Annotated in this window: 52 protein-coding genes (2 of these 52 cut by a window edge); 30 read left to right on the top strand and 22 right to left on the bottom strand. The window is 64.4% G+C overall.

The features are described from left to right. On the bottom strand, positions 1-428 hold the 5' portion of the coding sequence (locus FDW83_RS03735) for a shikimate 5-dehydrogenase (protein ID WP_255469932.1). 391 nt of this gene lie to the left of the window's left edge; 428 of the gene's 819 nt are visible here — the first part of the coding sequence; its start codon is at positions 426-428; its stop codon lies beyond the left edge, outside the window. A gap of 100 nt (positions 429-528) precedes the next feature. Next, entirely contained in the window at positions 529-1962 is a 1434-nt protein-coding gene (locus FDW83_RS03730; protein ID WP_138136252.1) for a glycoside hydrolase family 3 protein, read from the bottom strand. A gap of 386 nt (positions 1963-2348) precedes the next feature. On the opposite strand from FDW83_RS03730, the gene FDW83_RS03720 reads away from it, so the two are divergent. After that, entirely contained in the window at positions 2349-3500 is a 1152-nt protein-coding gene (locus FDW83_RS03720; protein ID WP_138136251.1) for a glutamate--cysteine ligase, read from the top strand. Positions 3501-3577: 77 nt separating this feature from the next. Here FDW83_RS03720 and tsaD read toward each other — a convergent pair whose 3' ends face one another. The 6 genes from tsaD to FDW83_RS03690 form a co-directional block, all read right to left on the bottom strand. Beyond that, on the bottom strand, positions 3578-4666 hold the full coding sequence (gene tsaD, locus FDW83_RS03715; protein ID WP_138136250.1) for a tRNA (adenosine(37)-N6)-threonylcarbamoyltransferase complex transferase subunit TsaD: 1089 nt from the start codon (positions 4664-4666) through the stop codon (positions 3578-3580). Continuing rightward, on the bottom strand, positions 4663-5121 hold the full coding sequence (rimI, locus tag FDW83_RS03710) for a ribosomal protein S18-alanine N-acetyltransferase (protein WP_138136461.1): 459 nt from the start codon (positions 5119-5121) through the stop codon (positions 4663-4665). Before rimI ends, tsaD begins: the two co-directional genes overlap by 4 nt. Positions 5122-5183: 62 nt before the next feature. Continuing rightward, positions 5184-5855, bottom strand: coding sequence for a tRNA (adenosine(37)-N6)-threonylcarbamoyltransferase complex dimerization subunit type 1 TsaB (tsaB, locus tag FDW83_RS03705; RefSeq protein ID WP_138136249.1), 672 nt, complete (start codon positions 5853-5855; stop codon positions 5184-5186). Beyond that, a complete protein-coding gene (tsaE, locus tag FDW83_RS03700) occupies positions 5855-6451 on the bottom strand; it encodes a tRNA (adenosine(37)-N6)-threonylcarbamoyltransferase complex ATPase subunit type 1 TsaE (protein ID WP_138136248.1) in 597 nt (198 codons plus the stop codon). The genes tsaB and tsaE overlap by 1 nt, the downstream gene beginning before the upstream one ends. Continuing rightward, positions 6448-7683, bottom strand: a complete 1236-nt coding sequence (gene alr, locus FDW83_RS03695; protein ID WP_138136247.1) for an alanine racemase — start codon at positions 7681-7683, stop codon at positions 6448-6450. Before alr ends, tsaE begins: the two co-directional genes overlap by 4 nt. A 120-nt stretch (positions 7684-7803) precedes the next feature. Next, on the bottom strand, positions 7804-8895 hold the full coding sequence (locus FDW83_RS03690) for a carbohydrate kinase family protein (RefSeq protein ID WP_138136246.1): 1092 nt from the start codon (positions 8893-8895) through the stop codon (positions 7804-7806). A 114-nt stretch (positions 8896-9009) separates the two neighbouring features. Here FDW83_RS03690 and FDW83_RS03685 point away from each other — a divergent pair, with 114 nt between their 5' ends. The 4 genes from FDW83_RS03685 to FDW83_RS03670 all read left to right on the top strand — a co-directional run bounded on the left by FDW83_RS03685 (position 9010) and on the right by FDW83_RS03670 (position 14722). Continuing rightward, complete coding sequence (locus FDW83_RS03685) at positions 9010-10416, top strand: 6-phospho-beta-glucosidase (protein WP_138136245.1); 1407 nt, start codon at positions 9010-9012, stop codon at positions 10414-10416. A gap of 98 nt (positions 10417-10514) precedes the next feature. Beyond that, complete coding sequence (gene mshA, locus FDW83_RS03680; RefSeq protein WP_138136244.1) at positions 10515-11780, top strand: D-inositol-3-phosphate glycosyltransferase; 1266 nt, start codon at positions 10515-10517, stop codon at positions 11778-11780. A gap of 125 nt (positions 11781-11905) precedes the next feature. After that, on the top strand, positions 11906-13582 hold the full coding sequence (locus tag FDW83_RS03675; RefSeq protein WP_138136243.1) for a formate--tetrahydrofolate ligase: 1677 nt from the start codon (positions 11906-11908) through the stop codon (positions 13580-13582). Between the two features lie 462 nt (positions 13583-14044). Further along, positions 14045-14722 (top strand): endonuclease domain-containing protein, encoded by a 678-nt coding sequence (locus tag FDW83_RS03670; RefSeq protein WP_370281157.1) that lies wholly within the window; start codon positions 14045-14047, stop codon positions 14720-14722. Between the two features lie 251 nt (positions 14723-14973). On the opposite strand, the gene FDW83_RS03665 is transcribed toward FDW83_RS03670, so the two are convergent. The 8 genes from FDW83_RS03665 to glmS all read right to left on the bottom strand — a co-directional run bounded on the left by FDW83_RS03665 (position 14974) and on the right by glmS (position 27809). Then, positions 14974-16059: an inositol-3-phosphate synthase gene (locus tag FDW83_RS03665; protein WP_138136241.1), complete on the bottom strand. Its 1086-nt coding sequence runs from the start codon at positions 16057-16059 to the stop codon at positions 14974-14976. A 143-nt stretch (positions 16060-16202) separates the two neighbouring features. Continuing rightward, positions 16203-17246: an L-glyceraldehyde 3-phosphate reductase gene (gene mgrA / locus FDW83_RS03660; protein WP_138136240.1), complete on the bottom strand. Its 1044-nt coding sequence runs from the start codon at positions 17244-17246 to the stop codon at positions 16203-16205. Positions 17247-17347: 101 nt separating this feature from the next. Then, complete coding sequence (gene treZ / locus FDW83_RS03655) at positions 17348-19117, bottom strand: malto-oligosyltrehalose trehalohydrolase (protein ID WP_138136239.1); 1770 nt, start codon at positions 19115-19117, stop codon at positions 17348-17350. Beyond that, entirely contained in the window at positions 19114-21444 is a 2331-nt protein-coding gene (gene treY, locus FDW83_RS03650; protein WP_138136238.1) for a malto-oligosyltrehalose synthase, read from the bottom strand. Before treY ends, treZ begins: the two co-directional genes overlap by 4 nt. Beyond that, positions 21441-23696 (bottom strand): glycogen debranching protein GlgX, encoded by a 2256-nt coding sequence (gene glgX, locus FDW83_RS03645; protein WP_138136237.1) that lies wholly within the window; start codon positions 23694-23696, stop codon positions 21441-21443. The genes treY and glgX overlap by 4 nt, the downstream gene beginning before the upstream one ends. A 61-nt stretch (positions 23697-23757) precedes the next feature. After that, on the bottom strand, positions 23758-25350 hold the full coding sequence (locus FDW83_RS03640; RefSeq protein WP_138136236.1) for an NAD(P)H-hydrate dehydratase: 1593 nt from the start codon (positions 25348-25350) through the stop codon (positions 23758-23760). Between the two features lie 24 nt (positions 25351-25374). Next, entirely contained in the window at positions 25375-25722 is a 348-nt protein-coding gene (locus FDW83_RS03635) for a holo-ACP synthase (RefSeq protein WP_138136235.1), read from the bottom strand. A gap of 200 nt (positions 25723-25922) precedes the next feature. Continuing rightward, positions 25923-27809, bottom strand: coding sequence for a glutamine--fructose-6-phosphate transaminase (isomerizing) (gene glmS, locus FDW83_RS03630; protein WP_138136234.1), 1887 nt, complete (start codon positions 27807-27809; stop codon positions 25923-25925). Positions 27810-27906: 97 nt separating this feature from the next. Here glmS and coaA point away from each other — a divergent pair, with 97 nt between their 5' ends. The 3 genes from coaA to mscL are packed head-to-tail and all read left to right on the top strand — an operon-like array spanning position 27907 to position 30217. Beyond that, on the top strand, positions 27907-28902 hold the full coding sequence (gene coaA, locus FDW83_RS03625) for a type I pantothenate kinase (RefSeq protein ID WP_171027435.1): 996 nt from the start codon (positions 27907-27909) through the stop codon (positions 28900-28902). Positions 28903-28907: 5 nt separating this feature from the next. Then, positions 28908-29789 carry a D-alanyl-D-alanine carboxypeptidase family protein gene (locus FDW83_RS03620; protein ID WP_138136232.1) on the top strand — a complete coding sequence of 294 codons (882 nt, stop codon included), beginning with the start codon at positions 28908-28910 and terminating at the stop codon, positions 29787-29789. A gap of 23 nt (positions 29790-29812) precedes the next feature. Next, the gene (gene mscL / locus FDW83_RS03615; protein WP_138136231.1) at positions 29813-30217 is read left to right on the top strand and encodes a large conductance mechanosensitive channel protein MscL; all 405 of its coding nucleotides are present in this window, start codon (positions 29813-29815) and stop codon (positions 30215-30217) included. 60 nt (positions 30218-30277) lie between these two features. Here mscL and glmM read toward each other — a convergent pair whose 3' ends face one another. After that, positions 30278-31639 carry a phosphoglucosamine mutase gene (glmM, locus tag FDW83_RS03610; protein ID WP_138136230.1) on the bottom strand — a complete coding sequence of 454 codons (1362 nt, stop codon included), beginning with the start codon at positions 31637-31639 and terminating at the stop codon, positions 30278-30280. Between the two features lie 184 nt (positions 31640-31823). Here glmM and FDW83_RS03605 point away from each other — a divergent pair, with 184 nt between their 5' ends. The 3 genes from FDW83_RS03605 to FDW83_RS03595 are packed head-to-tail and all read left to right on the top strand — an operon-like array spanning position 31824 to position 36812. Next, positions 31824-33062 carry a bifunctional glycosyltransferase family 2/GtrA family protein gene (locus FDW83_RS03605; protein WP_138136229.1) on the top strand — a complete coding sequence of 413 codons (1239 nt, stop codon included), beginning with the start codon at positions 31824-31826 and terminating at the stop codon, positions 33060-33062. Then, positions 33059-34942: a glycosyltransferase family 39 protein gene (locus FDW83_RS03600; protein ID WP_138136228.1), complete on the top strand. Its 1884-nt coding sequence runs from the start codon at positions 33059-33061 to the stop codon at positions 34940-34942. The genes FDW83_RS03605 and FDW83_RS03600 overlap by 4 nt, the downstream gene beginning before the upstream one ends. Positions 34943-35000: 58 nt before the next feature. Then, positions 35001-36812, top strand: coding sequence for a glycosyltransferase family 39 protein (locus tag FDW83_RS03595; RefSeq protein WP_171027434.1), 1812 nt, complete (start codon positions 35001-35003; stop codon positions 36810-36812). Between the two features lie 53 nt (positions 36813-36865). On the opposite strand, the gene rpsI is transcribed toward FDW83_RS03595, so the two are convergent. Further along, positions 36866-37372: a 30S ribosomal protein S9 gene (gene rpsI / locus FDW83_RS03590; protein WP_138136226.1), complete on the bottom strand. Its 507-nt coding sequence runs from the start codon at positions 37370-37372 to the stop codon at positions 36866-36868. Positions 37373-37410: 38 nt separating this feature from the next. After that, positions 37411-37854 carry a 50S ribosomal protein L13 gene (rplM, locus tag FDW83_RS03585; protein WP_058266544.1) on the bottom strand — a complete coding sequence of 148 codons (444 nt, stop codon included), beginning with the start codon at positions 37852-37854 and terminating at the stop codon, positions 37411-37413. A 346-nt stretch (positions 37855-38200) separates the two neighbouring features. Here rplM and FDW83_RS03580 point away from each other — a divergent pair, with 346 nt between their 5' ends. From FDW83_RS03580 to FDW83_RS03495, 18 genes are all read left to right on the top strand, one after another. Then, a complete protein-coding gene (locus FDW83_RS03580; RefSeq protein WP_138136460.1) occupies positions 38201-38815 on the top strand; it encodes a prepilin peptidase in 615 nt (204 codons plus the stop codon). A gap of 266 nt (positions 38816-39081) precedes the next feature. Further along, on the top strand, positions 39082-39282 hold the full coding sequence (locus FDW83_RS03575) for a Flp family type IVb pilin (RefSeq protein ID WP_045729605.1): 201 nt from the start codon (positions 39082-39084) through the stop codon (positions 39280-39282). 84 nt (positions 39283-39366) lie between these two features. Further along, positions 39367-39765: a TadE family protein gene (locus tag FDW83_RS03570; protein ID WP_138136225.1), complete on the top strand. Its 399-nt coding sequence runs from the start codon at positions 39367-39369 to the stop codon at positions 39763-39765. Beyond that, positions 39753-40757 (top strand): TadE/TadG family type IV pilus assembly protein, encoded by a 1005-nt coding sequence (locus FDW83_RS03565; protein WP_138136224.1) that lies wholly within the window; start codon positions 39753-39755, stop codon positions 40755-40757. Before FDW83_RS03570 ends, FDW83_RS03565 begins: the two co-directional genes overlap by 13 nt. A 19-nt stretch (positions 40758-40776) precedes the next feature. Continuing rightward, positions 40777-41529 (top strand): Flp pilus assembly protein CpaB, encoded by a 753-nt coding sequence (locus tag FDW83_RS03560; protein WP_138136223.1) that lies wholly within the window; start codon positions 40777-40779, stop codon positions 41527-41529. Next, a complete protein-coding gene (locus tag FDW83_RS03555; RefSeq protein WP_138136222.1) occupies positions 41526-42725 on the top strand; it encodes an AAA family ATPase in 1200 nt (399 codons plus the stop codon). Before FDW83_RS03560 ends, FDW83_RS03555 begins: the two co-directional genes overlap by 4 nt. Positions 42726-42877: 152 nt before the next feature. After that, positions 42878-44179 (top strand): CpaF family protein, encoded by a 1302-nt coding sequence (locus tag FDW83_RS03550; RefSeq protein ID WP_370281164.1) that lies wholly within the window; start codon positions 42878-42880, stop codon positions 44177-44179. Further along, on the top strand, positions 44179-45132 hold the full coding sequence (locus tag FDW83_RS03545) for a type II secretion system F family protein (protein ID WP_138136221.1): 954 nt from the start codon (positions 44179-44181) through the stop codon (positions 45130-45132). The genes FDW83_RS03550 and FDW83_RS03545 overlap by 1 nt, the downstream gene beginning before the upstream one ends. A gap of 10 nt (positions 45133-45142) precedes the next feature. Next, entirely contained in the window at positions 45143-46015 is an 873-nt protein-coding gene (locus tag FDW83_RS03540; RefSeq protein ID WP_138136220.1) for a type II secretion system F family protein, read from the top strand. 272 nt (positions 46016-46287) lie between these two features. After that, complete coding sequence (locus FDW83_RS03535; protein ID WP_138136219.1) at positions 46288-46491, top strand: Flp family type IVb pilin; 204 nt, start codon at positions 46288-46290, stop codon at positions 46489-46491. A gap of 77 nt (positions 46492-46568) precedes the next feature. After that, positions 46569-46943, top strand: a complete 375-nt coding sequence (locus tag FDW83_RS03530) for a TadE/TadG family type IV pilus assembly protein (protein WP_138136218.1) — start codon at positions 46569-46571, stop codon at positions 46941-46943. After that, positions 46931-47962, top strand: a complete 1032-nt coding sequence (locus FDW83_RS03525; protein ID WP_138136217.1) for a TadE/TadG family type IV pilus assembly protein — start codon at positions 46931-46933, stop codon at positions 47960-47962. The genes FDW83_RS03530 and FDW83_RS03525 overlap by 13 nt, the downstream gene beginning before the upstream one ends. A gap of 40 nt (positions 47963-48002) precedes the next feature. Further along, positions 48003-48758: a Flp pilus assembly protein CpaB gene (locus FDW83_RS03520; protein WP_138136216.1), complete on the top strand. Its 756-nt coding sequence runs from the start codon at positions 48003-48005 to the stop codon at positions 48756-48758. After that, positions 48755-49951 (top strand): AAA family ATPase, encoded by a 1197-nt coding sequence (locus FDW83_RS03515; protein ID WP_138136215.1) that lies wholly within the window; start codon positions 48755-48757, stop codon positions 49949-49951. Before FDW83_RS03520 ends, FDW83_RS03515 begins: the two co-directional genes overlap by 4 nt. Continuing rightward, positions 49951-51471 (top strand): CpaF family protein, encoded by a 1521-nt coding sequence (locus FDW83_RS03510; RefSeq protein WP_138136214.1) that lies wholly within the window; start codon positions 49951-49953, stop codon positions 51469-51471. The genes FDW83_RS03515 and FDW83_RS03510 overlap by 1 nt, the downstream gene beginning before the upstream one ends. A gap of 9 nt (positions 51472-51480) precedes the next feature. After that, positions 51481-52413: a type II secretion system F family protein gene (locus tag FDW83_RS03505; protein WP_138136213.1), complete on the top strand. Its 933-nt coding sequence runs from the start codon at positions 51481-51483 to the stop codon at positions 52411-52413. Between the two features lie 6 nt (positions 52414-52419). Further along, positions 52420-53304, top strand: a complete 885-nt coding sequence (locus tag FDW83_RS03500) for a type II secretion system F family protein (protein ID WP_138136212.1) — start codon at positions 52420-52422, stop codon at positions 53302-53304. Positions 53305-53396: 92 nt separating this feature from the next. Next, positions 53397-53861 (top strand): Hpt domain-containing protein, encoded by a 465-nt coding sequence (locus FDW83_RS03495; protein ID WP_138136211.1) that lies wholly within the window; start codon positions 53397-53399, stop codon positions 53859-53861. Here FDW83_RS03495 and FDW83_RS03490 read toward each other — a convergent pair. Further along, on the bottom strand, positions 53858-54670 hold the full coding sequence (locus FDW83_RS03490) for a response regulator transcription factor (protein ID WP_138136210.1): 813 nt from the start codon (positions 54668-54670) through the stop codon (positions 53858-53860). The genes FDW83_RS03495 and FDW83_RS03490 overlap by 4 nt on opposite strands. A gap of 257 nt (positions 54671-54927) precedes the next feature. Between FDW83_RS03490 and FDW83_RS03485 the strand changes: the two genes are divergently transcribed. Beyond that, positions 54928-56595: a cell wall metabolism sensor histidine kinase WalK gene (locus FDW83_RS03485; protein WP_138136209.1), complete on the top strand. Its 1668-nt coding sequence runs from the start codon at positions 54928-54930 to the stop codon at positions 56593-56595. Here the strand turns inward: FDW83_RS03485 and FDW83_RS03480 are convergent, their stop codons facing one another. Together FDW83_RS03480 and rplQ are read right to left on the bottom strand one after the other, a co-directional pair. Then, positions 56596-57486 carry a tRNA pseudouridine(38-40) synthase TruA gene (locus tag FDW83_RS03480; RefSeq protein ID WP_138136208.1) on the bottom strand — a complete coding sequence of 297 codons (891 nt, stop codon included), beginning with the start codon at positions 57484-57486 and terminating at the stop codon, positions 56596-56598. It lies immediately after the preceding gene. A gap of 32 nt (positions 57487-57518) precedes the next feature. Beyond that, positions 57519-57671, bottom strand: the end of a protein-coding gene (gene rplQ, locus FDW83_RS03475; RefSeq protein ID WP_138136207.1) for a 50S ribosomal protein L17. 435 nt of this gene lie beyond the right edge of the window; only the last 153 of its 588 coding nucleotides appear in the window; the start codon falls outside the window, past its right edge; its stop codon occupies positions 57519-57521.

The raw sequence follows: 57671 nt of genomic DNA, 5'->3' as shown, positions 1-57671 counted from the left end.
GCGTCCCGGAGCGCCGCCACCGTGGCCTTGGCCATCCCGCCGGCCCCCTGGACCAGGACGGAGTAGCCGGTAGGCACCGAGTTGGCGGCGAGCAGCTGCTCGATGGCGGTGTAGTCAGTGTTGTAGGCCTTGAGGTGGCCGTCCGTGTTCACGATCGTGTTGACGGAGTCGATGGCTTTGGCAGAGGGGTCCATCTCGTCGATGAGGGCGATGACGTCCTCCTTGTACGGCATCGAGATGGCGCAGCCGCGGATGCCCAACCCGCGCACCCCGGCGATGGCCTGTTCCAGGTTGGTGGGGGCGAACGCCTTGTAGATCCAGTTGAGTCCCAGCTGTTCGTAGAGGTGGTTGTGGAACCTTGTTCCGTTGTTGCTGGGGCGGGCTGAGAGCGAGATGCAGAGGGTCATGTCTTTATTCAGAATGGGCACCTGACTATTAAACGCGTTTCCCAACTGGCTGGCAGATAACGCAGCGAAACCGGGCGAATCGCTACGTTAACTGCGAGTCAGTTGGGGGCGCGCGGCAGGGCTAGGGGCAGCCGGTTCCGGGCGGAAGGGTTCCGACGGCGGCGGGCAGGTTTCCGGGGGCCGGCGCCTTCCCTGCCAGCACGGCAACGAGTGCGTCGAACGCGGCGTCGGTGCGCCCGTACAGTGCCAGCCGGACCGGGGCAGGGGAAGCCTGCAGCGCCCACGGGGCGTCCAGCGCCACCTCGATGTCCCCTCCCCCGGGCCGCCCGCCGAACCCGATCAGGTTCACCACCGGCCCCGAGCCTAACGCGAGCCCGGCCCGTGCGGCTGCCGCCTCAAACCGCTGCCGGTCACCGGGCCTGCCGCCTGCCACCCGGACGGCTCCGGGAACCAGGGGTCCGGCACATGGCCCGGAAACCACCGTGACTGCCGCGGCCGAGACCCGGGCGGACACGGGCGCGGCACCGCCCGCCGGGACTCCCGGCGGGGTACCGCGCCGGCCCTGCCAGGTCATCATGGTTGCCACGCGCAGGACTGCCTCGTCCAGCCGCGCCGCGGGAAGGCTGCCGGACTTGACGGCCCCGACGATGGCGGCGTGGGCCTGCGCGACGTCGGCCGGCATCAGCAGGAGGTCGGCACCGGCAACGAGGGCCATCACCGCCGCCGTACCGTTCGGGTACTGCTTGGTCACGGCGCCCATATTGAGCGCATCCGTTACGGCCACGCCCTTGAAGCCGAGCCCGCGCAGCGCTGCGTACGTGGGCGCGGAGAGCGACGCCGGGACGCCCGGTTCCAGCGCAGGCACGGCGATGTGCCCGGTCATCACCATAGGCGTGCCGGCGTCGATGGCCGCCTGGAAGGGCTTCCAGTCCCTGCCGCGGAGTTCCTCGACGGCGGCTGGCTGGGTGGGCATGCTGTGGTGGGAGTCCGCGGTCACGGACCCATGCCCCGGGAAATGCTTGACGGCCGGAAGCACGCCTGCCGCCAGCATGCCCTGCGAAAACGCGACTCCATGCGCGGCAGCCAGGGCCGGGTCGGCGGACATGGACCGCGCCCCGATGGTGGGGTCCATGGGCCCCATGGTGACGTCGGTGTCCGGGGCGAAATCGACGTTGAAGCCAAGCGGCACCAATTCACCGGCGAGGCCCTGCGCGGCTTCCCGGGTCAGGGGTTCGCTGCCGGCTGCGCCGTAGCTCATGGGAGCCGGCCATTCCGTCAGCGGCGGACCAAGGCGGGCCACCATGCCGCCCTCCTGGTCCACGCCGATCATTCCAGGCCAAGGGTCGCCGTCGGCAGCGGCAGCCTGCGCCAGCCGGCGGTTGATGGCACCCATGCCGGCCACATCCACGTTGCCCTGCGCATCCCTGGGAACGTTGTCGCCCATGATGATCGAGCCCGCAAGGTGCAAGCGTTCGATGGTGGCGGCATGGGCCTCCACCTGGTTGCCCGTATAGAACGGCAGCAGGACCTGCCCGGCTTTTTCCTCGATGGTCATCCCGGCAACAGCCGCGGCGGCTGCGTCCTGGTCCCGCTGCTGCGGGCCCCAACCCAAGGGCCGGGAACCCGGATCCGGTGAGGGGGACGCGGTGGGTTGGGACGGCGTCGGACGCGGTGTTGGCGAAGCGGGCGCCGAGGCAGAAGCCCCCGCGCCGGGAGCGGACGACGACGGGCCAGGAGCCGGTGCGGCGGTACAGGAAGCAAGTGCCATGGTGGATAGGGCGGCGATGAGGAGAATAGTTTTGTGTGAACTGTCACGCAGGCTGGGGAACGGAGACATCATTAGGATGCTACCCCTGCGCTATAGACTTGAAACACCCGATCGCCTGCCGGCAGCAGCCCGGAAGCGGCGCAGCCAGCGGCCACCGGACAGTAAGGAAACGCGTGAAAATTGAGTTCGCTCCATCGAGGCAGTCAACCCTCGGTGTTGAATGGGAGCTCGCGCTGGTGGACGGCAAAACGGGCGAGCTCGCCTCGGTGGCCAACCAGGTGCTGCGCGGCGTCGCCTCCCGCCATCCCGAACTCAACGAGAACGACGAACACCCGCACATCAAGCAGGAACTGCTGCTGAATACCGTGGAACTGGTCACGGGGATCTGCGAGACTGCGGCGGAAGCCAAGGAGGACCTCAGCCGGTCCCTCGCCGCTGTCCGCGAAATCACCGATCCCATGGGCGTGGAACTGTTTTGCGCGGGCAGCCACCCGTTCAGCCCGCCGCAGCTGCAGCCTGTGACGGACAAGGAACGCTATGCCAAGCTGATTGACCGCACGCAGTGGTGGGGCCGGCAGATGGTGATTTACGGGGTCCATGTGCACGTGGGGCTGGACCGGCGCAGCAAGGTCCTCCCGGTCCTGGACGGCCTGGTCAACTACTTCCCCCACTTCCAGGCGCTGTCCGCGTCCAGCCCCTTCTGGGGTGGCGAGGACACCGGCTACGCGTCCCAGCGCGCCCTGATGTTCCAGCAGCTGCCCACGGCGGGACTGCCGTTCCAGTTTCCGTCCTGGGAGGAATACGAGTCCTACGTCCAGGACATGTTCACTACCGGCGTTATCGATACCATTTCGGAAATCCGGTGGGACATCAGGCCGGTGCCTGCCCTCGGGACCATCGAGATGCGCATTTGCGACGGCCTGGCCACCCTGGAGGAGGTGGGCGCCATCGCCGCACTCACCCAGTGCCTGGTGGACGAATTCTCCACCACCCTGGACTACGGCGGCAGCATCCCCACCATGCCGCCGTGGCACGTGCAGGAGAACAAGTGGCGCGCCGCGCGGTACGGCATGGACGCCATCATCATCCTTGACGCCGCCGGCAAGGAACAGCTGGTAACTGACCACCTGCTGGAGACCCTGAACCGGTTGGAGCCGGTGGCCGCGAAGCTGCGCTGCTCGGACGAGCTTGCCGACGTGGAGAAGATCATCCGCCGCGGCGCGGGCTACCAGCGCCAGCGCCGCGTCGCAGCCGGGAACGGCGGCAACCTGCAGGCCGTGGTCCTGGACCTGGTCAAGCAGATGCGGAACGGGCCCACCGCCTGATCCTCCCCGTTGCTTGTCAGGTATGGTCCCCCCACCCCCCCTGTTTGAGAACCAAATTTGTTAGGGCAAGTGGGGTTTTAGGCGGGGAGCGAAACCGAGGTGACCGGCAGGGACGAGTCCGGGGCGAAGCTGATGCCGCTCGGTTCGATGCCGGCCATCACCAGCTGCGCTCCCAGCGCGGCCACCATGGCGCCGTTGTCCGTGCAGAGGTCCAGCGGCGGCACATGCAGCGTGATACCCGCGGAGGAACACCGCTGGCGGGTCAGTTCGCGGAGCCGTGAGTTTGCTGCCACACCACCGCCGAGCAGGACATCCTTGATGCCCTGCTCCCGGCAGGCCAGCACGGCCTTGGAGGAGATGACGTCCACCACGGCTTCCTGGAAGGCGGCGGCGATGTCCGCCACCGGCACCTCCTGGCCGCGGGCCTCGAACTGTTCCACGCAACGTGCCACGGCGGTTTTCAGGCCACTAAAGGACCAGTCATAGCGGTGCGGGCCGGGTTCTTCCGCGGTGCCCATGTACTTGGGCTGGCTGAGGCCCCGGGGGAAGCGGATTGCCTTGGGGTTTCCGGTGCGGGCCATCTTGTCGATGGCCGGGCCGCCCGGGTAGCCGAGCCCAAGGATGCGGGCCACCTTGTCATAGGCCTCGCCCGCGGCGTCGTCGATTGTGGAGCCCAGCAGGACCACGTCGTCCGTGATGCTGTTGATTTTCAGGATCTCGGTGTGGCCTCCGGAGACCAGCAGCGCGCCCAGGTTCCCGGGAAGTTCCGGGGCATTGCCGTCCTTGCCGTCCAGCAGCCCCACGCCCACGTGCGCCACCAGGTGGTTGATGGCGTACAGCGGCTTGCCGGTGGCCACGGCCAGCGCCTTTGCCGCGCAGACCCCGACCATCAGTGCCCCCGCCAGGCCCGGGCCGGACGTGACGGCGATGGCGTCGACATCGTCCAGAGTTACGCCGGCCTGGGAAAGGGCCTGCTCGAGGGTGGGAACGAACGCGTCCAGGTGCGCCCTGGAGGCTATCTCCGGGATGACGCCGCCAAACCGGACATGCTCGTCCATCGACGAGGACACGGTGTTGGTGAGGAGGGTGGTTCCCCGGACAAGACCGACGCCGGTCTCGTCGCAGGACGATTCGATGCCCAGGACCAGTGGCTGGGTGCGGTTCATGGCTGGTTTCCTTCGTGTGTTTCCGCCTCGGGGACGAGCTGGAGCCGCATGATCAGGGCGTCGACGCCGTCGCGGTAATAGCGGGGGCGGACGTGGATCTGTTCGAATCCGAAGCGCCGGTACAGTTGCTGCGCCCGCGGGTTGTCCGCGCGCACTTCCAGCAGCACATCCGCGGCGTTCCGGCGCCTCGCCTCGTCGATGAGGCCGGTGAGCAGCGTCCTGCCGATGCCGCGGCCCTCATAGCCGGGGACGACGGCGATCGTCTGGATGTCCGCGATGGGCTCGATGCACATCACGCCGGCGTAACCAACAATGCCTTCGCCGGCCTCGGCCACGAAGTAGCGGCGGGTTTCGGGCTGGGCCAGTTCGTCGAGGAACATCTGCAGCGGCCAGGCGTCCACGGGAAAGAGCTGCTGCTCAAGGGCATTGACGGCGGGCACGTCCTCAAGGGCCATGTCCCGGATCACGATGCCGTCCAGGCGGGCACCCTGGGCCGGGTTGCGGTTGTGCGCGTCGTTCACAGGGCCCTCTTCCGCGGTCCGGGCACCTGTGCGTCGGATTCCCGGAGGTACAGGGGCGTGGAGTCGAGGAGTCCGTTGCCGGCGGCCAGCCGCGCCAGCGCGAACTGGCCGAGGTACAGCGCGTCGGGCTGCTCCAGGGCAAAGTCGGGCACCGCCTTCAACGTGTCCTCGTATAGTCCTGCCCCTGCGCCAAAGGCGGGCAGGTCCGGCAGATCCGCGGCGAACCCGACGTGCGGCCCGTCCTCGAGCTGTGGCAGTTGGCCTTCGGCCAGTGTGTAGCGCGCCCAGTAGACCTCTTTACGCCGGGCGTCGGTGACCACCAGGAATTCGGGGACGGCGGCGGTGGACTCGGCCACTTCCAGGGCTACCGCATCCAGGCTCATCAGCCCGTGCAGCGGTTTGCCCCACACGAAGGACAGGGTGCGCGCCGTCGCGATCCCGGACCGCAGACCGGTGAACGGACCAGGCCCCACGCCCACTACCAGGGCATCGATGCCACTCCCGGTGACACCGGCGGCTGCCAGCATGTTGTCGATGCCCGGGGCGAGGACTTCGGCGTGGCTGCGGGTGTCCTCGGTGGAGAAGCTGGCCACCACGCCTTCCAGGACATCGTCCGAGACGAGGGCCGCGCTGGCAACGGCGGAAGTGTCAATGGCGAGGATCAGCATCAGTGGTTCCCTTCCGCGGTGCCCAGCTCCGGGGCAGCCGGCCAACGCGGACCGTAGCCGCGCATAACGATGTTCCGCGGCTCATCCGTGTCTTCGTCGTCGAAATCGAGGGTGCCGCCGGGCTCCACAACGCCGCCGCCGGCTTCCAGTCCGCCCAGGCCGATGGCACGGTGCAGGTCGATCTCGAGCCTGCTCTCGCTCAGGTGCTCCACCCGGTCGTGCCCCCACTCCACCACTGTCACTGAGCTGTCCATGGTGTTCTCGAGGTCGATGTCATCGATTTCGGCGGCCGAGCCCAGGCGGTAGGCGTCCACGTGGACCAGGTCAGGTCCGCCCGGCCGGGGACCGTCCGGCAGGTTGGGGTGGATGCGGACCAGGACGAACGTGGGCGAGATAATCCCTGGCCGGACACCCAGGCCTTCACCCAGGCCCTGCGTGAACGTCGTCTTGCCGGCCCCCAGCTCGCCGGAGAGGACCAGCAGGTCCCCCGCCTCAAGCACCCCGGCGAGCCGGGCCCCGAGCGCGGACGTCTGTTCCGCCGTCGTCGCCGTGAAGGTCTTCTCCCAGTTGGGCACAACGGCTTCGACGGCGGTCATGCGGCGCCTTCCCGGTGGAGGGCAGCGGAGCGCGCGGCCGGGGACGCGTCCTGTTCGTTGATGAAGCGGCGCGGCACCCGCGGACTGATCCGGGTGACGATCTCGTAGTTGATGGTGCCGGCGGCCCGGGCCCAGTCGTCGGCGGTGGGGCCGCCGTCGTCGCCGTTGCCGAAGAGCTCGGCCTCGGCGCCCAGGAGCGCCCCGCCCGCGGGCCCAACATCGCCCAGGTCGATGACCATCTGGTCCATGGCGATCCGGCCCACCACGGGGTACGTTTTCCCGGCCACCCTGACGGGACCGCCCGTGGCGATGCGCGGCACGCCGTCCGCGTACCCCACCGGAATCAGGGCCAGCGTGCTGCGCCCCGCCGTGTGGTAGCGGAGGCCGTAGGAGACGCCCTGCCCGTTGGGCACTTCCTTGCACTGCGAGACCAGGGTGCGCAGCGTCATGGCCGGGCGGAGCCCGAGTTCTGCCGAGCTTTGGCCGTCGAACGGTGAGAGCCCGTAAATGCCCAGGCCGGCGCGGACCAGGTCGAAGTGGGTGTCGGGCCGGGACAGCGTGGCGGGGGTGTTGGCCAGGTGCCGGACCTCCGGGTCCACGCCGGCGTCCTCGGCCACCGCGAGGGCCTCGCGGAAGGCGGCCAGCTGCTGGTCCGTTTCGGGACGCTCGGGTTCGTCGGCGACGGCCAGGTGGGAGAAGACGCCGACGACGCGCAGCAGCCCCTGGTCCTGGTACTCCATCGCCTCGCCCACCAGGTGGTCCCAGGTTTCGAGGGTGGCTCCGTTGCGGCCCAGGCCGGTGTCCACTTTCAGGTGCACGCGCGCGGGGCGTTCCTGCTCCCTCGCCGCGGCAACAATCCGGTCCAGTTCCCAGCCGGAGCAGCCGATATCGACGCCGGCAGCCACCGCCGCGCCGAAGTTGCTGTCCACGGTGTGCAGCCAGGCCAGCAGTGGAGCGTCGATGCCGGCGGCCCGGAGCGCGAGGGCTTCGGAGATATGAGCGACGCCCAGCCATGCGGCTCCGGCCTCGAGCGCTGCCCGGGCAACGGGAACGGCACCGTGGCCGTAGGCGTCCGCCTTGACGACGGCCATGACCTTCGCCGGGGAAGCGGCGGCGGCGAGCCTGCGGACGTTGTGCCGGATGGCCTCAAGGTCGATCACGGCGGACCGCTCGTGGCGGGGGTCCGGTCCGGGGGCAGCACTGAAATCACCGGTTGTTGCGGGATAAGTCACGCTACTGATTCTAGTGCCGGGGCTTCGGGCCGAATAATCACGGCGGCGCGGGCCCGTTTCCGGAACGGCGCGGCAGGAACGTACGATGCCGGCACTCGCCCGGGGTGCCGGCGTCGTGCCTTAAGCGTCAGAGAGGTGTGCGATGGTGGCCGCGGCCCTGCGCTGGGCGGCGAGCGGAACGTCCTGGATGATGTCCTCGAGGAACCCGAAGCGCCGCAGCCACTGGCTCATCTGACGTTCCGGCCGGGCGTTGGCGCGCTTCCACCAGTCCGCGATGTCCCCCCAGCCCGGCGCCGCCAGGGAGCCGCCCACCTCCTGCACCGCCAGCGAAGCGCACAGGTTGGCGAACCGCAGCCGGTTGCCCAGCGGCCAGCCCGCCAAACTGCCCACTATGAACGCGGCGTCGAAGCAGTCGCCCGCGCCGGTGGGGTCGAAGGCCTTCACGGGCAGGGACGGCACCCACTCCTCCTCCCCCGTTTCCGAATCCACTGCCATGGCACCCTGCGGACCCAGCGTGACCACGGCGACGGGAACCCGGTCCGCCAGCGCGTAGAGGGCGGCCCACGGATCATCCTTTCCGGTGAAGGCCATGGCCTCGCGCTGGTTGGGCAGGAACGCGTGGAAGTACTGCAGGTTTTCCAGGCGTACCGGCGCCCACTCCCCGGTGGGGTCCCAGCCGACGTCGCCGAACAGTTTCACCCCCGCCTGGTGCGCCGCCTTGGCCCACGGCTCCACCTCCACCCCCACCTCGGCGATCCCGGCGAGCGCCGGTGGCGGGGTGCCGATCAGCTCTGAGGAAGTGATGGGGGCGGCGTGCCCGTGGGTGACCATTGAGCGGTCCCTGTCCACGCACAGCGAGACGGTGACCGGCGAGTGCCAGCCGGGGACCCGGCGGGACAGGCTGAGGTCCACGTGCTCCTGGCTGGAAAGGATCTTCCAGTTGAAGTCGCCGTAGCCGTCGTCGCCGAACGCCGCGGCCAGGCCGGTCCGGAGCCCCAGCCGGGCCGCCGCGATCGCCTGGTTGGCCACGCCGCCGGGGCAGCTGCCCATGCCGTCGCTCCAGACTTCGGTGCCCGGTTCCGGGCTGTGCGGAAGGCCGGTGAAGATGATGTCCTGGAAGACCGTCCCGGCCAGGAGGACGTCAAACCCGGGCTCAGCGGGTGAGCGGACGGCAGCCAGGGGGTCGAAGGGGCGGGCTGGGATCGCGTCCATGTCCGGCACGATACGCCCTGCCGCTGACATCCGGAAGTAGCCGTCCGGCTTTGCGGCAGGGGTGGCCCGGGCCTGCCGTAGGGCCAATGTCCGGCCGGGCCTAGACTGCTGGTTATGCGGCTTCTTATTGCCGGCGGCGGGGGTTTCCGGGTGCCGCTGATCTACAGGGCACTGACCTCCGGCCGCTTTGCCGGGCTGGCCACCGAACTGGTGTTGTACGACGTCGATGCCGCCCGCCTGGACGCCGTCACCGCCGTGCTCCGCGCCATGCCCGCGGAGCCGGCTGCCCGCCTCCCGGTCCGTGCCACCACCCGACTTCCCGAAGCCCTGGCCGGCGCGCAGATGGTGTTCGCGGCCATCCGGCCCGGCGGCACGGCAGGCCGGATTGTGGACGAGAAAGTGGCCCAGGACCTCGGGCTGCTGGGCCAGGAAACCACCGGCGCCGGAGGCATCTCCTATGCCCTGCGGACCATCCCGCACATGCTCAACCTGGCCCGGCAGATGAAGGAGCATTGTCCGGACGCGTGGCTGATCAACTTCACCAACCCCGCCGGCATGGTCACCGAGGCGCTGGTGCCCGTGCTGGGCCGCCGGGTCGTTGGGATCTGCGATTCGGCGGGCGCGCTGGCGCTGCGTGCCGCACGGGCAGCCGGGGTCTCCCTGCCGGAGGGGCGGCTCGACGGCGTGGGCTACTACGGGCTGAACCATCTGGGCTGGCTGTACCGGCTGGAGTCCGGCGGCCGGGACGTGCTGCCGGATTTGCTCGCTGACCCGCAAGCCCTGGAGTCCTTCGAGGAGGGCCGGCTGTTCCCGCAGCCTTTCCTTGCCCGGCTCGGTGCGCTGCCGAATGAATACCTCTACTACTGGTACCGGCGCGACGATGCCCGGAAGGCCATGCAGGCCATGGCCTTGACCCGCGGGGAGTCCATCCACGGGCAGCAGCAGGAACTGTATCCGCGGCTCACCGCCGCCGGGAACGATGCTTTCCGGCTGTGGGAGGAGGCCCGGCGGTCCCGCGAGGAGGGCTACCTGGCCGAAGCCCGTTCCGACGGCGAGCGCCGGGACGAGGAGGACCTCACCGGCGGCGGTTACGAAAGGGTGGCGCTTGCCGCGATGAGGGCCCTGTCCGGGGCCGGGGACACGCAGCTGATCCTCAACACGCGCAACTCGTTGCCATCGCCGTCCCGCCCGGCCCCGGCTGAAGCACCCCGCGCCCAGGTTGCCATCCCGGGATTGCCGGCGGACGCCGTCGTCGAACTCCCCTGCACTGTCACCCCGGACGGCGCGGTGCCGCTGCCACAGCAGCGGCCCCCGGAACCGCAGCTGGGGCTGCTGCGCAGGGTCAAGGTAGTGGAACAGCTCACGGTCAGGGCCGCGACGGACGGCGACCGCGGTTCCGCACTGGAGGCCTTCGCCCGCCACCCGCTGGTTGATTCCACGGACCTGGCGGCCGAACTGCTGACCCGGTACGAGCAGGCGCTCCCCGCGCTGCGGGAGCTGTGGCAGGGCGGCGGGCGTTAACAGACTCCGGCGGGCGCCAGGGGAAGGAGTAGTGTTCTTATCGAACGCGCACTGATCCGGTGCCCACTAACCCGCGCCGGTGACCGGAAGGAGGTCCCGTGGCATTGATCCGCAGGGTCGCATTACTCTCCCTCCACACCTCCCCCATGGAACAGCCCGGGTCCGGTGACGCTGGCGGCATGAACGTCTATATCCGGGAGCTGGCCTCCGCGCTGGCAGAAGCAGGCGTGGAGGTTGAGATATTTACGCGCGCCACCTCCGCCAACCAGCCCGCCGTCGAACATCCCGATCCCGGCGTCTGCGTGCACAACGTCCCGGCCGGGCCGCCCCGGAGAGTCCCCAAGGAAGAGCTGCCCGAGCTGCTGCACCACATGGTGGCCGAAATCGAAGAGATCCGCCGCCGCCAGCCGCACGGCCGCTACGACGTCATCCACTCGCACTACTGGGTGTCCGGCATCGCGGGCCTGGAGCTGTCCGAACTCTGGGGCGTGCCGCTGGTCCACACCATGCACACCATGGCAAAGGTCAAGAACCTGCTGCTGGAATCCGGGGAGCAGCCCGAGCCGCGCCGGCGCGAGGTGGGCGAGCACCGGATCGTGGACGGCGCCGCGCGGCTGATCGCGAACACCAGCTCCGAGGCCGCGGAACTCGTTTCCCACTACGGGGGAACGTACGACCGCATCGACATCGCCCCGCCCGGGGTGGACCTCAGCACGTTCACGCCGGCTTTCCGCACACGGTCACGCAAGGAGCACGGCATTGAACCGGGCGTGTTCCACCTGCTGTTCGCCGGCCGGATCCAGCGCCTGAAGGGACCGCAGATCCTGGTCAAGGCGGCCGCGCTGCTGCGGCGCCGGCGCCCGGACATCAATGTGCGGCTGACCATCCTGGGTGCGCTGAGCGGCAACAAGGAGTTCAACCTCCGGCGGCTGGTGGCGGAGGCCGGGATGGACGACGTCGTCACGCAGCTTCCGCCGGTCAAGGCACCTGAGCTTGCGTCCTGGTTCCGCGCCGCGGACGTTGTGGTGATGCCGTCCTTCAGCGAATCCTTCGGGCTGGTGGCGCTGGAGGCCCAAGCCTGCGGCACTCCGGTGGTGGCCACCCGGGTGGGCGGGCTCTCCCGCGCCATCTTCCACGGCCGGACCGGGCTGCTGGTGGACGGGCACCACGCCGCCGACTGGGCCGACGCGCTGGAGGCCCTCTACGACGACCCCGCTACCCGGGAGGACATGGGGCGGGCCGCAGCCATCCGCGCCCAGAACTCCGGGTGGGCCCGCACGGCTGCCATCACGCTGGAGAGCTACCACGCCGCCGTCGACAACCATGTGGGGCACCGCCTGCTGCCGGCGGTACCCGCGTCCTGACGCTTGTGCTGGTGCCTGCGTCGCTTTACTCGAATTCCCCGGCACCTGCGTGCGGGACCTGAGGCTGACGAGGGACTAACCTTTGACGGACACGGTACGGACACCCGCACCGGGAAAGGACAACGATGTCTGCACTTCCCTCCGACCTTGAAATTGCCCGCGCCGCCCGGATCCTGCCCATCGGTGAAATTGCTGCTGCTGCAGGGATCAATGAAGATGCCGTTGAGCAGTACGGGCGGTACAAGGCGAAGATCGATCCGGACCGGCTGGAGGCGCCGCCTCCCTTTGGCAAGGTGGTGCTGGTTTCGGCGATGTCCCCCACCCCGGCGGGCGAAGGAAAGTCCACCACAACCGTTGGTTTGGCCGATTCGCTTGCGCGGGCCGGGCACCGGGTAATGATTGCCCTGCGTGAACCGTCGTTAGGTCCAGTCCTGGGCATGAAGGGCGGTGCCACCGGCGGCGGCTACTCCCAGGTGTTGCCCATGGACGAGATCAACCTTCATTTCACCGGCGACTTCCACGCGATCACATCGGCCAACAACGCGCTGATGGCTCTGGTGGACAACCACATCTACCAGGGCAACCAGCTCAATATCGACCCCCGGCGCATTACGTTCAAGCGGGTACTGGACATGAACGACCGTGCCCTCCGCGAGGTGGTGATCGGACTGGGCGGGCCCCGGCAGGGGGTTCCGCGGCAGGACGGCTTCGACATCACCGTGGCATCCGAGATCATGGCGGTGTTTTGTCTGGCTACCGGCTTTTCCGACCTCCGCGAGCGACTGGGGCGCATGACATTCGGATACACGTATGACCGTGCCCCGGTGACCGTGGCGGACCTGGGTGTGCAGGGGGCTCTGGCGTTGCTGCTCAAAGAGGCCGTCAAGCCGAACCTGGTACAGACTATCGCCGGCACTCCGGCCCTGGTCCATGGCGGGCCTTTCGCCAACATCGCGCATGGCTGCAACTCGCTGATTGCCACCCAGACTGCCAGGCGGTTGGCGGACATCGTGGTGACCGAGGCGGGGTTCGGGGCGGACCTGGGTGCCGAGAAGTTCATGGACATCAAGGCACGGGTCGGCGGCCTGGCACCCGCCGCCGTAGTGGTGGTGGCTACCGTGCGTGCCCTGAAGATGCACGGCGGCGTGCCCAAGGACCAACTGGGGACGCCGGATGTTGCGGCCCTCGAATGCGGCGTGGAGAACCTGCGCCGGCACGTCCACAACGTGGAGAAGTTCGGCGTTTCCCCGGTGGTGGCCATCAACCGGTTCGCCTCGGATTCGGACGAGGAGCTCCAGTGGCTGCTGGCGTGGTGCGAGGCCGAGGGGGTCCCGGCCGCCGTCGCGGACGTCTGGGGACGCGGTGGTGGCGGAGACGGCGGCGACGAACTCGCATCCCTGGTGGCGCAGGCGGTGGCCGGGCCGGCAAGTTTCCGGCACCTCTACGCGCTGGGCCTGCCTGTTGAGGACAAGATCCGGACCATTGCGCAGGAAATCTACGGGGCCGATGGTGTGGAGTTCTCCGTCCCCGCCCTGGCACGACTGGCTGAAATCGAGCGGAACGGGTGGTCCGGGCTCCCGGTGTGCATGGCCAAAACCCAGTACTCGTTCACGGACGACCCAGCCCGGCTCGGTGCCCCCAAAGGTTTCACCATCCATGTCCGTGACCTGTTGCCCAAAACCGGTGCCGGGTTCATTGTTGCGCTCACCGGCGCGGTAATGACCATGCCTGGGCTGCCGCCCCGCCCCGCAGCCCTGCGCATGGACGTGGACGACGCCGGCAACCCCATAGGCCTCACCTGACCCCGACGCTCTCTCACTTCCCGCACACTTTCCCCAAACCCTCTCTCACTCCCTGCGCCCATTCCCCAAACCCTCTCTCACTCCCTGCACCGTTTTTCAAGACGCTCTCCCGTACGAAGGTTCAACTGCGGACGCCTGTGGATAACTTCTGCAGCCCTACGGCGAAAGCGCCAGAATTCAAGGATGCGTTTAGAAGGTCACCTCCCTTTCCCCCTGTCGGCAGCTCCTTTCACGTACGAGTCAGCGATGGCAGCCGGCATTACTCCGGGTCGCTTGAGGCACAGGGACGTAATTCATGTGGGGCGAGGACTGTACCGGCCCGCTGGCTGGGACTTTGACCTTGAGTCCGCCGCGCGGGCACTCTCCGCTGCTTCGCCCGGCGCCTGGATCTCACACGTCACTGCTGCCCGCCTGAATTGTCAGTTGTTGCCGGCATGGCTCGCTGACTCAACTGAACTGCACATGAGCAAGCCAAGAGCACTTCCTTCTGTGCGGCGAAAAGGCATCGTCGGCCATACCGTAGTCGCCCGGGAAGAGGAGATCGACACAGTGGACGGCATACGTCTTAGCACCCGGTCCCGAACCTGGCTCGACATGGCGCGGCGCCTCTCCGTCGGGGAACTGGTCTGCATGGGAGATCAGCTCATCCGCATCCCGCGGCCAAACTTTGAGGACCGCTCAGTTCCCTTCGACACGGTGGACGGACTACGCACACTCGTGGCCCGGCACCCGAACCTGCAGGGAGTGGTCCGGGCACGCGAAGCCCTCGATCTGATGCGCGTGGGCGCCGATTCCGCGCCGGAAACTCTCCTGCGGCTATCCATAGCGGATGCCAACCTCCCTGAGCCGGAACTACAGCTGCGGTTGCGGAGCCAAGACCCCATGTCACCGACAGCGGACATGGGCTACCGCCATATCCGGCTGGCAATTCAGTACGACGGCGGTCACCACCTCCTTGAGGCACAGGTGCTTAGTGACAGGCGCCGGGACAAAGCTTTTGAAGCCGCGGGGTGGACTGTCCTGGTTGCTAGCAAGGATGATCTTGCCGACGAATTCGAACAACTCATTTTGAGCATCAAAAAGCATCTGCGGTCAGCGCCACCGGACCATCCCGTTGCTGCGGGGTTTGCCGACCGGTGAGAGAGGGAGGTACCGAAAGTTGCGGTAAGTGAGAGACCGCTGCTCCCAAAGCTGCAGGGAGTGAGAGAGGGTCCGGTATGGCATGCGGGGCTGCGGCTTGGAGAAGGTTGCGACGGCGGGAAGCACGCCAGCCCTCGTCGCACGGACGCAACACACGGTCTCGCCGGTTAAGACGCAACGCTCCCCCACAAAATGAACTGGTCAAGAAGTGAGAGAGCGTTGCGGGAAAAGCTCCGAGAAATGAGAGGGGGTTAGCGCTCCAGGTCGCCGCGGATGAAGGCTTCCACCTTTTCGCGGGCGAGGTCGTCGTTGTACTGCTCCGGCGGGGACTTCATGAAGTAGCTGGAGGCGGAGAGCAGCGGGCCGCCGATGCCGCGGTCCAGGCCGATCTTGGCGGCGCGGATGGCGTCGATGATGACACCGGCCGAGTTCGGGGAGTCCCAAACCTCGAGCTTGTATTCGAGCGAGACGGGGGCGTCGCCGAAGTTGCGGCCCTCGAGGCGGACGAAGGCCCACTTGCGGTCGTCGAGCCACTGGACGTAGTCGGAGGGGCCGATGTGGACGTCCTTGGCAGCGAGTTCGGCCTCCACGTTGGAGGTCACGGCCTGGGTCTTGGAGATCTTCTTGGACTCGAGGCGGTCGCGCTCCAGCATGTTCTTGAAGTCCATGTTGCCGCCGACGTTCAGCTGGTACGTGCGGTCCAGCGTGACGCCGCGGTCCTCGAACAGCTTGGCCATGACGCGGTGGGTGATGGTGGCGCCGATCTGGCTCTTGATGTCGTCGCCGACGATCGGGACGCCGGCGGCGGTGAACTTGTCAGCCCATGCCTTGGTGCCGGCGATGAAGACGGGCAGGGCGTTCACGAACGCAACACCGGCGTCAATGGCGCACTGGGCGTAGAACTCGGCGGCGTCCTGCGATCCCACCGGCAGGTAGCACACCATGACATCGACGTTGGCGTCCTTGAGTGCCTGGACCACGTCGACGGGCTCTTCGGTGGACTCCTCGATGGTCTCGAGGTAGTACCGCCCGAGGCCGTCCAGGGTGTGGCCGCGCTGGACGGTAACACCGGTGGGCGGCACGTCCGCGATCTTGATGGTGTTGTTTTCGCTGGCCGTGATGGCGTCGGCGAGGTCGTGGCCGACCTTCTTGCCGTCAACGTCGAACGCGGCGACGAACTCAACGTCACCCACGTGGTACTGGCCGAACTCAACGTGCATCAGGCCCGGAATGGTGGCGTTGGGATCGGCGTCCTTGTAGTAGTGGACGCCCTGGACCAGCGAGGCGGCGCAGTTGCCTACGCCGACGATCGCAACACGGATCGGATGTGAAGACACGGAACTCCTTTGAGGAAAAACGTCAGCCGGCCGGTGGTACGTCGGGAAGGATGCGACGGCGGCCGGCTGGTATGGCGCCGCGCGGCGCCTTTTCATACTACCCAACACAAGGGGGCAGGGCATTGTTCCTGCCCCCTTAACAATCAGGAAACTGGCTGCTTCCACAGGTTGATGTCCGATTCCACCGCGAATTCATCGATGGCTGTCAGTTCCTCGGAGGTGAAGCCAAGGTTGTTGATCGCAAAGAGGGAGTCCTCCAGCTGCCCGACGCTGGAAGCACCAATGAGCGCGGACGTGACCGGTGAACCCTTCTGCTGGTCGCGCAGGACCCAGGCGATGGCCATCTGTGCCAGCGACTGTCCGCGGTCTTCGGCGATATCGTGCAGGCCGCGGATGCGCTCCAGTTTCTCGTCAGTGATGGCGTCTTCGGACAGGAACCGGGCTTTGGCGGCACGGGAGTCTGCCGGAATGCCGTTGAGGTAGCGGTCGGTAAGCATGCCCTGCGCCAGCGGCGAGAAGGCGATAGAGCCGGCGCCCACCTGGTCCAGCGCCTCGTACAGATTGGGCGAACCGTCCTCCGTCCACCGGTTGAGCATGGAGTAGCTGGGCTGGTGGATCAGCAGCGGTGTGCCCAGGTCCTTCAGGATGCGGGCTGCCTCGATGGTCTGTTCCGGTGTGTAGGAGGAGATGCCGGCATAGAGGGCCTTGCCGGAGCGGACGGCGTAGTCCAGCGCACCCATGGTCTCTTCCAGCGGGGTCTCCGGATCCGGGCGGTGGCTGTAGAAGATGTCCACGTAGTCCAGGCCCATCCGTTGCAGCGACTGGTCAAGGCTGGAGATGAGGTACTTGCGCGAGCCCCACTCGCCGTACGGCCCGGGCCACATGTAGTAGCCGGCCTTGGTGGAGATGACGAGTTCGTCACGGTAAGGCCTGAAGTCCTCTTTCAGGTGCCGGCCGAAGTTGGTTTCCGCGGAACCGTCCGGGGGCCCGTAGTTGTTGGCGAGGTCAAAGTGGTTGACGCCGAGGTCGAAGGCGCGGCGGAGAATGGCCCGCTGCTCGTCGAAGCGCTTGTCGTCGCCGAAGTTGTGCCACAGGCCAAGGGAGATAGCCGGGAGCTTCAGCCCGCTGCGGCCGACGCGGCGGTAGGGCATGGAATCGTAGCGGTCCTCCGCTGCTGAAAAAGTCATACGTTCCATCCTGCCAGCTGTGACGGCCGCTACATTACAACGAAGGAAAAGTTACGCCGCGGGCTGACTACTGCCAGCCCGCGGCGTCATTTCAACCGGGTTCAGTACTTCACAATGGCCGCGCTCCACGGCGCCAGGGCGAGGGCCTCTCCTTCCAGGCCAATCCCTTCGTCCGTCGCCAGCAGGACGGTCCCGGAAACGCTGTCCAGCCGAACCTTGGCGTCCGAGAAGTTGAGGAGTACCTCAACGCTGCCGCGGCGGAACCGCAGCCAGCCTGCGTCGTCGTCGAACGAAACATCCGTTTCCGTAAACCCAAGGCCGGCCAGCTCGGAGTGCGTGCGGCGCAGGGCTGCCAGGGATTTGTAGAGCTCCAGCAGCCGGGCATGGTCGCCCGATGCTGCCTCATCCCAGTTCAGCTTGGACCTGGTGAAGGTTTCCGGGTCCTGCGGGTCAGGCACGACGGCGGGATCCCACCCCATGCGCTCAAATTCCTTGATGCGCCCTTCCGCGGTGGCCTTGCCGAGCTCGGGTTCCGGGTGGGAGGTGAAGAACTGCCAGGGTGTGCTGGCGGCAAACTCTTCACCCATGAACAGCATGGGAGTGAAGGGTGAGGTGAGGGTGAGCACCGCCGCCACGGCCAGCTGCCCGTGGGACAGCGACTGCGAGAGCCGGTCCCCCGTGGCCCGGTTGCCGATCTGGTCGTGGTTCTGGTTGCACACCACCAGCGCCGCGGGGTGCACCAGGGATGTGTTGATGGGCCGCCCGTGGTGCCGGCCGCGGAAGCTGGAGTAGCTGCCGTCGTGGAGGAACCCGTCCTTCAGGACCTTGGCCAGGACCGCGAGGGACTGGAAGTCCTCGTAGTACCCGGTGGTTTCACCGCTGACGTTGACGTGGACGGCGTGGTGGTAGTCGTCGCTCCACTGTCCGGCCAGCCCGTATCCGTTGGCGTCCCGCGGGTAGAGCAGCCGCGGGTTGTTGAGGTCCGACTCGGCAATAAGCGTCTTGGGCAGGCCGGTTTCCGCGGCCACGGCGTCGCCAAGGGCACCAAGGTCCTCGAGGAGATGCACGGCGCGTTCGTCCCGCAGGGCGTGCACGGCGTCGAGCCGGAGCCCGTCCACGTGGTAGTCGCGCAGCCACAGGGCGGCGTTGTCCAGGATGTACTCGCGCACCACATCCGAGCCGGGTCCGTCCAGGTTGACGGAGTCGCCCCACGTGTTCGCGTCGCCCTGCTTCAGGTAGGGGCCGAACTTGGGCAGGTAGTTGCCGCTGGGTCCGAGGTGGTTGTAGACCACGTCCTGGATGACGCCCAGCCCCGCAGCGTGCGCCGCGTCCACAAAGCGCTGGTACGCGGCCGGTCCGCCGTAGCCCTCGTGCACGGTGTACCACTGGACGCCGTCATAGCCCCAGTTGTGGGTTCCGTTGAAACCGTTGACAGGCAGCAGTTCCACAAAGTCGACGCCGAGCCCGGCCAGGTAGCCCAGCTTTTCCGCCGCGGCGTCCAGGGTTCCGTCCGGCGTGAACGTACCGACGTGCAGCTCGTAGATGACCGAACCCTTGAGCTCCTTGCCTGCCCACCCGGAGTCCTGCCAGGAATGGGCAGCGGGGTCGAAGGTCCTGGACAGCTGGTGAACCCCGTTCGGCAGGCGCCGGGACCGGGGATCCGGCACCGGGTGGCCGTCGCCGTCGAGCAGGTAACCGTAGTCCACTTCGCCCTCGGCCGGGGCGTCTGGGGCTGTCCACCAGCCCTCCGCACCGGGCTGCGTCTCCTTCTGCAACATGGGGTACTGCCGGCCGTTCGCCAACAGGATCACGGACGTGGCATTAGGCGCCCACACGTCGAAGCGCTCGGGACCACCATTGACCAAAGTCATGCGTTTTCTCCATCCACCGGTACCAGCAAGGCCACCGGGTAGGTACCCAGCACATCGCCGACCAAAACGGAGCCCGGCCCGTAGCTGGCCCCCGTAAACTCGTCACGCATGGGAACGGTAAGTTCGACGGCGGTGTCATGCCAGCCGCCCTTGGCCTCCAGCCCGGCGGGGAGCCGGGTGGCAAGGGTCAGCGCTCCCGGGGAGCCGTCACCACTGCCGCGGGAAAACGCGAGCAGGTGCGCGGAGGCCGCATCAGCAGCCGTCACCGGGCTGTAGCCCTGGAACAGTTCCGGCCGGTCCCGGCGGAGGCGGAGTGCCCGGGAGGTGACCAGGAGCTTGCTGGCCTCGGTCCCCGCCGCCGGCATTGTGCCGCCGTCGATCCTTGCCAGCTCCTCCTGGCGGAGGGCGAAGTCCACCGGCCGCCGGTTGTCCGGGTCAGTCAAGGACCGTTCCCAGAATTCGCTGCCCTGGTAAACGTCCGGCACACCGGGCATGGTCAGCTGGACCAGTTTCGCGGACAGCGAGTTGGAGGCGGCGTGGGCGTCGATCCTTGCCACGAAGTCCTCCACCGCCTTGTTCACCCGCGCATCGTCGAATGCAGCATCCACCGCAGCCTTCACCCGCGCCTCGAAATCCTCATTGGGCTTCGTGTATGTGGTGGAGTTTCCGGCTTCACGTGCTGCCTTCAATGCGTAGCCCTGAAGCCGCTCACGGCTGGCCGGCCACGCCCCGACGATAGCCTGCCAGAGCAGGTTCTCGTACGGGCCGTCCGGGACCGGGGCCAGTTCCCGCAGGGTGTTCAGCGTGGACGTCCACTCCTGGGGCAGTTCGGCGATGACGGAAATCCGTGCCCGGGCGTCCTCGCTGCGCTTGGTGTCGTGGGTGGACATTGTGGTCATCGAAAGGGGCAGTTCCTCCTGCCGCCGGCGCATCCGGTGATGGAACTCCTCGGGCGAAACGGCGAACTCGGCGGGGTCGGCGCCCACTTCGGTCAGGGTGCCCAGGCGTGTGTAGCGGTAGAAGGCGGTGTCCTCCACGCCCTTGGCCATGACCATCCCGGAGGTCTGCTGGAAGCGGACCGCGATCGGGTTGGCCGGCTCCAGCAGCAAGGGCAGGAGCGTTCCCACGGCAACCGCGAGCTCCGGCCGGTGCCCGGCTGCGGCTTCGCAGGCTTCCTTGAGGATCTCCGCGCCGGTGGGCAGGTAGGTCCGGTAGACCGGGAAGGCGGAGATGATTTCGGCCAGTGCGTCCGCCGCCTGCTCAACCGGCAGCCCGTAGGATTCCGGCACCAGGCGGGCCAGGCGCAGCACCTCGGACCGAAGGATGCCGTCGGCGATCATGCGCTTGGTACCGCGGATCATTTCCGCGTAGTCCGCCGGCTCCGACGTGCCGCGCAGCTCCGCATCCAGGGCATCAAGTGCGCCCTGCCCGGCCGGGTCCACAAACACCCGGTCCACATCCGCCAGGGCGTCGTAGCCGGTGGTTCCTTCGCAGGCGAAGTCGCCGGGGAGCACCTCTCCGGGTTCCAGGATCTTTTCCACCAGGACGTAGGCGCCGCCGGTGAGGTCCTTGAGCCAGCGCAGGTAGCCGCCCGGGTCTGCCAGGCCGTCCGGGTGGTCCACGCGGAGCCCGTCCACCAGGCCCTCACGGAACCAGCGGCCGATCTCGGCGTGGGCTTCCTCGAAGACCTGTGGGTTCTCCACCCGGATCCCGGCCAGTGTGGTAACCGCAAAGAAGCGGCGGTAGTTGAGTTCGGCATCGGCCCGGCGCCAGTCCATCAGCTCATAGTGCTGGCGGCTGTGGACTTCCTGCGGGGTGTCTCCCTCGGAATACGTGCCTGGCGCCAACGGGAAGCGGTGGTCGTAGTACCGGAGTTCGCCGTCCTCGATGGTCAGCTTGTCCAGGTCCTCGCCCGAACCGAGCATGGGCAGTCGGATCTTTCCGCCGCCCAGGTCCCAGTCGACGTCGAATGCCTCGGCGTACGGCGACTCCCGGCCCTCCTTCAGCAGGGACCACCACCACGGGTTTTGAACCGGCGTGGCCACGCCCACGTGGTTGGGAACGATGTCCACCAGGACGCCCATGCCGTGCTCCCGTGCAGCGCGGGACAGTGCCAGCAGCCCTTCCGGCCCGCCCCGGTCGGGGTCGATGGCAGAGGGGTCGGTCACGTCGTAGCCGTGGTCCGAGCCCTGCTCGGCGGTGAGGATGGGTGAAAGGTACACCCAGTCCACCCCAAGCGACTTCAGGTACGGGACCTGTTCGGCGGCGTCGAACAGTGTGAACTCGCGGCGGATCTGAAACCGGTACGTGGACGCGGGCGCTCTCACTTCTTCCGGTCCTTCCGAGCCCCGATCTTAGTGGTCTTGCCGGGCTCTGCCACTACTGGGGTGCTGATGGACTCCGCTTCACTGGTGGTGGACTGTGTCAACGCCGCGAGGGAGGCTGCCACAGAGTGGTCCGGCTCCGCCTCAGGCTCGCTGTGCGCGCGGAGCACCACCAGGGACTTGGCCTCCACGGGCAGCGGCTCGCCGGCGCTGACCGGCTTGGTGTCCGCGTTCTGCCCGGCGGTGTCAATGATGATGTCCCAGGCCTTGGCATATTCGTCCGAGGGCAGCGTGAACTTCACGGTGTCGTCATGGGCGTTGAAGTACAACAGGAAGTTGACGTCGGTGATCCGGCGGCCGCGGCTGTCCTTGCCCTGGATGCCGTCACCGTTCAGGAAGACGCCCACGGACCGGCCGAACCCGTTGTCCCAGGCCTCGGGCAGCATGGTTTCCCCGGAAGGGTCCAGCCAGACGATGTCCGGGAGGCGTTCGCCTTCGCCCCGGCGGACCGGGCGGCCGTCGAAGAACCGGCTTCGGCGGAACGTTGGGTGCTTGGCGCGGAGGGCGTTCACGGCTGCGGTGAACTCCACCAGCGGCTGGTCGATAATCTCCCAGTTGATCCAGGTCAGCTCGGAGTCCTGGCAGTAGCCGTTGTTGTTGCCCTGCTGGGTGCGGCCCATCTCGTCGCCGTGCAGGATCATGGGCACGCCCTGGGACAGGAGCAGCGAGGCGATGAAGTTACGCTGCTGCCGGGCCCGCAGCGCCAGCACCTCGGGATCGTCCGTGGGGCCTTCGACACCGCAGTTCCAGGAGCGGTTGTGGGATTCGCCGTCGTTGTTGCCCTCGCCGTTGGCCTCGTTGTGCTTCTCGTTGTAGGACACCAGGTCCGCGAGGGTGAAGCCGTCGTGCGCGGTGACGAAGTTGATGGACGCCACCGGGCGCCGGCCGGAGTGCTCGTAGAGGTCAGCCGAACCGGTGATGCGGGACGCGAACTCGCCCAAAGTGGCGGGCTCGCCGCGCCAGAAGTCGCGGACCGTGTCCCGGTACTTGCCGTTCCATTCGGTCCACTGCGGCGGGAAGTTGCCCACCTGGTAGCCGCCGGGGCCGACGTCCCACGGTTCCGCGATCAGCTTGACCTGCGAGACCACCGGGTCCTGCTGGATGAGTTCGAAGAAGGTGGACAGCTTGTCCACGTCGTAGAACTCGCGGGCCAGGGTGGAGGCGAGGTCGAAGCGGAAGCCGTCAACGTGCATCTCGGTGACCCAGTAGCGGAGGGAGTCCATGAGCAGCTGCAGTGAGTGCGGCTGCCGGACGTTCAGCGAGTTGCCGGTGCCGGTGTAGTCCATGTAGTACCGCTGGTCGTCCTCAACCAAGCGGTAGTAGGCGGCGTTGTCGATGCCCTTGAAGGACAGAGTGGGGCCCAGGTGGTTGCCTTCCGCGGTGTGGTTGTAAACCACATCGAGGATGACCTCGATGCCGGCCTGGTGCAGGGATCGGACCATGGCCTTGAAGTCCTGGACCTGCTGGCCGGTATCCCCGGTGGAGCTGTACGTGTTCTGCGGCGCGAAGAAGCCGATGGTGTTGTAGCCCCAGTAATTGTTCAGGCCCTTGTCCTGCAGCGTGCCGTCATTGACAAACTGGTGCACGGGCATCAGTTCGATGGCGGTGACGCCGAGCTTCTGCAGGTGCGCGATGACGGCCGGGTGGGCCACGCCGGCATACGTGCCGCGCTGTTCCTCCGGCACGTCCGGGTGCAGCTGGGTGAGGCCCTTGACGTGTGCCTCGTAGATGACGGACTGGTGGTACGGAATTCGCAGCTGCTGGTCGCCTTCCCAGTCAAAGTAGGGATTGGTGACCACGCCGAGCATCATGTGCTTGGCGGAATCTTCGTTGTTCACCGAGTCCTCGTCGCCAAGGTTGTAGGTAAACAGCGAGGGGTCCCAGTCCACCTGGCCGTGGATGGCCTTGGCGTAGGGGTCCAGCAGGAGCTTGTTGGGGTTGAACCGGTTGCCGGACGCGGGATCGTAGGGTCCGTGCACGCGGTAGCCGTACTTCTGGCCGGGCTGGACCTGCGGAATGTAGCAGTGCCAGACGTAGCCGTCCACCTCGTCAAGCGTGATGCGGGTTTCCTCGCCGTCGTCGTCGAAAAGGCACAGTTCCACTTTCTCGGCTCGTTCGCTGAACAGGGCAAAGTTCGTGCCCGTTCCGTTGTACGTGGCGCCCAGGGGGTAAGCCGATCCAGGCCAGACTTCCATAATGCTCCTCTTAATTGATCGGCAGCGGGCAAACACTCCCCGCCGCCGGTGCGAACTATGCCTACCGTAACGGGTGGCTGTGACTATTACGTTTCCTGCCACCGACGTTACTAAGCATGCTGACTTTACCCCAGACTTGGGGTAAAGCGTCGGCAATTACGCCAGCAGTGATCGGACCGCCGGAACGGATATCCGACGCCGACCTCCCGGCTTTTCCGTGTAGCGCCGCTCCCAGCGCAGCAATGGCGGCCCACCGGCTGTCGTGGTCAGTGTCCGGAAAGGGGAAGAGTTCGACGCCAATTCCGGCCTGGGCAAGCAGCGCGCCAATGATGCCGGCGAGGACGTCGCCGCTGCCGGCCGTGGCGAGCCAGGGGGTGCCGTCCGCCTGGCTGTAGACCTCCCCGGTGGGTGCGGCAACCAGCGTGGTGGCCCCTTTAACCAGGACGGTGGCCCCGGTCCGTTCGGCAGCGCGGCGGGCTGCGCCCAGTGTTGCGGCTTCCACCGCCTCCCGGTCCTCTGTCCCGCCGAGCCGCTGAAGGAGCGCGGCGAGTTCGCCGGCGTGCGGGGTGAGGACCACGTGCGCGGCCAGCCGGTCGGGGAGCGCGGGCAGCGCACCGGCGTCCGCTATGGTGGGCAGCCCGGACTGGACAGCATCCCGTGCCCGGGCGAGCTGGTCGTGGTCGTCGGGGCCTATACCGGAACCCACCAGCCAGGCCTGCACCCGGTTGCCGGCCACGGAGCCGGTGCTGCAGACAACTTCCGGGCATGACTGCCGCACCACGTCCGCAACCTCCGGCGGGCCAAGGTACCGCACCATGCCCACCCCCGCGGCCAGGGCGCCGCGGCAGGCCAGTACTGCAGCACCGGGGTACTGCGTGGATCCGGCAACCACTCCCAGCACTCCGCGGGAGTACTTGTGGGCGCGCCGGGCAGGGCGCGGCAGCAGCACAGCGAGGTCTTCCTCCTCAAGCCGGCGGAGGCCAGGGCGCGGAAAGTTGCCTTCGATGCCAATGGGCACCACATGGACCCGCCCGGCGAAGTCGGCGCCCGGGTCGGCCAGGAGCCCGCTCTTGGCAGCCCCGAAAGTGACGGTCAGGTCCGCCCCCAGGACGGGCGCAGCAGCTTCGCCGGTGTCCGCGTCCACGCCGCTGGGCAGGTCGCAGGCCACCACGAAACCTTGCCCGGGCTCGTTCCGGGCTTTGGTGACCGCGTCGACCAAGGCGGCGGCGTTCCCCCGCAGCCCGCCTTTTGCCCCCGTTCCCAGCACCGCATCGATCACGACGTCGGCGCCGGCGGCTTCCGCTGCCAACGCGCCGAGTGCCGCATCAGTCAGTTCCTGGGCACGTCCGCCGGCGCGTTCGAAAGCAACCAACGCCTGTGGATGGGCCGCACCGGAGGTGAGGACCGCCGTCGTACGCATGCCCCGGGCGGCGAGGAACGCTGCCGCGTACAGGCCGTCACCGCCGTTGTTGCCCTTCCCGGCGAGCACCACGATGCGGCAGCCGTAGAGGCGCCGGCGACGGGAGCGAAGTTCGGTGATGATGGCGTTGGCCAGGCCGTGGGACGCACGCTGCATCAGAACGTCGCCCAGCCCGGCGGCGAGAAGCGGCTCCTCGGCCGCCCTGACCTGCGTGCCGGTATAGGCGCTAATCATCTGGAACGGTTCCGGCGGTCAAGGTCAGCCCTCGGCCAGGACAGTGGCGGTGGCGATGCCGCCGTCGTGGCTGATTGACAGGTGCCAGCGCTTGACGCCCTTGGACTCGGCGACGGCCAGCACTGTGCCCTTGACCTGGACAGTGGGACCGTTCTGGTCGAGGCCGATCCAGCAGTCCTGCCAGTTCATGCCCGCCGGCGCGCCGAGGACTTTGGCCACTGCTTCCTTGGCTGCGAACCGCGCGGCCAGCGAGCGGGTGTTCAGTTCCCGTTCCGCCGGGACAAACAGGCGGTCCCGAAGACCGGGCGTGCGCTCAAGCTGGCGGCCGAACCGTTCGATGTCAACAACGTCTACCCCAATGCCTACGATCATGGCACTACTCTACGGTGACCCTCCGACGTTCCCTGCCCTTACACGGTGCCGGCAGGAATGCTTCACTTTTGGATCGTCAGCCAAGGACGGACCGCGTGTTTCCGCGGACCTTGCCAGTTGACGTGGGCAAAAGTGACGCAAACAAACTGTTTAAACGCGGGAAACCCCGGCTGACATGGCCGGGGTTTCCCGCTGCGAACTTATTCGACGGTGACGCTTTTGGCGAGGTTGCGGGGCTGGTCAACGTCGTAGCCCTTGGCCGCGGCGAGTTCTGCTGCGAAGATCTGCAGCGGAACGGTGGTCAGCAGCGGCATCAGCAGGGTCGGGGTTTCCGGGACGTAGAAGACGTGCTCGGCGTAGGCCTTGACCGCTTCGTCGCCTTCCTCGGCGATGACCAGGGTACGGGCGCCACGGGCGCGGATTTCCTGGATGTTGCTGATCACCTTGGCATGCAGCGATTCGCGGCCGCGCGGGGACGGGACGATCACGAACACCGGCTGGCCCTCGTCGATCAGCGCGATCGGGCCGTGCTTGAGCTCACCGGCGGCAAAACCCTCGGCATGGATGTACGCGATCTCCTTGAGCTTCAGCGCACCCTCGAGCGCGACCGGGTAGCCGACGTGCCGGCCCAGGAACAGCACGGACTTCTCGTCCGCCATGGACCGGGCGAGTTCACGCAGGGGCCCGGCGTTGTCCAGGATCTTCTGGATCTTTTCCGGGATCTTGTTCAGGTCCGCCAACACATCCCTGATCTGGCCGGAGAAGATGTTGCCGCGCAGCTGTGCCAGGTACATGCCCAGCAGGTAGGCGGCCGTGATCTGGGCCAGGAACGCTTTGGTGGAGGCCACCGCGATCTCCGGGCCGGCGTGCGTGTAGAGCACGGCGTCGGACTCGCGCGGGATGGTGGAGCCGTTGGTGTTGCAGATCGAGATGGTCTTCGCACCCTGTTCGCGGGCGTAGCGGACGGCCATCAGGGTGTCCATGGTCTCACCGGACTGGGAGATGGACACCACCAGGGTCTTGCCGTCCAGGATTGGGTCCCGGTAGCGGAACTCGTGCGCGAGTTCGACCTCGGTGGGGATCCGGCACCAGTTCTCGATCGCGTACTTCGCCACCAGCCCCGCGTAGGCGGCGGTGCCGCAGGCCAGCACGATGATCTTGTTGACCTTCTTCAGCAGCTCCGGATCGATCCGCAGCTCATCAAGGGTCAGCTTGCCCTCCAGGTCCGAACGGCCCAGCAGGGTCTGCGCCACGGCGTCGGGCTGGTCATGGATTTCCTTCTCCATGAACGAGGTGAACCCGCCCTTTTCCGCAGAGGCAGGGTCCCAGTCCACGTGGTATTCCTTGCCCTCGGCCGGGTTGCCGTAAAAGTCGGTGATCTCCACCGTGTCCGCGGTGATCGTGACGATCTGGTCCTGGCCCAGCTCCACCGCCCGGCGGGTGTAGTCGATAAACCCGGACACGTCAGAGCCCAGGAAGTTCTCCCCCTCACCCAGGCCAACCACCAGCGGCGAGTTCCGCCGGGCAGCCACCACAACGTCAGGCTGGTCAGCATGTACCGCAAGCAGGGTGAAGGCTCCCTCGAGCCGCTGGCAGGCGAGCTCCATCGCCCGGGTCAGGCCGCCGTCGGACGTGTCCCCGCCCAGCTTGTTCCGGAAAATGTCCGCCAACAGCGCCGCGGCCACCTCCGTGTCCGTCTCGGAGGCGAACTCCACGCCCTTGTCCAGCAGCTCAAGCTTCAGCTCGGCGAAGTTCTCGATAATGCCGTTGTGGATCACGGCCAGTTTCCCGCCGTCGGCCAGGTGTGGATGCGCGTTCCGGTCCGTCGGCCCGCCATGCGTGGCCCACCGGGTATGCCCGATCCCGGTAACAGTCTCCGGCAGCGGCCGGGCCTCCAGCTCGGCCACCAGGTTGCTCAGCTTCCCGGACTTCTTCCGCGCCTCAATGCTCCCCCGGGACACCACAGCCACGCCCGCGGAGTCATAGCCCCGGTACTCCAGGCGCCGCAGCCCCTCAAGGACAACATCCAAAGCACTGTGACTTCCACCGTTCCCAGAACGGCCCACATAACCCACGATTCCACACATAGCCCCAAGACTATCGGCTGCAAGGTGCTACCTCTAAACTGTGGGACAGCCGTGACGGGCTGCTGTGGCAGCGCCCACAACAGGGTCCCATTTCGCTATGTGCGGGGCGAGGGGCAGAATCACTAACGTGACTTTGCAACGCAACGAGGCGAACGGAGAGGGTGTTTCCCCGTTCGTGGAGCTGGACCGGCAAACCTGGTCCCGGCTCGCGGACGAGATGGAACAGCCTCTGAATGAAGAGGACATTGTCCGTCTCCGCGGCCTGGGCGATCCCCTGGACCTGAACGAGGTCCGGGAGGTTTACCTGCCGCTGTCCCGGCTCCTGCACCTCTATGTTGAGGCGGCGGGGCAGCTGCACGCCGCCACCACCACCTTCCTGGGCGAGCACACCCAGCGCACCCCGTTTGTGATCGGCGTCGCCGGCTCTGTGGCGGTGGGCAAGTCGACCATTGCCCGCGTGCTGCGGGAGATGCTGCGGCGCTGGCCGGGCACCCCGAATGTTGAGCTCATCACCACCGACGGTTTCCTCTATCCCCTGGCCGAGCTGAAGCGCCGGCAGCTGCTGGACCGCAAGGGCTTTCCGGAGTCCTACGACCGCCGGGCCCTTCTGAGGTTTGTGAGCGAGATCAAGAGCGGCGCCGAGGAAGTCCGGGCACCCTGGTATTCACACGTCACGTACGACATTGTTCCCGGCAAGGAAGTGGTGGTCCGCCGGCCGGACGTCCTGATTGTGGAGGGCCTGAACGTGCTGGCGCCTGCGCGTCCCCGGCATGACGGCCGGCAGGGCCTGGCGCTGAGCGACTTCTTCGACTTCTCCATCTATGTGGATGCCAAGACGGCCTACATCGAGGAGTGGTACGTGGACCGGTTCCGGAAGCTGCGGAGCACCGCGTTCGCGCAGCCGGAGTCCTATTTCCACCGGTACGCCAGCCTGTCCGACGAGGAAGCGGAGACCACCGCCCGGGACATCTGGAAACGGATTAACGAGCCCAACCTGGAGGAGAACGTCCTTCCCACCCGGGGCCGCGCGCAGCTGGTGCTCACCAAAGAGGCGGACCACACCATCCGCCGCATGCTGCTGCGGAAGGTGTAGCACAGGTGTGCTACGACTGTTCGTCCTCCTCGGGGCCTTCTGACCCCAGCCGCCGCAGCTTCGCCCGCTTCCTCGCAGCGGGCGCCGGGCTGACCGTACTCACCGCCTGCACGCCGGAGGCACCCAGGGCGGCGGCGCCGTCGTCGTCCCCTTCTTCGGCGTCCCCCTCCCCCGCGGCGGTCACCGCATCGGCAACCCCGACGGCGGAAGCCGCCACGGTGCCTCCCGCACCTTCCGAACCGGCACCGCCGCCGTCGCCCTCACCATCCGCTGCGCTGCCGCGGCAGTTTTCGCTGACCGACCCGGCCAGCCCGTGGCTTATCGTGAACAAGCATCGTCCCCTGGTCCCGGCCGCGTACGCGCCGGCGGACCTGGTGCGCCCCGCCGTCGCGATGACCGTTTCCGGCGAGTCGGCGCTGTTGAACAGCACGACGGCGGGCGCGGCCGAGGCGATGTTCGCGGCAGCCGCGCGGGACGGCGTGTCAATGGTGCTTGCCAGCGGCTACCGCTCGTACAGCACGCAGGTGGCCACCTACAACGGGTACGTCGCCGCGCGAGGCCAGGCCGACGCCGACACCGCCAGCGCCCGCCCGGGCTATTCCGAACACCAGACGGGGTGGGCGTTCGATATCGCCGACGGCGGGGGCGTGTGCGGCTTCCAGCCATGCTTCGCCGACCAGCCGGCGGCGGTGTGGGCGAAGGCGAACGGGCACCGGTTCGGATTCGTGGTGCGGTACCCGTGGATGTTCCACCCGATTACCGGCTACTACTACGAGCCGTGGCACCTGCGGTACATCGGGGTGGAGCCTGCGACGGACATGGTGAACCGCGGGATCTTTACGCTGGAGGAGTACTTCGGCGTGGGGCCGGCTCCAGGGTACCTGTGATGCGATGGGCTAGCGTGGTGTCCATGCTGACTGGATTCAAGAACTTCATCATGAAGGGCAACGTGGTTGACCTTGCTGTCGCCGTTGTCATTGGTACTGCCTTTGGTTCCGTGGTGACGGCCCTGGTGAACAACGTGCTGATGCCGTTTGTGGCGGCGGTGGTGGGATCGCCGAACTTTGACAGCTTCGCCCGGGTGGACCTGAACGGCAACGCCATCGAGTTCGGTGTGCTGCTCACGGCCATCGTTAATTTCCTTCTGATTTCCGCTGCCATCTACTTTGTGGTCGTGATGCCGATGAACCTGATGATCGAGCGCCGGAACCGGCGGCTGGGAATCGGCCTGGACGTCAAGAAGGAGTCCGCCGAGGACCCGCAGATTGCTTTGCTGACCGAGATCCGGGATGCGCTGAGCAGCCGGTCTTCCTGATCTCCGCGTAAACCGCTGCGGCCCGCTTCCTTGAAGGGAAGCGGGCCGCTTTTGCTTTTGTTACTCGCTCACGAGTTCCAGGGCGAGCTCGGTCCGGACAACCTGGGCGAGGTGCTCGGCAATGGACTGTGCGGTCTCTTCATCGCCCGCTTCCACCATGACGCGCACCACCGGTTCGGTGCCGGAGGGGCGGAGGAGGACCCGGCCTGTCTCGCCCAGGGCTGCCTCGGCCGCTGCCACCGCCTGGATCAGGACATCGCTGCTGCCGACCTTGGTACGGTCCACACCCTTGACGTTGATGAGGACCTGCGGGAGCTTGGTCATCGCGGTGGCCAGTTCCTTAAGGGGCTTTTTAGTCAGGGCTACCTGGGCTGCGAGTTGCAGTCCGGTGAGAAGGCCGTCTCCGGTGGTGGCGTAGTCGGAGAAGATGACGTGGCCGGACTGTTCGCCGCCCAGGTTGAAGCCGCCGTCGCGCATCTCCTCCAGCACGTACCGGTCCCCCACTGCCGTTTCGTGGATGCTGATGCCTGCGTTGCGGAGTGCGATCTTAAGGCCGAGGTTGCTCATGACGGTGGCCACCAGGACGTCGTCCTTGAGCTTGCCGGACTTCTTCAAAGCGAGGGCGAGAATGGCCATGATCTGGTCGCCGTCCACCTCGTTGCCCTCGTGGTCGACGGCGAGGCAGCGGTCCGCGTCGCCGTCGTGGGCAATGCCGAGGTCCGCGCCGTACTTGACCACCGCTTCCTTCAGCGGGCCGAGGTGGGTGGAGCCAACGCCGTCATTGATGTTGAGGCCGTCCGGTTCGGCGCCGATGACGATGACGTTGGCGCCGGCGTCCTTGAAGACCTGGGGCGAGCAGCCGCTGGCGGCGCCGTGGGCGCAGTCCAGGACGACCGTGAGTCCTTCGAGGTTATGCGGAAGGGTGCCGAGGAGGTGGACGATGTAACGGTCCTCGGCGTCCGAGAACCGCTGGATCCGTCCGACGTCGGCGCCGGTGGGGCGCACGGCTTCCTTGCTCATCTGGGCTTCAATGGCGTCTTCCACGTCGTCTGGAAGTTTCTGGCCGCCGCGGGCGAAGAACTTGATGCCGTTGTCCGGTGCCGGGTTGTGGGAGGCCGAGATCATGACACCGAAGTCAGCTTCCAGGTCTGCCACCAGGTAGGCCGCCGCGGGTGTGGGGAGGACGCCGGCGTCGTAGACGTCCACGCCAGAGCTGGATAGCCCGGCTTCCACTGCGGCTGCAATGAACTCACCGCTGGCGCGTGGGTCCCTTGCCACCACGGCGCGCGGCCGGCCGCCGTTGGAGTTGCGGTCATGGCCGAGCACGACGGCGGCCGCCTGGGCCAGCTGCATAGCCAGTTCTGCTGTCAGCAGGCCGTTGGCCAGCCCCCGGACACCATCAGTTCCAAATAATCTAGGCACCGGACAAGTCTAGAGGATGGGGGTAGCGAGACCTGCGTAGGTGTCCCGACTGCGTCCTGTTCTACTTGTTGGGTACCTGTGCACGGCAGGGGCAGATTACTGGGACTACTTGGTTTTTTCCTTCCCTACCTGTCTTTATCCAAAACCCTCGCCACGCCTATTTGGAGGCCCCTACGATCCATGCATGACACCTAGCTATGGGGGCTTGGCGCTCGAAATTGTTGTACCGGTTTACAACGAAGAAGCGGTACTCGAAAGCAGCATCACAAGGCTCGCCGAATATCTGACACACGAAATGCCGTCGACGTGGAAAATCACCATCGCCGATAATGCAAGCACCGACCGGACGCCGGTGATTGCCGCTCGACTCAGCGAGCACATGCCGAACGTCGATTATCGCCGTTTGGAAGTTAAGGGCCGTGGGCTGGCTCTGAGGGATGCCTGGGGCGCTTCGGAGGCGAAGGTCCTCGCCTACTTGGACGTGGACTTGTCTACAGATCTGGCCGCGCTGCCGCCGCTGGTTGCCCCTTTGCTTTCGGGGCATTCTGACATTTCCATAGGTACGCGCCTGGGCCAGAGCTCGCGCGTGAGCCGAGGTCCCAAGCGGGAATTCATTTCCAGGTCATATAACTTCCTGCTCCGCCGGACTATGCGGGTGCGTTTCTCGGATGCTCAGTGCGGTTTTAAGGCAATCCGTGCCGATGTTGCCAAACGGCTGCTTCCGCACGTGGAAGATAACGGCTGGTTCTTTGACACCGAGTTACTCATCATCGCTGAGCGATCCGGGCTCCGAATTCATGAAATTCCCGTGGACTGGGTGGATGATCCTGACAGCAGGGTGGACATCAAGCAGACGGCAATCGATGATCTTAGGGGTATGGCACGGGTGGCTGGATCCCTGGTCAAGGGTGTCATCCCGGTACAAGCCATTTATGCCGAGCTTGGCCGGCGTCCGATTGTGCCTGTTGGCCGACCGAGCTTCTTCGGACAAGTCCTGCGCTTCGGCCTCGTGGGTGTTGCTTCAACCCTTGCTTTTGCGCTGCTCTACCTCATCCTGCAGGGTCCGTTTGGTGCACAGGAAGCAAACTTCCTAGCGCTTCTTCTGACAGCCGTTGGAAATACGGCTGCTAACCGCCGCTTTACGTTCGGGATCAGTGGACCTGAAAAACTGTTCACACAACAGTTCCAGGGGCTCATCGTCTTCCTGCTGGCTTGGAGCATAACCTCGTCCTCGCTGTTGGTTCTGCACGCGGCACAGCCCGACGCCGCCCCAAATCTGGAACTGCTCGTTCTTACGGCCGCAAATGTCCTCGCCACACTGATGCGATTTGTCCTCCTGCGAGTGTGGGTGTTCCGAGTTCGGCAGAGTAGTAAAGCGACGATTCTTGGAGCCCTACTTCAGACCACGGAAGCAGTTCGGTGAGTGTTGCCGAAACCAGCTGCGATGACGCGTCGACAGTCAAGGCGACAAGCCAGGGCCGGCGTTGGCAAGCATCAGCACTGGTGTTCCTTCATTTGTCTGCTGCCACCACTTACGTCTGGGGTGTCGATCGAAACGGATGGGCAAACGCCTATTACTCGGCTGCAGTTCAAGCTGGGCAGCACGACCCACAGGCATTCCTCTTCGGGTCGGCTGACTGGGGTAACTCCATAACGGTTGACAAGCCGCCGCTCAGTCTTTGGTTGATGGGCTTGTCCGCACAAGTTTTTGGACTCAGTCCGTGGTCAATAATGCTGCCCCAGGCCGCGGTAACTGTAGTCAGTACGTTTCTTGTCTACAGCCTGATGGCTCGTCATTTTCCTTTTTGGCTGGCGCTATTCGCCGCTACGGCGTTCGCGTTCGCTCCGATTACGGTCCTGCTGGCACGCTACAACAACCCCGATCCCCTAATGGTTCTGCTGATGGTGGCAGGTCTTTACGCTGGTATTTGCGCCACGGAAACCGGGCGTCACAGATACCTCTACCTAACATCCATATTGCTCTCTTTGGGTTTCCTTACGAAACAGCTGCAAGCGTTTTTGGTTCTGCCTGCGATAGTCATAACGTTCTTGCTGTTCGCCGGCTATAGTCTACGAAAACGCCTGTTCGTGCTTATCGGCGCAGGCTCACTACTATCTGCAGCTTCTTTAGCATGGCCGTTATTCATGGACCTAACCCCCTACTCAAACCGGCCTTACATCGGAGGATCGTCGACAAATAGCGTCATTGAACTGATTCTTGGCTACAACGGGATAGAACGCGTTCTAGAACAAGGTGATGTTCCATCCACTGCTCTTATTCCCGAGCAGTTTCGAAGCGTTGACAGCGACGCGGGATTCTTCCGGTTGTTCAACGTTAATTATGGTCAGGAACTTGGATGGCTCCTCCTGCCAGCTTTGGCGTCTTGCGTTGTTATTCTGGTGAAGCTCATTCGTCGAAGTTACGACCATCGGCAGTCCATTACGGCTTGCGCCTCACTGGTTTGGATGCTGACTACTTATGTAGTTCTTAGTTTTATGGGAGATAGTTTCCACTCCTACTACACTGCTTCTCTAGCGCTTCCCATGGCCCTGTGCCTCGGCCTGGGGATGCACGCCACCTGGAGCAGGACATCACCTGCGGGGCGACTTTGCGTAGCGGCTGTCCTTGTAGCCAGCTTCATCTTCTCCCGGGCGATGTGGCAGCTAAGTTCTGCTTTTCCTGAGTGGCTTGGCACGGCGGTGTTTTTGCTCGGTCTTTGTGCTGCAGCAGCACTTTCGCTTCGAGCCCCGAGACCTTGGATAGCACAAACGGCGAGAGCACTTGCAATATTTGCCCTCTTACTCGGACCTTTCTACTGCTCGGCATTGACCCTGCAAGGGGTCCAGGGCGGTTCTAATCCCCTGTCCGGCGGCATCACCAAAAGTTTCAACAGCCTCAGCCGGTTTCTTGCAGGAGTGAAGGAAAGTGATCCTGCGTGGGCGGCAGGCGTAGCAGTTGGCTTCGAGCCACCCTCTCGGCTTGCGGATGTTCTTCGAAACACGGCATCTGAGTGCACTTGGGCTGCTGCAACCTATCCCGGTCAGACCGCGGCTCGCTACCAATTGACGATTGATCGCCCCGTAATTGCTATTGGCGGCTTCGCAGCAACCGATCCCAGCCCCACACTCGCACAGTTCAAGGACTGGGTGAAGCAGGGAGACATCTGCTACCTCGTGGAGCAACCTCACCAGCTTGAAGTGCCCGGCAATAGTCAAGAACTCACTGCCATCCAGCAGTGGGTCACCGCCACTTACAATTCGGAGGTAATCGGTGGTGTCACCGTTTATGACCTCACTTCCTGATCTTGCTGTTCCTCGCACCCCAACCAACTACGGTTGGTGGCAGAAAAGCCTACCCGCCATGGCTTTAGCCGTCGTGGCGGCTGCGGTCTACTCCTGGGACCTTACTGTGAACGGTTGGGGGAACCCCTACTACGCAGCCGCCGCGCAAGCCGGCGCCCAAGACTGGTCCGCGTTCTTCTTTGGATCGGCCGACGCGGGAAACGGACTCAGCGTTGACAAACCGCCGCTTCACCTTTGGCTTATGGCTTCGTTTGTCAAGGCCTTCGGTCTAAGTTTCGCTAGCGTGCTGATACCGCAGGCCTTAATGGGTGTGGCAACGGTACTACTCGTGCATGGCACAGTCTTGAACTGGGCAGGACGGCGCCAGGCCTTCATGGCAGGGCTGTTCGTAGTGTTGACGCCAGTGACATCGATAGTTTTCCGCTTCAACAACCCGGATGCTTTGTTGCTCCTGCTCTGGGCAGCAACTGTGTACTTATCAGTGCGTGCAGTAAAGCGCAGTAGGGCGCGAGACCTTTACTTAGCCGCTTTTGTTTTGGGGCTGGCATTTTTATGCAAGCAGTTCCAAAGTTGGATACTGGCGCCAGCAATCATTGCTTCAATCTTTGCCTTTGGGTTCGACACCCTAATGATGCGAGTCCGGCGCCTGCTGCTAGCCGGACTCGTGATGCTTACACCGGCTGTTGCGTGGATAGCCGCTGTGGAACTGACACCACCTTCCAGCCGGCCGTGGATTGGCGGATCAACGACAAACAGTTTCCTTGAACTGACGTTTGGGTATAACGGTCTGGGTCGACTAACGGGCCACACGAGCCTGGGCGCTGTGAACCCGAAGGACTTTGACGGGGTCGTAGGTCACGACGCAAGTCTTATCAGACTGGTGACCATAAATTATGCCCCCGAAATTGCTTGGTACCTTCCGTTGGCAGTTGCCGCGGCTGCCCCCATGGCGATCGGACTCTGGAACCGTCGGTATACCAGGATTGAATCCTACGCGGCCACGCTCATCCTCATCTGGTTCGCCACAACCTTTTCTATTGTGAGTTTCATGACGGGGGACATCCACCCCTACTACACAGCGATGCTCGTCCTACCCATGGCATTCCTGTCGGCTCACGCTTGCGAACAAGCTTGGACGAGACGGACAAAGGCTGCCTATGCACGCGGAGCAGCATTCACAACCCTTGTTTGCGTTTTCCTTGCTTCTGGCATACTCACATGGTTCCACGGGTGGAACCCGTGGGCCGCAAACGCCATCAAGCTGGCAGCCCTTGCCTCAGCATGCGTGTTGTTGCTACCGCGACCGGAAACGAGACCCCTCACCACGAAAATCTCGCTTCTCATCGCAGGCGTATCAATAGTTCTAGTGCCTGGACTCTTCATTGGAGAGTCGATACGAACGCCCCAGCAGGGCTCGTTTCCAATATCGGGTCCAGTCCCTACCGCAGAAAGCTGGCACAAGCGCGACGCTGAGCAGCTCCGGCTAGGTGAGAAGACTAAATATGCGCTGGCGCGAGGTGAGCCCGTTATTCCTCAAATTGCCGCACTCATTGAATCGGCGCAATCAGACGTGCGCTGGGCGGCAGCCACGACCGGCAGCGAAAACGCTGCCCTTTATCAGCTTTCGACCGAGCGCCCCATCATGTCAATAGGCGGTTTCTCAGCCTTGGATTCGTTCCCGGCGCTGCCAGTGTTCCAGCAATACGTCAGTGACAGGAGCATTCGGTACTACATCCACCAACCAGGAATCCTGCACTGGAGTGCAGGCAGCAATACGCTTTCAGTTGTGACTTGGATTGAAAGCAACTTTAATCATCAAGAATTTGACGGTGTGCGGCTTTACGACCTAAGGAGCCCGCTGCATGATTAGATGCAAGGAGCCCGCCCCGCCAATGGCGGGACGGGCTTTTTGTGCAAGCGAATTTAGCGCTTGGAGTACTGCTGGGCCTTGCGGGCCTTCTTAAGACCAGCCTTCTTACGCTCGATGACACGGGCGTCGCGGGACAGGTAACCGGCCTTCTTCAGGGTGGCGCGGTTGTTCTCGACGTCGATCTCGTTCAGTGAACGGGCGATGCCGAGGCGCAGGGCACCTGCCTGGCCGGAGATGCCACCTCCGTGGATACGGGCGATAACGTCGTAGGCACCTTCAAGATCGAGGATCTTGAAGGGCTCGTTGACGTCCTGCTGGTGCAGCTTGTTCGGGAAGTAGTTCGCCAGCTCGCGGCCGTTGATGGTCCACTTGCCGGTGCCGGGCACAACGCGAACGCGGGCAACGGCTTCCTTGCGGCGGCCAACTGCAGCGCCGGCAACGGTCAGGGCCGGGCGCTCCTTCTTGGGAGCAGCTTCAACAGCAGTGCTCTCAGAGGTGTAGCTGGTCAGGTTTTCCTCGGCCTCAACGGCCTCGGTGGTCAGTTCTTCGTTCTGAGCCACGATTCTCCTTGGATAAGTAAGTTGTTTGGTGGCCAGGACTACTGGGCGACCTGGGTGATTTCGAAAGTCTTGGGCTGCTGGGCGGCGTGCGGGTGCTCAGCACCGCGGTACACCTTCAGCTTGCTCAACTGCTGGGCAGCCAGGGAGTTCTTGGGGAGCATGCCCTTGATGGCCTTCTCCACGGCACGGACCGGGTTCGACTCGAGCAGCTCCGCGTAGTTGACGGAGGTCAGGCCGCCCGGGTAGCCGGAGTGGCGGTAGGCGCGCTTCTGGTCCAGCTTGGAGCCGGTCAGGGCAACCTTTTCAGCGTTGATGATGATGACGAAGTCGCCCATGTCCATGTGGGATGCATAGGTGGCCTTGTGCTTGCCGCGCAGCAGGATTGCGGTCTGGCTTGCAAGACGGCCAAGGACAACGTCGGTGGCGTCAATGACGTGCCACTGGCGGTTGATATCGCCGGGCTTCGGGGTGTACGTACGCACGGTGTTTGCCTCGTTCTTGTTCTGGCGTTCTTGTTTAGGCGCCACACGAAAGTGGACGCCTGCTATCTGCGCGTTACCGGAGCAGAGGTGAGGACTCTATGTACCAGTCATCCTGAGGTTCCGAATGTGCCTGCCGAGTAGTTATCCTGCAACCGGATTCTCAGACGGGCACGCGCCATCGGAATAGGACACGCACAACGACTATCAAGATTAGCGCGATAAGGGGTTCAGGGTCAAAATGGGGTAGCCGGATGCCGCTTGAGCGCCTGCCGGCCCGAGGACGCAGGGGGTCGCGGTGTTTGCAGCAGGTTACGACAGCTCTTCATGGTGGCCTTGGGTCGTGGCCATGGCACTCCTAGGTTGCGTCCTTTCCCCTGCCACGGAGGCCCTGATAGCAAGGCGCCTGCCCAGGCTGGGCAGGCTTCCCTCCCTTCCTGTCAGAATCACGACGGCGGCTCTTACCGGGCTTGTCTGCGCCGCCTTTGCTGCGCGCATTGGAATCAGCCTCGGACTGCCGGCATATATTTTCTTGGCCGTTTTAGGGGTGCAGCTCGCGCGAATTGATATTGCCCTGCATCTGCTGCCCAACCCGCTTGTACTGGCGCTGCTCGCAGGCGGCCTTTTGCTGCTTTTGGCGCCCGGAATACTCAATCAACAAGCTGACAATTTGTTACGGGCAGTGCTGGGAGCCGCAATTTTGTTTGCCGGGTACCTTCTTTTGGGACTAATTTCGCCCGGCGGCATCGGCATGGGCGATGTGAAGCTGGCAGCGCCGGTCGGGCTGTACCTCGGGTACCTAGGTTGGAGTCATCTGCTCCATGGCGGTCTCCTCGGGTTCGTCCTGAATGGCCTTATCACAGTGGTCGTTTTGCGCCGGAAGAGCAGCGAGACGGTGACAGAAGTGGCTCACGGCCCCTCCATGCTTGGCGCTACTGCGTTCGCCGCGCTCTTCTTCGCGTAGCAGCTTCAAGCGCCTCTTTCCCGGCGCGCAGACCACAAACCAAGTAGTGACTCCGTGTACTCACCTCGCCTCTGAGTACTCTGGGCCCGTTTCAAGTACGTACATTTTGCGTTCCTTGAAAAAGTCGAGTACCACTACGCATTGTTGCAACTAACCCCCGAATGACAATCTCTTCTTAGCGAAGTCCAGCCGCTAAATGTTTATGGGGGCAGCTGGAAATTCGTTGGAATCAAATCAATCCATTTCACCGAATTAAGGACATTACAATGACTTCTCTTATGGTCTCGATGATGGCATTTGTCGCTGGCGTCAAGGATCGCTTCTCTTCCGAAAAGGGCGCCACGGCAACGGAGTACTCGCTCCTGGTCGGTCTCATCGCGCTCGTCATTGTCGCCGGCGTCACCCTCTTCGGCGGCAACCTCAACACCTTCTTCAACGGCCTCGCCGGCAAGGTCGGCGCCTGGTAAGCATCGACAACGGTGTGCCGCGCAACAGCGCGGCACACCGCACCTATTTCCTAGCCCAGCAGTCCAGCAGCCCAGGGGGACGCGTTGAAACGCAGACAAACAAACGCGGATGACAAGGAGCGGGGCGCCGTCGCTGTCGAGTTCGCCCTTGTCGCCCCCGTCTTGGTGGCGTTACTTATCGGCATCGTTGAATTTTCGAATGCCTACAACATCCAGGTTTCCGTGACCCAAGCCTCGAGAGAAGCAGCTCGGACCATGGCAATCACCAAGGACACCGCTAAGGCCACCGCCGCCGGCAAGGCAGGCGCACCCTCAATTAACTCGAGCCTGCTGAGCTTTGACTATTCGGCAGCCACCTGTCCCGCAACATCGCCCGCATCGAACGCCCTGGTAAAGGTGACCTACACCGGTCCATCATTGACTGGTTTTTTTGGGTCCAGCCTCTCTGTGACAGGGAAAGGAGCCATGCAATGCGGCGGTTAATTAGAGTCATGCGATCCCGGAACTCAGGTGAACGGGGTGCGGCAGGCGTAACCGTGGCGATCATGATGTTAGTGCTCATCGGGGCCGGCGCTATGGCAGTTGACGTAGGCCAGATTTATTCGGAACGTGCTCAGCTACAAAACGGGGCCGACGCGGGCGCCCTGGCGGTAGCGCTCAGCTGTAAGCAAGGCACCTGCAATTCGGCTCTAGCAGACGGCTTAGCCAACTCCAACTCGAACGATGCCGCCAGCATGGCCGCCGTTGACCTTAGTGTACCCACCCAGGTCACAGTGACCACGTCCACTAAGAACGGCTCATCCAGCTTCCTAACGAACTTGTTCGCGAATGCCATAAATGCGGGTCCCGTGACTGTGGGAGCGCAAGCGGTCGCCGGCTATGGCGTACCTGGAAGTGGATCAGGATTCCCGCTGGCATTGTCGGACAACTGCTTCAACTTGACCTCAGGTAGCCAAACGGCGGAGGTGCAGAAGATGTCGTACAAGCCGGGTGGAACTTGCACAGGGCCTTCCGGTACGCAGATCGCAGGTGGTTGGGGCTGGCTGGATGAAGACACCCCCTGCAATGCGGTCACACACGTTGGGACGAATGATATGGGCTCAGACCCAGGAAACAATCCACCCAGCGGCTGCGCGACCATCCTGGAGAACTGGAAAACCACAATTTTGGAGGGGGGAGAAGTCAAAGTGCCGTTCCCCGTCTTCGATGTCGCTAGCGGCACAGGCCAGAACGCCACATTCAACATCATTGGCTATGCGACCTTCAAAATTTGGGGCTGGAAGTTCGGCAACAACGGGGTTTATGAGTTCCGGAACACCAGCGCCGATCCCGGCATGACCAGTGCTTTGGCCTGCACTGGCGGCAATGACCGATGCGTCATTGGCCAATTCGTCAAGTTCGCAGCAATCGGCTCAGGCAGTTCTGTTCCCGGAGGCGTCGACCTCGGTACATCTGAAATCCGACTCATCAAGTAGTAATCAATAAGGGGAAGCAATGAAAGCACGCCTACTGGGAGGCATTGCCGCATTGGTTGTAGCGATCATAGGCACGGTCCTTCTATTCAATTACGTGCAGGGCGCGGATAGACGCGCACTCGCCAACACTGAAACGGAAGATGTTTTGGTGGTCAAGCAGGAAGTGCCGGCCGGAACACCAGCCAACGAGCTTGGCCAGTACCTTGCTACAAAAACTGTTCCTCGGACTGCCGTGGCAGAGGGTGTGGTGGCCGACCTCGCGTCCGTCAGCTCGAAGGTAACGGCGGTGGCACTGCAGCCAGGTGAACAACTCTTGACCAGCCGCCTGGTAGACACAACTGCCTTCCTTGGCCCGGCGAGGGTAAAAGTTCCTGAAGGACTCCAAGAGGTCACTGTACGGCTCAGCATCGACCGGGTTGTGGGTGGCAAGATCCAGGCTGGCGACACGGTAGGCGTGTTCATTTCACTCAATGATGCGACGCAGTTGACCTTTCACAAAGTTTTAGTGACGGCGGTGCAGTTCGGCTCCGGGCAGGCTGCACAGACGCAGGGCGAGGCTACGCAGGCCAGTGCTCAAGGCGCCCTGAACTCTGAGAATTCGGACAAGCCAGCTTCGAGCGACTCTTATCTCATTACATTCGCCAGGAACGCCGTTGATGCTGAAAAGCTGGTTTACGCCGCCGAGTTCGGAAAAATCTACCTCTCCAAAGAACCGGCAGACGCTACCGAAGGCACCAACGGGGTCGTCAATAGCGCAAAGGTATTCCGATGAGCCGTTTCATATTGATTTCCCCATCGACTGACTACGAACGCAAAGTTCGGGCGTCGGTGGCCCCTCTGAGCGGGTCACTCCAGTATTTCCAGGCTGACTACCTGCCCGAATCGCCCGACGACATCCTTCGCCTGCAGGCAGGCGAACCGCCGGAAGTACTGATCCTCGGCCCCGGCCTTCCACAGGACGAAGCCCTCAAATTCGCTGCAGTGATGGACCTTCAGTATCCGGAGATCAGCATCGTCCTGGCAGCAAATGACGACGGAGAGCTGGCACTGAACGCGATGCGCTCAGGCATCAGGGACCTGCTGCCGCCCTCCGCTGACATGGATCAGGTGCGAGCTTTAGTGGAACGCGCCAGTCTTGCCGCGGCTGGCAGGAGACGGGGATTAACTCCCAGCACCGCTGAACGCCCCACTGCAGAGGGTGGACGTGTGATCGCTGTTATGTCCCCTAAAGGCGGAGTGGGCAAGACAACCGTTGCCACTAACATTGCGGTCGGCTTGGGCCAGGTCGCCCCGATGAGCGTAGTGGTTGTGGATCTCGATTTGCAGTTTGGCGACGTAGCAAGCGGATTGATGCTGGAGCCCGACTTCACCATTACAGATGCTGTAGTTGGAGCTGCAAGCCAGGACGCTATGGTGCTCAAGACTTACTTGTCCATGCACCCGGCAAACATGTATGTCCTATGCGCTCCCCGCAATCCCATCGACATGGACAAAATCTCCGGGGACCATATTGGTCATTTGCTTGGCCAACTGAGGGCCGAGTTCCAATACGTTGTGGTCGACACTGCACCTGGGCTTGGGGAACATGTGCTTGCCACGCTGGAGCAGGCCACGGACGCTGTATGGGTTTGTGGGATGGACGTTCCGAGCATTCGCGGCTTGCGGACCGGGTTCCAGATTCTTTCGGAACTTGACCTGCTGCCTGATAACAGGCACGTAGTGCTCAACATGGCCGATCGAAGGACGGGCCTTACGGTGCAGGACGTAGAAGCAACCATCGGCGCTCCCGTAGATGTGGTGCTGCCGAAGTCCCGGGCGGTTCCATTCTCAACCAATAAAGGTGTTCCCTTGCTACAGGACGGTAGCCGGGACTCAGCCGCCAAGGGCCTCCGGCAGCTTGTCGAGCGTTTCAAGCCAAACTGGGAAGCCCCGCGTAAGAAGCTCCACAGAAGGGCGGTAGTACAGTGACTCTTTCACACAGGTTTGCAAAATTGCGGGGCGAAGAAGTCGTTGGGTCCGAGCTAACCGCCATCCCGGAAGCAGCGCCGCTTCCATCCACACTGGGCGCCATCCAGCAAGCCCAGGAAGCCGAACAAGCTAACACGAGCCTTTTAGAGCAGGTGAGCACGGGTCATGCCAGTGAAGCCCTTGCCGGCCTGAAAGAGCGTGCCAGCCAGGCTCTTTACGAGCGGCTTGGTTCCCGCATCACTGATTCCTCCCTCGAAGAGTCAGAACTGCATCAGTTCGTGAAAGATGAGCTGAAAGCGGTGGTTGACGAGGAACAGGTTCCACTGTCCCAAGGAGAACGCCAACGCCTAACTAGGGAAATTATCGACGACGTCCTGGGGCATGGTCCGATGCAGCGTTATCTGGACGATCCCTCAGTCACTGAAATTATGGTTAACCGTGCCGATCAGATTTATGTGGAGAGGAACGGCCATCTGTTCCTAACAGATACAAAGTTCAGCAGCGAAGATGCGCTACGCCGGGTAATCGAGAGGATCGTGACGCGGATTGGACGCCGCATCGACGAGTCCTCACCACTGGTGGACGCTCGCCTTCCGGATGGTTCACGCGTCAACGCGATCATTCCACCACTTGCGGTAAACGGGGCCTCTCTGACAATCCGGAAGTTTGGGCGCGAAGCACTCACCGTCGAGAAGCTCATCAGTTTCGGAAGCCTTTCGCCGGAGATGGCTGAACTTCTTCAGGCTTGCGTGCACGCACGTATGAACATCATCGTCTCCGGCGGTACAGGTACGGGAAAGACGACGATGCTGAATGTTTTGTCGTCCTTCATTCCCGCGACCGACCGCATCGTGACCATCGAAGATGCGGTGGAACTTCAGCTTCAGCAGGATCATGTGGTGCGGCTTGAAAGCCGGCCTGCCAACATTGAGGGCAAGGGCGAAGTTTCAATCCGTGACTTGGTTCGCAACTCGCTGCGTATGCGCCCTGACCGAATAGTCGTAGGTGAGGTCCGTGGCGGCGAGTCGCTGGACATGCTCCAGGCCATGAACACGGGGCATGACGGCTCCATCTCCACGGTGCATGCTAACTCCCCGCGTGACGCGGTCGCGCGTCTGGAGACACTGGTTCTCATGGCCGGAATGGACCTGCCCCTTCGGGCAATTCGCGAGCAGATCGCCTCGGCGGTAAATCTAATCGTCCACATATCACGGCTTCGAGACGGTACTCGTCGGGTCACCCACATTACGGAGGTTCAGGGTATGGAGGGTGACATCGTCACCCTCCAGGACGCCTTCGTTTTCGACTACTCGGCGGGGATCGATGCGAACGGCCGCTTTTTGGGTAAGCCTGTCCCGACTGGAGTTCGGCCCCGGTTCACTGACAGGTTTGATGAACTTGGGATCAGGATTTCTCCGTCAGTATTCGGCGCCCAAGCGGTAAGGGGACGGTGATGGGAACCGCCGAGCCCTCGGTCATGATGATGGTGCTGGGTGTCCTCCTGATCTTCGCGGCAGTCCTTGTGCTGTTCACCGTGGTCTTGAAACCTCGGCACACAATTCCTCTTTCGCGCCGGCGGCCTGACGTAGCTGCAGCGACCTCCCGATTGACCATCCTGACTGATACTGCGGTTGGGGCAATCAACAAGCGACTGAAAGGCAAGAAAGAGTTCCTGATCAGCCGCGAGAAACTCGAACGGTCCGGTGTCAAGACTGAGCCGGCGAATTTCCTGCTCATGATGGGCGCCGGGGCGCTGAGCGGCAGTGTTCTCGGTTTCCTCTTTGGCGGTTTATTTCTCGGAATAGTCATGCTCATTGTGGTTCCTGCCGGAATGCTCGCATACCTTTCGGTGCTCACAGCCAGGCGTAAGAGTAGGTTTGACGAACAGTTGCCGGACACGCTCCAGATGCTCACGGGAAGCATGCGGGCTGGTCACTCTCTCCTCAGGGCTATCGATGCCTCTGCAAAGGAGTCCGAGGCGCCGATGTCGGAGGAACTGAGCCGCATTGTCAACGAAACCAGGATCGGTCGTGATCTGGGTGAGTCCATGATGGACGTCTCGGCCCGCACCGGCAGTGAAGACTTTTCGTGGATCGCTCAGGCTATCGAGATCCACCGCGAAGTGGGTGGAGACCTGGCTGAGGTCTTGGACCACGTGGGCGAGACGATACGTGACCGGAACCAGATCAGGCGCCAGGTCAAGGCGCTCAGCGCGGAAGGCAAGATGTCCGCTGCAGTCCTCATGGGCCTGCCGGTTGTCCTCTTCTTCGCATTGATCTTTATCAATCCCCAATACTCGAAGACCTTCACGAGCACGGTTCCCGGGTACCTGATGCTTGGCGTCGCTGCTGTGATGCTCACGGCCGGTGGAATCTGGCTCAGCCGTCTAATCAAGCCGAAGTACTAGGAGGATGGACATGTCACCGATAGCACTGGGCGCGATCTTGGCCATCATTCTGCCGGTCACTTACTTGGTATGGTCCGTGGCTGCCACTGACAGGGTGGCTCTACGTAATATCCAGGCAAATCTCGGACAGCGGGCGCGGAACGCTGCTCCCCAGAATTTTGCTGCAGGATTTAGCACCATTGCACGCAGGATGGCACCGGTCGGTTATATCGCTTGGCTTGATAGGCAGCTCGCTGGCCTCGGACGCCCTAAGGAATGGCCGCTTGAGCGTCTCCTGATCGTCAAGCCCCTGCTGGCCCTAGGTCTGGGATTGCTGGGGTTGCTCAACTTCCTTGCCTCGCCGGCCCCGGCCCGCTTCGGCATCCTGATCGCCGCGCTTGCCTTCGGATACTTCACACCGGATCTGCTGGTGCGAACCAACGCGGAAAAACGGAGGGCAAAAATTCGGCAGGAACTGCCAAACACTTTGGATCAAATGCTCATCTCCGTGCAAGCTGGACTTGGATTCGAAGCCGCCATGGCCCGCACTGCCCAAAACGGCGCCGGACCTCTGGCAGATGAGATGACCCGTACTCTGCAAGACATGCAGGTAGGACGCTCCCGTAAGGAGGCCTACCTGGCAATGTCCGACAGGGTAGACGTGCCGGACCTGCGCTCCTTCATTCGGGCAATAGTCCAAGCGGACGCCTACGGCATCGCTATTGCAAAGGTGTTGAAGGTGCAGGCACATGAGATGCGGCTGAAGCGCCGTCAGCGCGCCGAGGAACACGCCATGAAGATTCCGGTGAAGATCCTCTTTCCGCTGATCTTCTTCATCTTTCCGACCCTCTTCATCATCCTGCTGGGGCCCGCTGTCATGAACATAGTCGCGGCCTTCTCCTAGCAAATCCCATCCAGGCCCGCCTGGGAACGCGCATGTGCGCCCATAAACCGGACCCCCTCGGCACCCAGAACCGAGGGGGTCCGTTTGTGTGCCTCGACATACGAATTGCAAGAGTTTCCGCAGCAAAAACCAAGCAAAAGCACAAGAAAAGTACAGGTGCGAAAGCCTTTACACAGGATGCTCCAAGATCCGGCTTTAGGACGAATATCCGTTGCTAACTTCGTATCAGCGCTGGTGCAGGACCAGCCATCCGTCTCGCTCAGGAGTCACAAATGCTTTCTTTCTACACCAACCTCATGACCCGTCTTCGCCGCGATGAAAAGGGCGCTACCGCCGTTGAATACGGCATCATGGTTGCACTTATTGCCGTTGTCATTATCGTCGCTGTGAGCACGCTCGGCGGAACTTTGAACGGGATGTTCGAGACCGTAAGCACCGACATCAAGACTCCTCCCACTGCTGTCGCAACTCCCTAGTACCCCGGTTCCGGACCCCATATCGGAACCGTCTCCCCCAACATGGGCCAGAACACGTTCAAGAGGAGGTGCAGCAGGTGCGGAACGATTCGGAGCGCGGAGCAGCCGCCGTCGAATTCGCCATCCTGTTGCCCCTCCTCTTGATGCTGGTCCTGGGAACTATCGAATTCGGCCGCGCCTACAACGCCCAGATCACGCTCACCAACGCTGCCCGCGACGGTGTCCGCGTGATGGCCATCGCCAACGATCCCACAGCCGCGAAAACGGCGGCCAAAAATGCTGCCGCGTCCGTCAGCACGAGCATTTCCGATGCAGACATCACCCTCAGCACCAACGTCTGCAGCACCGGAAACCAGGTGACACTCAGCATCAACCACAACCTGTCCACCATCACCGGCATCGCCGGCCCGTTCCCGATGACCGGCAAAGGAGTCATGCTGTGCGGCGGCTAGGCGGCAACAACGAGAAGGGCGCCGTCAGCGTCATCATCGCCATCCTCATGGTGACCCTCCTCGGCTTCGTGGCCATCGCCGTCGACGTCGGAGTCGTTTACTCCGAACGCGCCCAGCTGCAAAGCGGCGCGGACGCCTCCGCCATCGCCCTCGCGCAGAAGTGCGCCAAGAACGGCACGGACGCACAATGTTCGACGACAGCAACCCTCGCCACCAGCCTCGCCAACCAGAACGCTTTGGACGGCATGAGCAAGGTCCACACCATCGAACTGGACAAGGCAGCGCGCAAGGTCAGCGTCACCACCACAGCGAAGGAACAGGGCGGCCCGGACAACAGCGTCTCCCTCTTCTTCGCAAACGTCCTCGGCATTCCAAGCAAAGAAGTCGGAGCGCGGGCCTCTGCCGAATGGGGAAGCCCCAATGCCGGACGCACCGCCTTCCCCCTGGCTTTCTCGATCTGCCAGGTCAAAGGCCACGTGGACGGCTCACTCCAACTGCTCCAGGATCACGGGAACAATGCCAACCCGGACTGCAACTACGGCCCGTCAGGGGCCGCAGTCGCCGGAGGGTTCGGCTGGTTGGCACCAGATCCAGGAAAATGCGGAGGCACCATCGACCTCGCCGCCAGCGAGGGCGGAAGCGACACGGGCAGCAACGCCCCCACCCACTGTTCAACCGAACTCACCAAGTGGGCCAGTGAAATAACCGCAGGCAGGAAAGTCACCGTCCTCCTGCCTGTGTTCAACAAAGTCACAGGAACAGGTTCGGGCGCCGTGTACGGCCTTATATCCTTCGCGGCATTCGACGTGACCGGCTGGAAATTCAGCGGTGACAGCGGCCTTCCCTATACCTTCCAGAACCGTGCTTCCACGGCCACCGGTGTTACGTCAACCACCGAATGCCGGGGCAACTGCCGAGGCATCATCGGCAAATTCGTCAAATACGTTTCACTCGCCGACGGCTACACCTTGGGCCCGGTGGACGAATACGGGGCCACCATCGCCCGGCCCACCCTCTGACCGGCACCACCCGAAGTACAACCTTGCTCAGGAGCTGAAAGTGAAGTCTCGCCTGCTCGCCGGAACGGCCGCCGTCGCCCTGGCGCTCGTGGGAGCCATCCTCATCATCGTCTACGCCAACGGCGCGGACCAGCGCGCCCTCGCCTCCACGGAACCAAAAGAGGTCCTGGTGGTCAAGGAAGCCATCCCGGCCGGAACGCCGGTGAACGATATGGCCGCGAAACTGGTCATCGAGCAGGTTCCCGCGGCCGGCGTTTCAGAGACGGCAGTCAGCACCCTGGACAACAAGGCCGGCACCGTGGCTGCCGTGGACCTGGTCCCCGGCGAACAGCTCCTGGCCGAACGGCTCGTGGCCCTGGAGGACGTCAAGAAGCAGGGTGCGGTGGAGGTTCCCGCCGGGCTGCAGGAAGTCAGCTTCCAGCTCGAACCCCAGCGCGTGGCCGGGGGCCGGATCAACGTGGGCGACCATGTGGGCATTGCATTGAACTTCGACAACGGGGCCTACAAGGCAAAGGCGGAAGACGCCACCACCCAGCTCACCCTCCGCAAGGTCCTGGTCACCGCGGTCCAGCGCGCCCCGGGAGCGGCGAGCGCGGAACCGGCGGAAGACGGTTCCAACCCGCAGGACACCACCCTCCCCGAAGGCTCCCTCATGCTCACCGTCGCGGTCAGCGATGTGGACGCGGCCAAGATCATCTTCACCTCCATCAACGGAAGCCTCTGGCTGACCAAGGAACCCCTGGACGCCCAGGACAACGGCCCCCGGGTCGAACGGAAGGAAGTGGTGTACAAGTGAGCCGCTTCATCCTGCTCTCCCCCAACGGCGAGTTCGACCAGAAGCTGCGCGCCGCCGTCGCGAACGGCCTGCGCGGCAGCGTGCAGACCATCGCCTCGGACATCCTCCCCGCCGGCCCGGCCGAGCTGTTCGCCCTCCTCAACCAGGAACAGCCGGAAGTTATCATCATCGGCCCGGACGTTCCCTACGAGGAAGCGCTGCGCTTCGCCAAGGTCTTCGACGTCCAGCTGCCCGGCCTCAGCCTGGTCCTGGTCAGCGAAGTGGACCCGTCCTTCCTGCTGCACGCCATGCGCGCCGGCATCCGGGACATCATCAGCCCCCAGGCGGACGCCGCCGAGATCCGGGTGCTGCTGGAACGCGCCTGCCAGTCCTTCGCCACGCGGCACCGCAGCTCCGAAACCGCCCCGGCGGAAAACGGCGCCAAAGGCCTGGTGATCGGCGTCTTCTCCCCCAAGGGCGGCGTGGGCAAAACCACCCTCGCCACAAATATCGCCATCGGCCTTGGCCAGATCGCGCCCATGAGCGTGGTCATCGTGGACCTGGACCTGCAGTTCGGCGACGTTGCCTCCGGCCTTTACCTCAACCCGGAGCACACCGTCACGGACGCCGTCACCCCCGCGGCGGCGCAGGACTCCCTGGTCCTCAAGGCCTTCCTCACCGTCCACCCGGCCGGCATCTACGCCCTTTGCGCCCCGCCCAACCCGGTGGACGCAGACCACATCACGCCGGACCAGATTACCCGCCTGATCGAGCAACTGGCCCAGGAATTCCAGTACGTAGTCATCGACACTGCCCCGGGCATGCCGGAGATCGGCCTTGCCGCGATGGAGCAGTGCACCGACGTGGTGTGGGTCAGCGGCATGGACGTGCCCAGCCTGCGCGGCCTGCGTTCCGGCCTTGAAGTCCTCCGCCAGCTGGACATCATGCCTGAATCCCGGCACGTGGTCCTCAACATGGCGGATTCCAAAACCGGGCTCAACGTCCAGGACGTGGAATCGACCATCGGCGCGCCCGTGGACGTCAGCGTCCCACGGTCCCGTGCTGTTGCCTTGTCCACCAACCGCGGCGTCCCCGTCCTCCAGGAATCCAAGAAAGACCCCGCTGTGAAGAGCCTCCGCCAACTGGTGGAGCGGTTCAATCCGGCGTGGCGTGCCCAGACCCAGCGCAAGCTTCACCGAAGGGTGGTTATCTGATGAAACTCTCCGAACGGATCAGCGCGGCCCAGAACCGCTGCCAGCCCTCCGGCACGTCCACCGCCGTGCTTGAGCGGCCCCGTGCCGCTGCGCCCTCCGCGCCCGCCCCCGTTGCGACCGCGGAGGGGCACCTCCCAGCGCAGCCCGCCGTCGTCGTTCCCGCGCACGACGCCGGCGCACAGCAGGTGCATACCGCACCCAAGGTGGACGTCTTCGCAGCCATGAAGCTTCGGGCGGCCAACGCCCTTTTCGAGCGGATGGGCGCGCGCTTCAACGACGCGGCCGTCACCGAGCAGGAGCTCCGGAGTACGGCCAAGGAGGAGCTCAGCCGCATCATCGACGCCGAGCAGGTGCCCCTCACCTCCGAGGAGCGCACCCGCCTGGTCCGCGACGTGGCCGACGACGTGCTGGGCTACGGACCGCTCCAGCGGCTGCTGGACGATCCCGCCATCACGGAAATCATGGTCAACCGCATGGACCAGATCTACGTGGAGCGCAAGGGCAAGCTCACGCTCACTGACTCCCGGTTCAGCTCCGAGGAGCACTTGCGCAAGGTCATCGAGCGCATCGTGTCCAAGGTGGGCCGCCGCATCGACGAGTCCTCGCCCCTTGTGGACGCGCGCCTCGAGGACGGCTCGCGCGTCAATGCCGTGATCCCGCCGCTGGCCGTGGGCGGTTCCTCGCTGACCATTCGTAAATTCAGCAAGACCCCGCTGACGGTCCGGAACCTGGTCGACTTCGGCACCCTGACCCCGGAGATGGCAGAACTGCTCAACGCCTGCGTGAAGGCCAAGCTGAACATCATCGTCTCCGGCGGTACCGGCACGGGAAAGACAACCCTGCTTAACGTGCTGTCCTCCTTCCTGCCGCACGACGAACGGATCGTCACCATCGAGGACGCCGTGGAACTGCAGATCCAGCAGGATCACGTGGTCCGGCTGGAAAGCCGGCCGCCGAACACCGAAGGCAAGGGCGAGGTGACCATCCGTGAACTGCTCCGGAACTCGCTGCGTATGCGCCCGGACCGGATCGTGGTGGGCGAGGTCCGCGGCGGCGAATCACTGGACATGCTCCAGGCCATGAACACCGGCCACGACGGATCGCTCTCCACCGTGCACTCCAACTCGCCCCGCGACGCCGTGGCCCGCCTGGAAACCCTGGTGCTGATGGCGGGCATGGACCTGCCGCTGCGCGCCATCCGCGAACAGATCGCCTCCGCCGTCAATCTCATCGTGCAGATCTCCCGCCTCCGCGACGGTTCCCGCCGCATCACCCACGTCACGGAGGTCCAGGGCATGGAAGGCGACATCGTCACCCTGCAGGACGCCTTTGTGTTCGACTACTCCGCCGGTGTGGACGCGCAGGGCCGGTTCCTCGGCAAGCCCGTGGCCACCGGCATCCGCCCGCGCTTCATCGACCGCTTCGAGGACCTCGGCATCCACGTTTCGCCGGCCGTCTTCGCCACGCCGCAGAACCCGGGCGCCCAGGCACCCCTCGCGCAGAACAACCCCGGAAGGTAGGAGCCCGCCGTGATCCTCGCCGCCGGAGCCGTCATCCTGCTCGCTGCCGTCTGCCTGCTGGGTGTCGCCGTGATTTTGCCTGGCGCCCCCGCGGTGCCGCTGGACCGCCGTCGTCCGTTCGAAGCGGAGCCGCCGTCCTCCCTCTCGCGCTTCGCACTCTCGGCCGTCCGCTCCTTCGAACGCCTCCTGGCCGGACGGAACATCACACTGTTCTCCCGCGCAGAGCTTGAAAACGCAGGGCTTCGGCTGAGCCAGGCCGAGTTCTTCCTGCTGGTGGGCATCGGCGCGGTCGTCGGGATGCTGGTAGGCACCGTTACCGTAAACCCGCTGGTGGGGCTGCTCCTCTCCCTGCTGGCACCGTTCGCGGGCAAACTCGTCCTCGGGTTCCTGGCCGGAAAGCGCAGGGCCGCGTTCGACGGCCAGCTGGGCGACACCCTGCAGCTCCTCTCCGGCGGCCTCCGCGCCGGCCACAGCATCCTCCGGGCCATCGACGCCGCAGCCACCGAGTCGCAGAAGCCCACGTCCGAGGAGATGCGGCGGGTAATCACCGAAACCAGCCTGGGCCGTGACCTGCTGGCCGCCCTCAACGACACGGCGGACCGGATGAAGAACGAGGACTTCATATGGATCTCCCAGGCCATCCAGATCAACCGCGAAGTGGGCGGCAACCTGGCCGACGTCCTGGACCAGGTGAACGAAACCATCCGCGAGCGCGCCGAGATCAAGGGCCATATCAAGGCGCTCGCGGCTGAAGGCAAGTTCTCCGCCTATATCCTGATCGCCATGCCGTTCGGCATTGTGGCCATGCTGCTGGCCGTAAGCCCCGGCTACATGAACTCCATGTTCACCCATCCGCTGGGCTGGGCCATGATCGGGGCGTCGTTTGTCCTGATGACCATCGGTGCGCTGTGGATGCGCAAGATCATCGACCTGAAGTTCTGAGGACCCATGAACGTGATCGTCTTCCTCGCCATGTTGCTGGTCTGTGTTCCGCTGGGCGCACTCGCCTGGTCCGTCCTGACGGTGGACCGGCAGGGCCGGCTGGCCGTCAATGAGCTGCTGGCCCGGGGTTCTGCACCCTTGACGGTTGCGCCGGAACACAAGCCCGGGCTTCTGGAAGCTGTTGGACGCCGCCTCACTCCCCCCGCGTACGTGGCCTTCCTGGACCGGCTCCTGGCCCTGGCCGGTCGGCCCGTGTCCATGCCGCTCGGCAAGGTGCTGGGCTCCAAGCTGGCCATCGGCCTGGCCGGGTCCAGCGTGGGCCTCTACCTCACCGCCATCGGCAGCACGCCGCTGATGAAACTGGCAGGACTCTTTGTCCTCGTCCTCGGATACTTCATTCCGGACCTCCTGCTCTACAGCAAGGGCCAGGAACGGCAGAAGGTCATCCAGCTGGAACTGGCAAACACCCTCGACCAGATGCTGATTTCAGTGGAGGCCGGGCTCGGATTCGAAGGCGCCATGGCCCGGGCCGGCGAGAACGGCAAGGGCCCGCTCGCTGAGGAACTGGTCCGCACCCTCCAGGACATGCAGGTGGGCCGCAGCCGCCGCGAGTCGTACACCGCCCTGGCGGAACGGACCAACATCCCGGAGCTGCGCAGCTTTGTGCAGGCCGTGGTCCAGGCCGATACCTACGGCATCGCCATCAGCCGGGTACTGCGGGTGCAGGCGAAGGTGATGCGGGTCAAGCGTCGCCAGCGGGCCGAGGAAAAAGCCATGAAGCTGCCGGTGATGATCCTCTTTCCGCTCCTCTTCTTTATTTTCCCGGTCCTCTTCATCGCAATCCTGGGCCCGGCGGTGGTCAACACTGTGATGACGTTCAGCGGCCAATAGGAGGCTTAAGGCCCGCTGAAGAGTCGCTCAAGGTTTGCACAGCTTCACCCGAAATCGGCCAACGAAGGAATTCCAGGAAGTAGCCTTGAACAATGCACAGTCAAGATTCCGGCTCCAGCAACGAGGGCCAGGCTGCCGGTCCTTTGCCCGCCGGAATCCCTTCCGCTGTCCAGTCCGCCCCGTCACAGGAAGCAGCCAGGCTCTTGCCGCTCGTTGACGCCACGGTCCTCGAAGAGCTGGAGGACGAACTCGCAGGCACCGGCATCGCCCAGCGCTTCGCCCGCGACTACGCCGCCATGTGGGACCTCCGCTACACCCGGCTTGCCGCAGCAGTGGACCGCCGGGACGGTGATTCCGCCCTCGATGCCGCCATCAGCCTGAAGATCAGTTCCGCTATGGTGGGCGGGCTGCGCCTCGCCAGACTGGCAGAACTGCTGGAAACGGTGATCCGCCAGGGCGACTTCGGCAGCGGGCAGGTGCTGATGGAGCGCGTTGCCCAGGACGGCGGCCTGACGGTCTCTGAACTACAGGCCACCTACATCCTCGAAACCGACTAGGACTCCTCAGGCGGCCGGGCCGGCGCCAGCCTGTACCCCACGCCGCGCACCGTCTGCAGCCAGCGCGGCGACAACTGGTCTTCCTTGAGCTTGCGCCTCAGGTTGCCGATGTGGACCTCGACGGCGCGTTCGTCCGCCTCGCTGATGTAAGTGTCCTCGTCGTAGTACTCGCCGCGCACCGCCCGCACCAGGTCCGCCCGGGTGCACACCGCCCCGCCGCCTTTGAGCAGCACATGCAGCAGGTCGAACTCGCTGCGCGTCAGCGCCAGCGGTTCCCCTTTCACTTCCACACTCCGCGTCCGGTGGTTCAGGACCAGGCCGTTGTGCTGCAGGACAGCGGCGTCGTGGTGCCGAGCTGCCGGGGCAGCCGGTGCCGCCCCCCACGCGGCAGCCGGGGGACTCTGTCCGCCGGGTACTGCATGCCCGGTGGTTTCGTGCCGCGGCCGGCGCATCATCGCCGCCACCCGGGCCCGCAGTTCACGTGGCCTGAACGGCTTTGCGATGTAATCGTCAGCACCGGCGTTCAGCGCGGAGAGCAGGTCCGGCTCCTCGGTCCGGCCCGTCAGCATCACCACGTACGCGTTACTGAAGTGGCGGATTCGCCGCAAAACCTCGAATCCGTCAATATCCGGCAGGCCGATGTCCAGTGTCACCACGTTAGCCTGCTTGTTGCGGACCACCTCAACCCCGGCCCGCCCATCAACGGCTGTGTGCACCTCAAATCCCGCCTGGCTCAGAACCCCTTCAAGGAGGTTCCGAACGTCGGCGTCGTCTTCGATGACTACAGCCACACCAAGATCGTCGTCCATTGCCATCCCTGCGTCAGGCGGAGCATGACCCCCCATTGGCCCAGCGCCAATGCCATATCCGCTCGAACCCTTTATACGGTACTAGTAAGCCGGGCTGATCACATCTGTTTGATCATTCATTGGCAAAAGTCAATTATCATGACAAGACATGTGCATTATCGGCTGGGAAAGGATGTGCATGACGGTGACCTGCAGCATTTTGGCCGTGCGCAAGGCCCCTGCCTGGAGCATGGTGCCGCGGCTCAAGAACGGCCTTCATGGCTGAACCCCTGTTCCGGCGCGGTCCGCTGCGCTTTTTCCGGGAATTGGGGACCCGCTCACAAGTTGCACTGTGCCAGCTGCCGCTGACACTAGTGGTTGCTGCGCTGGCAGTTGCCACGCCGTTCGCCTGGCCGTCGCTGCTGCAGAATCCTGTCTATCTGGCCGGCATTGTCCTGCACGCAGCACTGTTTGCCGCATGCTTTCTGGTGCCGTGGGAGAGGCTGCCCCATCGGCCGTACCTGCTCATCCCCGTCCTGGATTTCCTTGCCATCGGCCTGCTGCGCAACGGTGCCATGCCCCTCCTCCCCGGCCTTGCCGTACTGGTGGTATTCCCGGTCATCTGGCTCTCTGCGTCAGGAATGCTTGCGAGGAGCAGCCTGGTCCTAAGCTTCGTGGGGCCGATGCTGATCATGCTCCCACCCGTTCTGGGCCGATTCCCCAACCTCACAGCCTCCGACGTCACAACCGTATTCCTCTTCCCGCTGATGATGCTGGCTGTATCGCTGGCCATCCGCTTCGCCAGCATTAACCTCCGGCTGCAGCAGCGGGAACTGGCCAAAAAGGACCGTGAACTCCGGCGCCTCCTGCACCAAAGCCGGGAACGGGAAAAGCTGCTCGAAACCGTCCTCGACGCCACCGACGTTGGAATTGCCGCCGTCGACCGTTCAGGCCACTTCCTGGTCTCCAACATCCGGCAGCGGGACTTCCGCCGGGCAACCCGCGCGGACGACGCCGTCCCCGGGCAGGGGCACCAGCTGATTTTCGGGCCGGACAGGCGCACCCTGCTCCCGCCTGAGAAGCGGCCAATCAGCCGGGCCGTGGCCGGCGAGTCGTTTGCGGACTACCTGGTATGGGCCGGCGAGGGCAACGAGCAGCGGGCGGTATCCACCGCCGCACGGCCATTGATGAGCGAGGACGGCAGCCTCACCGGCGCCGTGGTTGTGTACAGCGATGTCACCGGCTGGGTGGAGGCCCTGACAGCCAACCAGGAGCTGGTCTCCAACGTCTCCCACGAGTTCAAGACGCCACTGAACTCAATCATCGGCAACGTGGACCTGGTGCTCGACGACGTTTCAGCCCTCCCGCCGCAGGTATCGCGCCGCCTCGAAGTGGTGCAGCGCAACGCCGAGCGGCTGCTTGCGCTCGTATCGGACCTGACAGCATCCGCATCCACGGCCTTGAACGTGCACCCGAAACGGACTGACCTGGCCAGCCTTGTGGAGACCAGCGTCGGCTCAGCCCAGGCACAGGCGGAGCAGGCGCATATCGAGCTCACCGCGGACGTTCCATCGCCACTGTGGGCTTACGCTGACCCGATCCGGATCGGGCAGGCGCTGGACAACCTCGTGTCCAACGCCATCAAATACTCCCCCGACGGCGGCCGGGTCAGGATCAGCGCGGAAGCCGGCAGCGACTGGGTGCAGCTGAGCGTCAGCGACACCGGAATGGGCATCAGCAGCGACGACGCCGCCCGCGTTTTCCGGCGTTTCTTCCGTTCCGACGCGGCCCGGGACGCGGCCATTCCAGGGGCGGGCCTGGGGCTGTCCATCACCAAGATGATCGTGGAACGGCACGGCGGCACCATCACCTGCGTCAGCGGCCAGGGCGAAGGAAGCACCTTCACCCTCACGCTCCCCGCAGACGGCCCCCCACCGTCGTTCTAACTATTCGCGGACTGCCCGAGTGAGCTCGGCACGCGCCAGCAGCCGGCCGTCGGCCGGGTAGGCCACTTCCTCAAGCACCAAGGGATGCGGCGCTGCCAGCACGGACTTTGCATCCCTCTTCCGGGCGAGCAGCCGCTCGTGGAGCCAGCCGGGCTCCACCACGCCCTCCCCCACGTACAGTGCGGACCCCACCAGGGCACGGACCATATTGTGGCAGAAGGCATCAGCCTGGACGGTGGCGACGATAACCCCGTCCTCCCCGCGCGCGAATTCGAAGCGCTGCAGGTCGCGGATGGTGGTGGCGCCCTCCCGGGGCTTGCAGAAGGCCAGGAAGTTCTGCAGGCCCAGCAGTTGCGAGGCGCCCTCATTCAGCAGCGCAACATCCAGCGGGCTCTTGTGCCACAGGGTGAAGTACCGCTCGAGGGGATCCCACAGCGCGGGGCCGTCGGCGATCCGGTAGCTGTAGCGACGCCAGAGGGCGGAAAAGCGGGCGTCGAACCCCTCCGGCGCGAGGGCGATGCGGTGGACTTCGACGGCGCCGTGCAGGTTCCCGAGCACGCGGTTCAGGGCGCCACGGATCCGTCGCAGCATGGCGACGGCGGGATCGGGTTCGTGCCCGCGGGCCAGTCCCAGCCACTCGGCTTCGGCAAGGTCCAGGTGGACCACCTGGCCGCGGGCGTGGACGCCGGCGTCGGTGCGCCCGGCAACCGTGACCCGCACGGGGCGGCGGACCAGAAGCTCCAGGGCCTCCTCCAGGACGCCTTGGACTGTGCGCAGACCGGGCTGCACTGCCCACCCGCTGAACGGGCCGCCGTCGTACGAAAGATCAACGCGGATACGCAAAAACCCGCTGCCCCCTGGAGCGGGGGCCGCGGGTTTTTGGTGGTTCATAGACCCAAGTCTATGCGAAGCGGATCAGCGAATTACTTCGCGTCCTTCTCCTCGGCAGCCGGAGCTTCGGCAGCTTCCTCAGCGGCCGGAGCCTCTTCGGTTGCAGCCTCGTCAGCGGCAGGAGCCTCGGGAGCTTCTTCAGCAGCGGGAGCCTCAGCAGCTTCGGTCTCGGCGACCTCGGCCTC

The sequence above is a fragment of the Pseudarthrobacter sp. NamE2 genome (genome assembly GCF_005796205.1).
Classification (GTDB): Bacteria; Actinomycetota; Actinomycetes; order Actinomycetales; family Micrococcaceae; genus Arthrobacter.
Note: the sequence above shows the minus strand (reverse complement) of the source record. Positions and strands in the feature narration are given on the sequence as shown.

Coding starts and splice junctions, on each gene's coding strand:
- FDW83_RS03540 (WP_138136220.1), top strand. CDS start 45,143: ATGTCACCGATAGCACTGGGCGCGATCTTGGCCATCATTCTGCCGGTC.
- FDW83_RS03555 (WP_138136222.1), top strand. CDS start 41,526: ATGAGCCGTTTCATATTGATTTCCCCATCGACTGACTACGAACGCAAA.
- FDW83_RS03535 (WP_138136219.1), top strand. CDS start 46,288: ATGCTTTCTTTCTACACCAACCTCATGACCCGTCTTCGCCGCGATGAA.
- FDW83_RS03685 (WP_138136245.1), top strand. CDS start 9,010: ATGCGGCTTCTTATTGCCGGCGGCGGGGGTTTCCGGGTGCCGCTGATC.
- FDW83_RS03490 (WP_138136210.1), bottom strand. CDS start 54,670: ATGGACGACGATCTTGGTGTGGCTGTAGTCATCGAAGACGACGCCGAC.
- FDW83_RS03635 (WP_138136235.1), bottom strand. CDS start 25,722: ATGATCGTAGGCATTGGGGTAGACGTTGTTGACATCGAACGGTTCGGC.
- FDW83_RS03510 (WP_138136214.1), top strand. CDS start 49,951: ATGAAACTCTCCGAACGGATCAGCGCGGCCCAGAACCGCTGCCAGCCC.
- FDW83_RS03480 (WP_138136208.1), bottom strand. CDS start 57,486: ATGAACCACCAAAAACCCGCGGCCCCCGCTCCAGGGGGCAGCGGGTTT.
- mscL (WP_138136231.1), top strand. CDS start 29,813: ATGCTGACTGGATTCAAGAACTTCATCATGAAGGGCAACGTGGTTGAC.
- glmS (WP_138136234.1), bottom strand. CDS start 27,809: ATGTGTGGAATCGTGGGTTATGTGGGCCGTTCTGGGAACGGTGGAAGT.
- FDW83_RS03690 (WP_138136246.1), bottom strand. CDS start 8,895: ATGGACGCGATCCCAGCCCGCCCCTTCGACCCCCTGGCTGCCGTCCGC.
- FDW83_RS03575 (WP_045729605.1), top strand. CDS start 39,082: ATGACTTCTCTTATGGTCTCGATGATGGCATTTGTCGCTGGCGTCAAG.
- FDW83_RS03640 (WP_138136236.1), bottom strand. CDS start 25,350: ATGATTAGCGCCTATACCGGCACGCAGGTCAGGGCGGCCGAGGAGCCG.
- FDW83_RS03495 (WP_138136211.1), top strand. CDS start 53,397: ATGCACAGTCAAGATTCCGGCTCCAGCAACGAGGGCCAGGCTGCCGGT.
- coaA (WP_171027435.1), top strand. CDS start 27,907: ATGTGCGGGGCGAGGGGCAGAATCACTAACGTGACTTTGCAACGCAAC.
- FDW83_RS03730 (WP_138136252.1), bottom strand. CDS start 1,962: ATGACCATCGAGGAAAAAGCCGGGCAGGTCCTGCTGCCGTTCTATACG.
- FDW83_RS03595 (WP_171027434.1), top strand. CDS start 35,001: ATGGCTTTAGCCGTCGTGGCGGCTGCGGTCTACTCCTGGGACCTTACT.
- glgX (WP_138136237.1), bottom strand. CDS start 23,696: ATGGAAGTCTGGCCTGGATCGGCTTACCCCCTGGGCGCCACGTACAAC.
- FDW83_RS03605 (WP_138136229.1), top strand. CDS start 31,824: ATGACACCTAGCTATGGGGGCTTGGCGCTCGAAATTGTTGTACCGGTT.
- tsaB (WP_138136249.1), bottom strand. CDS start 5,855: ATGCTGATCCTCGCCATTGACACTTCCGCCGTTGCCAGCGCGGCCCTC.
- rimI (WP_138136461.1), bottom strand. CDS start 5,121: ATGGCCCTTGAGGACGTGCCCGCCGTCAATGCCCTTGAGCAGCAGCTC.
- FDW83_RS03675 (WP_138136243.1), top strand. CDS start 11,906: ATGTCTGCACTTCCCTCCGACCTTGAAATTGCCCGCGCCGCCCGGATC.
- tsaE (WP_138136248.1), bottom strand. CDS start 6,451: ATGACCGCCGTCGAAGCCGTTGTGCCCAACTGGGAGAAGACCTTCACG.
- FDW83_RS03670 (WP_370281157.1), top strand. CDS start 14,045: ATGAGCAAGCCAAGAGCACTTCCTTCTGTGCGGCGAAAAGGCATCGTC.
- FDW83_RS03545 (WP_138136221.1), top strand. CDS start 44,179: ATGGGAACCGCCGAGCCCTCGGTCATGATGATGGTGCTGGGTGTCCTC.
- FDW83_RS03500 (WP_138136212.1), top strand. CDS start 52,420: ATGAACGTGATCGTCTTCCTCGCCATGTTGCTGGTCTGTGTTCCGCTG.
- FDW83_RS03485 (WP_138136209.1), top strand. CDS start 54,928: ATGGCTGAACCCCTGTTCCGGCGCGGTCCGCTGCGCTTTTTCCGGGAA.
- FDW83_RS03565 (WP_138136224.1), top strand. CDS start 39,753: ATGCGGCGGTTAATTAGAGTCATGCGATCCCGGAACTCAGGTGAACGG.
- FDW83_RS03580 (WP_138136460.1), top strand. CDS start 38,201: ATGGCACTCCTAGGTTGCGTCCTTTCCCCTGCCACGGAGGCCCTGATA.
- mgrA (WP_138136240.1), bottom strand. CDS start 17,246: ATGACTTTTTCAGCAGCGGAGGACCGCTACGATTCCATGCCCTACCGC.
- FDW83_RS03560 (WP_138136223.1), top strand. CDS start 40,777: ATGAAAGCACGCCTACTGGGAGGCATTGCCGCATTGGTTGTAGCGATC.
- treZ (WP_138136239.1), bottom strand. CDS start 19,117: ATGACTTTGGTCAATGGTGGTCCCGAGCGCTTCGACGTGTGGGCGCCT.
- tsaD (WP_138136250.1), bottom strand. CDS start 4,666: ATGAACCGCACCCAGCCACTGGTCCTGGGCATCGAATCGTCCTGCGAC.